Genomic DNA, 49,036 nt, shown 5'->3' with positions numbered 1-49,036 from the left:
TGTACTCACCCTCGCGGGCTTTCCTCCGGGCGCTTCCTTCGTTTCCGACTCTATCAGATCTTTCCGATCCGATTTCCTCGGTGCTTTCCGGTCCCTTTCGCTTTCGCTCTGGGCCCTTCCGGCGTTTCCGACTCTATCAGATCCTTTCGGTGTCTGATCCCCGGTCAGCGGGGTTTGTCTTTGCGGCTGTTGGGCCGTTCCGACGTCTCAAACTCTAGCGGATTTCCCCGGCGGCTCATAATCGAGTCTTTCGAAATGAATTTCGGCAAGCCGAAATTCGTCCCGGTGAGGAGAACTTGCGGAGTTGAGGTGCCGCACCTGCGGCGGGATGGTTGTCGAAGAACCGTTCCGGCTCCGTGACAACTCGGAGAACACTACGCATCCGGGTGGGGCGTGTCAAGGGCGCCTGGCCGGCCACGGCGCCGGCCCGAACCTCAGTCCAGGTCCTTCAGTCGGCCGCCCGCGTCGGGCTGCGTGAGCTCCACGCGCCGCAGCAGCCGGATCAGCATCTCGCCGAGCGCCCCGCGCTCCTCCGACGTCAGGTCCTGGAGGAGCTCTTCCTCGAAGTTCGTCGCCATGCGCATGGCCTCGAGCCACTTCTGGCGACCCTCGTCCGTCAGCTCGACGATCACGCGCACGCGGTTGTTCTCGTCGCGGTCGCGGGTGACCAGGCCCTCGCCCGCCATGCGGTCGATGCGGTGGGTCATGGCGGCCGGGGTGAGGCCGAGGCGCTTGGCGAGTTCGCCGGGGCCCAGGCGGTAGGGGGCGCCGGAGAGGACGAGGGTCTTGAGGACCTCCCACTCGGCGTTGCTGATGCCGAGGTCGGCGACCTGGCGACCGTACGCCACGTTCATCCGGCGGTTCAGCCGGCCCAGCGCGGAGACCACCTTCTCGACCTGGGGGTCGAGGTCGCGGAACTCGCGCTGGTAGGCGGCGATCTGCTCGTCGAGGCTCGGCTCCTGCGGGGCCTGGGCGCGGGACGGCTCGGGGGTGTCGGACATGCGGCCGAGTATCCCACGGGGTCGTTGGCGTTGAAGTCCTTCTATGTGTATCTTTAAGCATCGAACTTTAGGATTGAAGTCTTCAGGGTTCAGAGCTACAGCACTGAACCCGCGACCGAAGTGGGTGAGTGTGACCAAGGGGATGGGCGCCGCGATGCGCCGGATTCAGGCAGGCAGCGCGCTGAGCGCGTTCGGACTCGGCTTCACCGTGCCGTACCTCTATGTGTACGTCGCTCAGGTGCGCGATCTGGGTGCGAGCACAGCGGGTGTCGTCCTGGCTGTGTTCGCCATGGCAGCGCTGGTGGTCCTGCCGTTCAGCGGGCGGGCCATCGACCGGCGCGGGCCGGTGCCCGTGCTGCTCGTGGCCTCGCTGCTCGCCGCGGCCGGCGCGCTCGGGATGGGCCTCGCGTCCTCCGTGCCCGCGGCCGTCGGCGCGGCGGCGCTGCTCGGTGCCGGTACGGCGGTGATGCAGCCGGCGCTCGCCACGATGATCGTGTGGTGCTCGACGCAGGCCACCCGGACCCGTTCCTTCGCGATGCAGTTCTTCCTGCAGAACCTCGGTCTCGGCATCGGTGGTCTCATCGGCGGCCAGCTGGTCGACCCCAGCCGTCCGGACAGCTTCCTGCTGCTCTTCTCGATCGAGTCGGCGATGTTCCTGGTCCTTGCGGCCATCGTGCTGACCGTGAGGACGCCGGAGTCCCCGGCCCTCCAGGGTGCGCGGCCGGCCGGCGGCACGGGCGGCGGGGTGCGGGCGCTGCTCGGGCACAAGGCGATGGTGCAGCTGTGCGTGCTCGGCTTCGTGCTGTTCTTCGCCTGCTACGGGCAGTTCGAGTCGGGTCTCGCCGCGTACGGCACGGAGGCCGCCGGGATCGCCCCGTCGACGCTCGGTGTCGCCCTGGCCGCCAACACCGCGGTCATCGTGGTCGCCCAGTTCCTGGTTCTGAAGTTCGTCGAGCGCCGCAGGCGCACCCGGGTGATCGCGGCCGTCGGTCTGATCTGGACCGTGGCGTGGCTGTTCGCCGGGTACGCGGGTCTGGGGCACGGCAGCCAGGCGATGGCGACGGCGGCGTTCGTCTCCACGTACGCGCTGTTCGGGCTCGGCGAGGCGATGCTGTCGCCGACGGTCGCGCCGCTGGTGGCGGACCTGGCGCCGGAGTCGATGGTCGGCACGTACAACTCGGCCTTCGCCCTGGTGAAGCAGCTCGCGCTGGCCGTCGGCCCGGCGGTCGGCGGGCCCATGGGGGCGTCGCTGCACGGGCCGTACATCCTGACCTTCGTGCTGTTCTCGCTCGGGATCACCTTCCTGGCGGTCCGGCTGGGCAGGCAGCTCACGCCGGTGCAGGACCAGCCGTCGCTCGCCGTCAGGCCGTCGCGGGTGGTGGCCCAGCACCAGCCGGCCGCGAAGGAGACCGCGGCCGCCTGACCCGTACCACCTGACGCCGTACCGCCTGACGCACGCCTAGCGCGTGTCGGGCAGGGCGAACTCGCACCACACCGCTTTGCCGCCGCCCGGAGTGCGGCGGCTGCCCCAGGACGAGGCGATCGTCGCGATGATCGAGATACCGCGACCCGCCTCGTCCTCCGTTTCCGCCCTGCGGCGGCGCGGCAGATGGTCGTCGCCGTCCGTCACCTCGATGATCAGGCGGCGGTCGGTGCGCCGGAGCCGCAGCCGCATGGGCGGGGTGCCGTGCTGGAGGGAGTTCGCCACCAGCTCGCTGGTGGCGAGGACGCCGAGGTCGCGCAGCTCGACCGGGAAGCGCCAGCTGGCGAGGACGCCGGAGGCGAAGGCACGCGCGCGCGGGGCGGCCTCGACGCCGCCGATGAGCTCCAGGGCCGCGTTGTGGAAGAGCTCGGCGTCGGCGCCCTGGCGCGCCGGGTGCTGGAGGACGAGGACGGCGACGTCGTCGTCGTGCTCGGCGGTGACGCCGAGGGAGCGGAGCAGCCGGTCGCAGACGACCTGGGGGCTGCCGGTGGCGCCGGAGAGGGCGCGTTCCAGGGCGGAGACGCCTTCGTCGATGTCCTCGCGGCGGCGCTCGACCAGGCCGTCGGTGTAGAGGACGGCGGTGGAGCCGGGCGGCAGGGCGATCGAGCCCGAGGTGTGCAGCCAGCCGCCGGTGCCGAGCGGCGGGCCGGTGGGGTCCTCGGCGCGGCGGACGGTGCCGTCCTCGTCGCGGACGAGGATCGGGAGGTGGCCGGCGGAGGCGTAGACGAGCTTGCCCTCGTTGGGGTCGTGGACGGCGTAGACGCAGGTGGCGATCTGGCTGGCGTCGATCTCGGCGGCGAGGCCGTCGAGGAGCTGGAGCACCTCGTGCGGCGGCAGGTCGAGGCGGGCGTAGGCGCGGACGGCGGTGCGGAGCTGGCCCATGACGGCGGCGGCGCGGACGCCTCGGCCCATGACGTCGCCGATGACGAGGGCGGTGCGGCCGGCGCCGAGGGTGATGACGTCGTACCAGTCGCCGCCGACGGCGGCGTCGGTGCCGCCGGGCTGGTAGGTGGCGGCGACGCGGAGGTCGTCGGGCTGCTCCAGCTCCTGCGGGAGCAGGGAGCGCTGGAGGGTGACGGCGGCCTCGCGGTGCCGGCGCTCGCTGGCCCGGAGCCGTTCGGCGGCCTCGGCGTGGTCGGTGACGTCGGCGGCGTGCACGAGGACGCCGCCGTCGGCGAGGTGCGGGCTCTCCACGGGCAGGCAGGTGACGGTGAAGGAGCCGCCGTCCTGGGTGCGGCGGGACTTCACGGTGCGGGGCTTGCCGCTGCGCAGGACCTGGTCGAGGAGGGGCAGCAGGCCGAGCTCCTCGGCCTCGGGGCAGCTGTCGGCGACCCTGGTGCCGGCGGTGCGGGCGCCGAAGGCGGCGACGTACGCCTCGTTGACGTACGCGATGCGGTGCTCCCTGCCGTACACGAGCGCGACCAGGCCGGGGAGGCGGCCGACGATCTCCCGGACGGTGAAGTCCTCCAGGGCGGGTACGTCGGCGGCGACGTCGGCGACGTCCGGGTCTCCGGCGAGGTGCTCCGGCCGGGGCCCGTACTCACCGCGGGCCGCGGGCACGGAGCCTTCGGTTCCGCGGGACGCCGCGCGACGCTGCGTACCGGGGAGCCTGGCGCTCCAACGGGTGAAGTTCACGGATCTGTATGCCTCGTGGTGTCGTTGCCGTGCAGAGTCACTCTGTGCAGGTGTGAGCCCACCTATGGTCACACGTCCAGTGTGGACGAGTGCACTGACAGTGATGTCAGACGGAGGACTCGCCCTCCTGGGCGGGCTTGGCCGCGGGTGGGGGCGCGGCGGCCTGTTCGAATTCGGCGCGCGGGTGCTCCAGGGAGCCGAGGGAGACGATCTCACGCTTGAACAGCCCGGACAGGGTCCATTCGGCGAGTACGCGGGCCTTGCGGTTGAAGGTGGGGACCCGGCTGAGATGGTAGGCGCGGTGCATGAACCAGGCGGGGTAGCCCTTGAGTTTGCGCCCGTAGACGTGGGCGACGCCCTTGTGCAGGCCGAGGGAGGCGACGGAGCCGACGTAGGCGTGCCGGTATTCCTTGAGCGGCTGTCCGCGCAGGGCGGCGGCGACGTTCTCGGCGAGCACCTTGGTCTGGCGGACGGCGTGCTGGGCGTTGGGAGCGCACTCGGTGCCCGGCGTGTCGGCGGTGACGTCGGGGACGGCGGCGGCGTCTCCTGCGGCCCAGGCGTGTTCGACCCCGGCGACGGTGAGCTGCGCGGTGCAGCGGATGCGGCCCTGTTCGGTGCGGGGCAGGTCGGTGGCGGCGACGAGCGGCGCGGGCCTGACGCCCGCGGTCCACACGACGGTACGGGTGGGCAGGCGGGTGCCGTCGCTGAGGACGGCGACCCGGTTCTCGCAGGAGTCAAGGCGGGTGCCGAGGCGGACGTCGATGTTCCGGCCGCGCAGCTCTCGGATGGCGTAGCGGCCCATCTCCTCGCCGACCTCGGGCAGGATCCGTTCGGACGCCTCGACGAGGACCCAGCGCAGGTCCTCGGGCTTGATGTTGTGGTAGTAGCGGGAGGTGTAGCGGGCCATGTCCTCGAGTTCGGCGAGCGCCTCGACACCGGCGTAGCCGCCGCCGACGAAGACGAAGGTGAGGGCGGCGTCGCGGATGGCGGGGTCGCGGGTGGAGGACGCGATGTCCATCTGCTCGATGACGTGGTTGCGCAGGCCGATGGCCTCCTCGACGGTCTTGAAGCCGATGCCGTGGTCGGCGAGGCCGGGGACCGGGAGGGTGCGGGAGACCGAGCCGGGGGCGATGACCAGCTCGTCGTAGCGCATCTGCACGTTTCCGGCGCCCTCCTCCTCGGTGGCGAGGGTGGAGAGGGTCGCGGTGCGCTTGGCGTGGTCGACGGCGTGGACCTCGCCGATGACGATGCGGCAGCGGTCGAGGACCCGGCGGAGCGGGACGACGACGTGACGCGGGGAGATGGAGCCGGCCGCGGCCTCGGGCAGGAACGGCTGGTACGTCATGTACGGGTCGGGCGTGACCACCGTGATCTCGGCCGTGCGGTCGCGGAGCTCGGCCCTGAGCTGCCGCTGGAGGCGCAGCGCGGTGTACATCCCGACGTAGCCACCGCCGACAACGAGAATGCGCACAGGTTCGGTCACTGTCCCATGACGCAACGCCGTCCGGGGTTTGTCCACAGGCCCGGCAAATTGTGTGACCGGAGGGATACGGAGGCGGGGGGTGGCGAATCGACCGGGCGGACGGGAGAATGCGCAGGTCAGGGTGGTGGTGGCTCGTGTGACCTGGGTCCGGAATCGGGAGGGTTCCGGTCCTTGCTCCGATCGGGGGGCGCACCGTACGGAACTGCCCCTTCTGAATTGACCCCGACTCAACTATGTTCGTACTTCGTCGGGGTGTCGGATCGCCGCGCGCGGACCGCACGCGTGGCACGGTCGGACCCCCGTGTCAGGGCGGGGAGTCTCCGGGGGGAGACATCATGAGCGGGGGAACGCTTATGCAGATTCAGGATTCGTACGGGCAGGTCCGTCTGGCGCAGTCGGCGCCGAACGGCCGGTCCGCGCCGCTGCGCGTGGACGCGCAGCGCAATCTGGAGCACGTGCTGCGCGCCGCGCGCGAGGTGTTCGGCGAGCTCGGCTACGGGGCTCCGATGGAGGACGTGGCGCGCCGCGCCCGGGTGGGTGTCGGCACCGTGTACCGCCGTTTCCCCAGCAAGGACGTGCTGGTCCGGCGGATAGCCGAGGAGGAGACGGCGCGGCTCACGGAGCAGGCGCGCACGGCGCTCGGCCAGGAGGACGAGCCGTGGTCGGCGCTGTCCCGGTTCCTGCGCACCTCGGTCGCCTCGGGCGCCGGTCGGCTGCTGCCGCCGCAGGTGCTGCGGGTGGGCGTGGACGAGGTGCTGCTGCCGACCGGTGCGCCGGCCGGTCCGTCGGCCGAGGACGCGGCGCGGGTTCCGCAGCAGCGCGAGGCCGTGGGCGTCGCGGGCACCGTGGGTCTGGCTGCCGCGGCCGGCTTCGGTGAGAACGGCGACCAGCGGGTCGTCGCGCCGCGTGCGGTGCCGCTGGCCGAGCAGGACGACGCGGGGGCCGCGGAGCTCCTGGAGGTCGTGGGCCGGCTGGTGGACCGGGCGCGGGAGGCCGGTGAGCTGCGGACGGACGTGACGGTGTCCGACGTCCTGCTCGTGATAGCCACGGCCGCGCCGGCGCTGCCGGACGCCGCCCAGCAGGCGGCGGCTTCGGCCCGGCTGCTCGACATCCTGCTCGAGGGGCTGCGCTCGCGGTAGCGGACCCCGGGGGGAGCACGGTTCTCGACGGCCCGGCCGGGCCGTCGAGCATGGCACGAACGGATGAGCGGTTACGCCCTGACGCGGTAAGTCGCCCCGGAAGAGTGGTAAGTGGACGCGAGGCCTCGGCGTGCCCGCGCTCTGTGGCAGGCTTGGCCGTTGTTCGGGTCCGAGCGTGCTTACGGGGGCTTCCGCGATGAGCGGTGACAGTCGGGACGAGACGTCGGCCGCCGCCGGCACCACGGAGCCCGGCGGGCTGTCCGCCGGGCAGGTGCCGAGCCAGGGCGGACCGACGGGCACGTCCGGAACCGGGGCCGCCGGGGCTGGAGCCGGAGCCGCTGCGGCCGGGGCAGTCGAACCGAGCGTGCCGCAGCAGCGCGAGGGCGGCTCGTCGGCGCATCTCGACGGCGACGAGGCCGAGTCCGGTTCCGTACTGCCGCCGCCGCTCGATCTGCCGCCGTCCGACGCCGAACTCGTGCAGCGCATGCGGGAGGGCGACGACAGCTCCTACGAGGAGCTGTTCCGCCGGCACTCCGAGGCCGTACGCCGCTACGCCCGCTCCTGCTGCCGGGACGCCGACACCGCCGACGACCTGACGGCGGAGGTCTTCGCGAGCACCCTGCAGGCGGTACGGCGCGGGGCCGGTCCCGAACAGGCCGTGCGCGCCTACCTGCTGACCTCCGTCCGGCGCGTCGCCGCCACCTGGACCCGCACCCAGAAGCGCGAGCAGCTGGTCGAGGACTTCGCGGTGTTCGCCGAGGACGCCGCCCGGGCGTCCGAGGTCTCCGACGGAGACACTCTGGACCTGGGCGCCGACGTGCTCGCCATGCGCGACGCCGAACAGTCCCTCGCCATGCAGGCCTTCCGGTCGCTGCCGGAGCGCTGGCAGGCCGTCCTGTGGCACACCACGGTCGAGGAGGAGTCGCCGAGCGAGGTCGCCCCGCTGTTCGGCCTCACCGCCAACGCCACCGCCGTGCTCGCCAGCCGGGCCCGCGAGGGCCTCAAGCAGGCGTACCTCCAGGCCCATGTCAGTCAGTCGCTCACCTCGGGCGGCGACTGTGCCCGCTACGCCGACCGGCTCGGCGCGTTCGCGCGCGGCGGGCTGCGGATGCGGGCCGAACGAGGGCTGCGCAAGCACCTGGACGAGTGCGCCAAGTGCCGGCTCGCCGCCGGTGAGCTGGCGCATGTGAACGCCGGGATCCCTGCGCTGCTGCCGGTCGCCGTCATCGGCTGGTTCGCCGCCGGTTACTCGCTCAAGGCGGCCGGAGTCGTCGCGGGCGGGGTCGCCGGCGCGGGCGCGGCCGGCGCCGCCGCGGCGGCAAGTGGCACGGGTGCCACGACCGGCACCGCCGGGGCCTCGTCGGCCGCCGCGGCCGAGGGCCTGGGCATCCCGGCGAAGGCGGGCCTCGCCGCCGTCGCCGCGGTCGCCGCGACCGCCGGTCTGGTGTGGGCGCTGACCGGCTCCGACGCGGAACCGGTCGCCAAGCCCACGCCGTCGCCGACGGTCGTCGCGCCCGTACAGCCGCAGCCGCCCGCGCCGAAGCCGGCGCCCAAGCCCAGCGAGCCCGCGCCCCCGCCCGTCCAGGCCCCGCCGCCCGCGCCGCCGAAGCCGACTCCGACGCCGAGCGCGAAGCCCAGCCCCCGGCCGACACCGTCACCGACGCCCAAGCCCAAGCCCAAAGCGACGCCCCGGCCCACCCCGTCCAGGACCACGCCGAAGCCGGTGCCCGCACCGGCCTCGTACCAGCTCAGCGAGTTGCAGTACGGGATCGCCGGCGACGGCACCAAGCCGGAGGTCGACCTGGCGGGCAGCAGCTGGATGTGGCAGCGCTCCGGCCTGTCGATGAACGGCACCCGCTACGCGCACGGGGTGAGCGTGCACGCCCCGTCCTCGCTGCTCGTCGACCTCAACCGGCAGTGCAACAGCTACGACGCGCTCGTCGGCGTCGACGACATCACCGTCCCCCTGCCGGGGCCGGCCGGGGTGCGCTTCTCGGTGTACGCGGACGGGGAGCGGCTGTGGCGCTCGGCCGTGGTGCGGCCCGGTGACGCGCCGCTCCCGGTGCACGTCGGCCTCTCCGGCCGGCACACGCTGCGCCTCGTGGTCGAGCAGCACACGCCCTTCGGCCACGCGGTGCTCGCGGACTGGGCGAACTCCCGGATCAGCTGCTCGTGACGGACGCGGGCCGCCGCCTCATCCGTGGTCCCGTATGTGCTCCGGCGTGCCGTACGGCTCCGCGAGCGCCAGGAGCTCGTCGAGGGTGAGGTCGCGGCCTGCCGCCCGCGCCGCCTCGTAGGCAGCCGCGTCCAGACCGGCGCGGGCCAGGGCCGTGACGGTCCCGGTCTCACGGAGCTCCGGCTCGGCGCGGGGTATGCCGGCACGCCAGGTGTCGGCGGCGGCCAGGGCGCTGACGGCGAGGGCGAGTTCCCCGCCCAGGGCCAGCGCGAGGGCCAGCCCCTCGGCGAGGCCGACGTTGACGAACTCGGCGCACTCCCCGTCCCTGGCCGTACGAAGCGCCTCGACGGCCCGGCCGACGGCCGCCGCACCGGCACCCTCGTGGGCCTCGATCCGGGCGTTGAGGCCCTGCGCGGCGGCGACGAAGTGCGGCGGCGGAGTGCCGCCCTCCATCAGCGCGCCGCCCACCTCGGCATACCGGCGGGCGGTGGCCACGTCCCCGTCGTGCAGCGCGACCCAGGCCCGCAGGAAGTCGATGTACGTCTGCGCGTCGGCGACGTGGTGGCGCCGGCCCTCCGCTTCCGCCTCGTCCAGGCCCGCCTTGGCGTCCGCCGTGCGCCCGTCGCGCCAGTCGAGTTCGGCGAGCCGGGCGAGGAGGAACGGCGCCTCGGCGTGCGCGCCGACCTCGCGGGCGAGGCCGAGCGCCTCCACGTACGCCTCACGGGCCGCCTCGTGCCGGCCGCGCATGATGTTGGCCTCGCCCGCGGCGCTGGCGACCTGGGCGCGCATCCAGCGGTCGCCGACCCGGCGGGAGAGCACGCGCAGTTCGGCGAGGTCCGCGTCGACGTCCGGCATGCCACCCGGCCTGTCGACGGCCATGTGGGCGCGGAACATCAGCGTCACCCCGGTCTCCCAGTCGCCGCCGTGGCGGCGGCAGCCGGCGACGGCCTTGTCGAGCAGGGTGCGCATGTCGATGGGGTGCTTGTCGAAGACCGCGATGAACGGCCAGAGCAGGCCGGGGAAGCGGGCGGACTCGGGGCCGGGGGTGGTGGAGAACGCGGTCAGGACCCGGGCCCGGACGGCCGTGGCCTCGGGGTCGTCGCGGAAGGCCCGGCCGTTCTGGTTCTCCGCGGCGAGGAAGAAGTGGAGCATGCGCAGGTGCATGCGGGGCCAGAAGCGCGGATCGGCCGGGTCCTCGGGGTCCTCGCCGAGCGGCAGCACGCGCTCCACCCAGGACATGCCCTCGGGCCGGTAGTTGCGCAGCCACCAGAACCAGCCCATGGCGAAGACGAGCCGCAGGGCGACGGCCTCGTCCGGGTCGGTGAGCGTGCTGCGGTGCAGGGCGGCGCGGATGTTGTCGAGGTCGCGCTCGACGCGGGCGATCCAGGGGAGCTGGGCGCCGGAGCGCAGCAGCGGTTCGGCGCGCTCGGCGAGGGCGGTGAAGTACGCGGTGTGGGCGGCCTCGGCGGCGGCGCGCAGCTCCGGCGTCTCGGCGGCGCGCTCGACGGCGTACTCGTGGATGGTCTCCAGGAGGCGGTAGCGCATCTCGCCGTCGTCGGTGGGGGTGGCGACGACGAGGGACTTGTCGACGAGGGCGCCGAGGACGTCGGCGGTGCCGTACGGGGCCGGGCTGAGGGCCTCGGCGGCGGCGAGGTCCCAGCCGCCGGCGAAGACGGACGCCTGGCGCAGCAGGTCGCGCTCCTCCGCTTCGAGCAGCTCCCAGGACCAGTCGACGACCGCGCGGAGGGTCTGCTGGCGGGGCAGCACGGTGCGGGAGCCGGAGGTGAGGAGGAGGAAGCGGTCGTCGAGGCGGTCGGCTATCTGGCGCGGGGTGAGCAGCCGCAGCCGGGCGGCGGCGAGTTCGATGGCGAGCGGCAGGCCGTCGAGCCGGCGGCAGATCTCCTCGACGGCGCGCGTGTCCTCGTCGCCGGCCTCCGCGCGGAAGTCGGGGCGGACGGCGCGGGCGCGCTCGGTGAAGAGCCGGTGGGCGGGGGTCGGCGGCAGGGGCTCGACGGGGCGGACGGCTTCGCCGGGGACACCGAGGGGTTCCCGGCTCGTGGCGAGGATCCGCAGGCCGGGGCAGCGGGTGAGGAGGGTCTCGGCGAGCGCGGCGGCGGCCCCGATGACGTGCTCGCAGTTGTCGAGGACGAGGAGCAGCGGACGGCGGGCCAGGTGCTCGACGAGATGGGCGGTCGGGTCGTCCTGGAGGGGCACGCCGTCGCGGGTGATCAGGTTCGTCTCGCGCAGCCGCAGCGCGGAGAGCACCGCACCGGGCACGGCCTCGGGGTCGTCGAGCGGCGCGAGTTCGGCGATCCACGCAGCGGCGCCCACGGCCTGCCGGGCGGCCTCCTCGGCGAGCCGCGTCTTCCCCGACCCACCGGGCCCGGTGAGAGTGACGAGCCGTGACCGCTCCAGATCCGCACGAAGCGCGACGAGGTCGGGCTCCCGCCCGACGAAGGAGGTGAGCCGGGGCCGGATATTGCCGGGCTCGGGGGCGGGGGCGGGGGTAAGGGCAGGGTCGGCCGCGGCGGTCGGAGCGGACCAACCGGCCGGGGCGGCCGGGCCGGCCGGGCCGGGACGGGTGGCCGACGCGGAGGCACCCGCGAAGGCACCCCCGTCGGCTTGACCAGCCGTCCCAGACCAACCGGCCGGGCCGGAAGGGGCGGCCGGGGTGGGGGCGCCCTCGGGAGCAACCTCGGAGGCACTCAGGTCGGCTGGGCCCACCGTGCCAGACCAACCGGCCGGCCCGGCCGGGTCAGACCAACCGGCCGGGCCGGCCGACGTAGAGCCGGCCGCCGAGGCACCTCGGTCGGCATGGCCGGTTGTGCCAGACCAACCAGCGGGACCGGCAAGGCCGTGAGGGCCGGCCGGGCCGGAGGCCTCGACAGGCGCCCGCCGGTCAGCCCGGTCGTCGACGGGCCTCGTACGGTCGACAGGCGCGGCCGATCCGACGGAGTCGGCTGTGGCCGCCGAATCGGACCAACCCGCCGAACCAGCCGGGTGGCCGGCGACGGCAGGATCAGACCAGCCCGGCGAACCAGCCGGGTGGCCGGCGACGGCGGGATCGGACCGGCCTGCCGGGTCGGCCGGGGCCGGAGCGGTCGGCGTCGGCCGGCCGGCGGAGGCCGAACCGGCGGCGACCCCCTGGCCGAGTTCGGCAGCCGGGCCGGAGGCCACGACCGGCGTCGGCCAGCCGGCGGAAGCCGAACCGGCTGGGGCGGAAGCGGGGCCTACGGAAGCCGAACCGGCGGCGACACCTTGGCCGAGTTCCGCGGCCGGGCCGGAGGCCACGGTCGGCGTCGGCCAGCCAGTGGAGGCCGAACCGGCTGGGGTGGAAGCCGAACGCCCCGCGACTCCCCGGCCGGGCGCGGCGGCCGGGCCAGAGGCCGAGACCCGGCCAGAGGCCGCAGTCGGCGTCCGCCGGGCGGCGGGGGCTGGGGCGGGCGCCGCGCCCGGCCAGGGGGTCGCCCGGGGTGTCGGGCCGTGGCCTGCGAGGAGTTCGGCGTGCAGGGCGGCGAGTTCGGGGCCGGGGTCGGTGCCGAGTCCGTCGGCGAGGGTGCGGCGGGTTTGCTCGTACGCGGCCAGGGCGTCGGCCGGGCGGCCCTCGGCGCGCAGGGCGCGGATCAGCTGGGCGTGGAAGGTCTCGTCGTACGGATACGCGCCGGTGAGCTCGGTCAGCTCCGGCACGAGCCCGGCGGTGGCGCCGCGCCGCAGGTCCGCCTCGATGCGCTGGCGGAGCGCGGCGAGCCGCTGTGCCTCGGGGCGCACGCCCGCGTGCTCGGGCAGATCGGCGAGCGCGGGTCCCCGGAACAGCGCGAGGGCGGCGCGGAGGAGCTCGGCCGCGGTCTCCGGGTCGCCGGCGGCGAGCCGGGCGCCCGCGTCCCGTACCCGCGCCTCGAAAACGTACAGATCGATGTCCTCGGGCCCGGCCACCAGCCGGTACCCGCCCGGCACCGACGCCACCGCTTCCTTACCGAGCACCCGCCGCAGCCGCCCGACCAGCGCCTGCAGCGCCGCCTGCGCGTCCAGCGGCGGCTCGTCCCCGTACACGTCGTCGACCAGCTCCCCGACCGACACCGTCCGCCCGCCGCGCACCGCGAGCGCGGCGAGCAGCGCCCGCAGCCGGGCCCCGCCGACGGGCAGGGAGGCGCCGGTGGGGTCGAGGGCGTCGGTGGTGCCGAGGATGAGATAGCGCACCCGGTCATTGTCGCGGGCCGGGGTGGCCCGCGCCTCGGGGTTTCTGTCGGGGTTTCCCCGGAGAGGGGCGCGCGAGGGGCGCGAACGCGCTCGGAACCCCGAGGTGTCGCCCGCAAAGGGCGGGGGCGCGGGCAAGGGCGGGGGCAAGCGGGACGGCTGTCCCCAGCCTGTGGATGGACTCACGCCATGAGCGACCGCCCCGTCGGAATCAGCGGTCCCGGCACCGCCCGGTGCCGCGGGGCCGCCGTGCCCGTCCAGCAGGAGCCGCGGCGGGTGAGGAGGCGGCGGAGCCAGAGTTCGGTGGAGACGAGGTCGGCGAGGCCGTCGAGGGGGAGCGGGGCGCCGTCGGCGGCGGCGAGGAGGGCGTCGCGGACGACGCGGGCCTCGATGAGACCGGCGTCGGCGAGGAGGGGCGCGTCGAAGAGGGCCAGGAGGTGCGGGAGCGCGGCGCGCAGGCCGGCGCGGGTGGCGGCGGCCGGGACGGCGGGGTGGGGGGCGCCCCAGCCGGGCGGGAGGTCGTGGATGCCGGCGCCCGCGAGGACGGTGCGCAGGACGCCGGCGCGGGCGTCGGGCTGGACCCGCAGCGATTCGGGGAGGTCGCGGCAGGCCCGTACCACCTGGTTGTCGAGGAACGGGGCGTGCAGCCGCTGGCCGCGGATCTCGGCGGCCTGTTCCAGGACCCGGTGGTCGGCGGCGGCCCGCGCGAGGGCGGCACGCGCACGTGCGTCGCCCGGGCGCTGTACGGAGGCCGGCAGGGTCGCGGCCCGGTTCAGGCGAACCGATACTTCGGCGAGCGCCTCCCCCGTCAGCCAGCGCGCCGCGGGACCCGGCCGGGACCAGGCGAGCGCGGACAGCGAGGCCTCCAGGGGGCCGTGGGCCCCGGCGGGCGCGCGGTTGGCCTCCAGCACGCGCGTGGCGGCGGCCTCCAGGCCGGTGCGGTACGGCGTACGGGCCAGCCGCCGGGCCGCCCGGTACACCTGGAGGGGGACCAGAAGCGCCCCCGCCGACGGGCCGGTGGCCTTGGCGAGGGCGGTCACCGGCCGCACCAGGGAGCGGCGCCGGCGGTCCATCAGGAGGTCGGCGAGGCGCGCCGGATGGGCGTCGAGGACCTGGCGGGCGCCGAAGCCGGTGAAGTGGTCGGCGCTGCCGGCCGCGAGCCGCCGCCGGTGCCGTTCGGCCGACACCAGGGACGGGCCCGGCTCGTCCGTCAGCGGCCCGTCGAGGTCCGCGTAGGGCAGCGCCTCCTCGCCGGCCGCGACGACCACGTGGTGCAGCCGCGGGTTGGCGGCGATCTCGCGGGCGCGGACCAGTTCGTCCTGGCTCTCCGGGCTGCCGGGTCCGGCCAGGTCGTTGAAGGTGACGGCGAGCAGCCGCTCCCCCGCGCCCGTGCCGTGGCCGAGGACCGTGCCGGGCACGCCGGGCAGCCCGGCCGCGAGCAGGGCGAGGGTGCCGGAGGCGCTGCCGCCGGACAGGTCGGCGCCGATGCCGGGCGCGGGGGCGCCGCCGCGGGCCGCGCGCCGGTCGGCGGGCCCCATGCCGGGCACCGGGCCGGGGTCGGGCAGCGGCACCTCGGGGGCGTGCCGGGGCGCGGTGAGCCGGGCCCGTACGGCCTCGACGAGGGCGTCCTTCACGGCCTCCACCGCCTGCTTCGGGTCGGCCTCGGGCGCGGCGACGGCGAGCGAGGAGACCGTCTCGTAGCCGGTGATCTCGCGCGAGCCCTCGCGCAGGATCAGCGCGTGGCCGGGCGGCACCCGGCGCACGCCCTCGTAGGGGGTGGAGTCGCGCAGCGCCTCGGGGGTCTCGGGGCAGGCGAGCAGCGCGGCGAGGTGGCCGATGTCGAGCTGGGCCTCGGCGAGGTCGGCGAGCGGCAGCGCCGCCGTGGCATAGGCGGTGCCGCCGGCCCAGGGGGTGTGGAACACCGGGCGGGCGCCCGCGAGATCACCCGTGACGGTGATGCGGCGGCCGACCTTGACGACGGCGGTGTAGCTCCCCGACCACGCGGTCATATGCCGCAGTGCGCCCCCGCGCGCGGTCAGCAGGCCGCGCCGCAGCTCGTCGTCGCTCGCGGCGCAGCAGCCGAGCACGGCGAGCCGGGTGTGGGTGTCGACGTCGAGCAGCCGCACCTCGTCGGGGCGCCAGTCGCCGACCGCCCACAGCGGATCGGGGTCGCCCCACAGGAGTTGCGCGCCCACCGGGTGCACCGTGCGCCCCTCGGCGGGGTCGCCGACGGCGCCGGCCGAGCCCGGCATCGCCGTATAGGGGCTGCCGGCGTCCCTCGTATCCCTCGTATCCCTCATACCGAAGCGCGCGGCGACACTGCTCCAGCCCACCAGCCACCGCATCGCCGCCTCCACAAAGGTCGAGTGGAGGACATGCTGCCATGACAACGGCGCACGGGGGGTGTCACCGGGGGCATCGCGCCACACGCGAATGCGCCCCTGGCATGGGCCAGTTGGAGCCGGCCCCTACAGGGTCGCCTTTCGGCCATTCTCAACCCCGCGGCGGGGCAACGGGTTTGCCCGGAGCTCTCCGGCAGTCCGGGAGGCGGTCGCCTCCCGGAGCCGCCCGCCGCCCGCGGGGAATGGGGCGACGGTGTCCCCCAGCCCACCGGACCCGGACATCGGTCCTCGGCCAAGTGGGCCGACCCACGCAGCACTCATGGAAGCGCTCCCCCACCGCCCCGGCGAGAGCGCACGGGCGGGCGCACGGCCACACGGCCGGAGCACGACCGGCGGCGGCCCGCCGCCCACTCCTCCCATCCCACAACAATCTCGCCATACGGAACACCGCCCCTTAACGGTCGGGATCCGGCGAACTACGCTGTGCTTACGAATGCCGCACGCCTATGCCCGGCGTTGTGCCCGGCGTCGCGGCGGCCGTCCGGGTTCCGGGTGTCGTGTCGAGGGGTGGCGTCATGTCCAGGGAGCAACGCGGGCCGAACGAAAAGCTCGGCACGGTTCTCGCCCTCGCGGGAATCAGCAATGCCGGGCTCGCCCGGCGCGTCAACGACCTCGGCGCGCAGCGGGGACTGACGCTTCGTTACGACAAGACGTCGGTGGCCCGCTGGGTGTCCAAGGGCATGGTGCCGCAGGGCGCCGCCCCGCATCTGATAGCCGCCGCCATCGGCCAGAAGCTGGGCCGGCCCGTGCCGCTGCACGAGATCGGGCTCGCCGACGCCGACCCGGCGCCCGAGGTGGGGCTCGCCTTCCCGCGCGACGTCGGCGAGGCGGTCCGCTCGGCCACCGAGCTGTACCGGCTGGATCTCGCCGGTCGGCGGGGCGGCGGCGGCATCTGGCAGTCGCTCGCCGGCTCCTTCGCGGTCAGCGCCTACGCGACGCCGGCCTCGCGCTGGCTGATCACCCCGGCCGACCCGTCGGTGGAGCGGCTCGCCCCGGGCCCCGCGGCGCCGGGGACGGTGGGCACCGCAGCCGGGGAAATGGTCGAGCACGCGCGCGTGGGGCACAGCGACGTCGCCAAACTGCGCGAGGCCGCCGAGGACGCCCGCCGCTGGGACTCCAAGTACGGCGGCGGCGACTGGCGCTCCTCGATGGTTCCCGAGTGCTTACGGGTCGACGCCGCGCCGCTGCTGCTCGGCTCCTACTCGGACGAGGTCGGCCGCGCCCTGTTCGGCGCGACCGCCGAGCTGACCCGGCTGGCCGGCTGGATGGCCTTCGACACCGGCCAGCAGGAGGCCGCCCAGCGCTACTACATCCAGGCGCTGCGGCTCGCCCGCGCCGCCGCCGACGTACCGCTCGGCGGCTATGTCCTCGCCTCCATGTCGCTCCAGGCGACCTACCGGGGCTTCGCCGACGAGGGCGTCGACCTCGCCCAGGCCGCCCTGGAGCGCAACCGGGGCCTGGCCACCGCCCGCACCATGTCCTTCTTCCGGCTCGTCGAGGCCCGGGCGCACGCCAAGGCCGGCGACCAGGCGGCCGCCGCCGCCTCGCTCAAGGCCGCCGAGGGCTGGCTGGAGCGGTCCCGGGACGGCGACGCCGACCCGAGCTGGCTGGGCTTCTACTCGTACGACCGGTTCTGCGCCGACGCCGCCGAGTGCTACCGCGACCTGAAGCTGCCCCGGCAGGTGCGCCGCTTCACGGAGCAGGCGCTGTCCCGGCCCACCGAGGAGTACGTCCGCTCGCACGGGCTGCGGCTCGTGGTGTCGGCGGTCGCCGAGCTGGAGTCGGGCAACCTGGACGCGGCCTGCGCCGCCGGCACCCGTGCGGTCGAGGTGGCCGGGCGGATCTCCTCGGCCCGGACCACCGAGTACGTACGGGACCTGCTCCACCGGCTCGAACCGTACGGCGACGAGCCGCGCGTCATGGAGCTGCGGGAACGGGCCCGGCCGCTGCTCGTGGCCCCGGCATGACGGGGCCGGTGACCGTCCTGGCGCGCGCGATGACGGGGCGTGACGCGCGTCCCACTCGGTGAGCGGTTTAGCCCGGTTGTCAGTGGGCCAGTGCACTATCAGGGGTGGGAGGTGGCGCTGGTGTCCGTGTCGGACCGCTTTGACTGTGACGTGCTGGTGATCGGCGGCGGAATCGTCGGTCTGTCGACGGCGTACGCGATCACGCGTGCCGCGCCGGGCACCCGGGTCACGGTCCTGGAGAAGGAGCACGCCCCGGCGCGCCACCAGACCGGGCGGAACAGCGGCGTGATCCACAGCGGGATCTACTACAAGCCGGGCTCCCTGAAGGCCCGCTTCGCGGTCAAGGGCGCGGCCGAGATGGTCAAGTTCTGCGCGGAGTACGGCATCGCCCACGAGGTCACCGGCAAGCTGATCGTCGCGACCGACCGCGAGGAGCTGCCCCGGCTGCACGCCCTCGTGCAGCGCGGCAGGGAGAACGGGATCCCGGTGCGCGAGCTGGGCCCGGCGCAGATCAGCGAGTACGAGCCGCGGGTGCGCGGCGTGGCCGCGATCCACGTGGGCACGACCGGGATCGTCGACTACGGGCAGGTGGCGGCCAAGCTCGCCGAGGCCTCCGGGGCGACCATCCTGTACGGCTCGGCGGTCACCGCGATCGACCGGCGGCCCTGGGGCGTGGCGGTGCGCACGGGTGCCGGGCGCGTGGTGCGCGGGCGGGTCCTGGTGAACTGCGCGGGGCTGCACTGCGACCGGGTGGCCCGGCTCGCGGGCGACGACCCGGAGATGCGGATCGTCCCCTTCCGCGGGGAGTACTACGAGCTGGCCGACCCGTCCCTGGTCCGCGGCCTGGTCTATCCGGTGCCGGACCCGGCCTTCCCGTTCCTCGGCGTCCATCTCACCCGGGGCATCGACGGCGGCGTGCACGTCGGGCCGAATGCGGTCCCGGCGCTCGCCCGCGAGGGATACGGCTGGTCGGTCGTCCGCCCGCGCGACCTGGCGGGCACCCTCGCCTGGCCCGGCAGCTGGGCGATAGCGCGGCAGCACTGGCGGTACGGGGCGGGCGAGCTGCACCGCTCGCTGTCCAAGCGCGCCTTCACCGAGGCCGTGCGGCGGATGCTGCCGCTCGTCGAGGAGCGCGACCTGCGGCGGGCGAAGCCGGGCGTGCGGGCGCAGGCGGTGCTGAAGGACGGGACGCTCGTGGACGACTTCCTGATCCGCGAGGCCGAGCGGACGGTGCACGTCCTCAACGCGCCCTCGCCGGCGGCGACGGCCTCGCTGCCGATCGGACGCGAGGTGGCGAGCCGGGCACTGGCCCAGCTGTAGGCCGCCGCCGCGAGGTCGCGGGCCTGGGCTCTGGCCCAGCTCTGGGCCGCCGCCGCGAGGTGGCGAGCCTTGGCCCCTGACCCAGCCAGGGCGCCGCGCCGCCAGGTCGCGGGCCTGGGCCCTGGCCCAGCTCAAGGCCGGATCCGGCCGGCCCCGTCGATCTCGCCGGCCGCTCGGGCCCGACACGTTCGGCACGGCGCCCCGTAGAATCGGGGCATTGTGTCTGAGCAGCCTGAGAACACCCACACCATCTCCGTCGAGCAGCCCGTCGCGCGCCGGGGCAGCCGGATGTTCGCGCCGGGTGAGGGGCCCGCGCCCGATCCGGCGGGCTCGCACTTCGAGCGGCGGATCCGCAGCTTCCAGCCGCGCCGCAGCCGTGTCACGGCCGGGCAGGCCGAGGCCATGCTGAAGCGCTGGCCGGACTGGGGGCTCGACATCGACGGCTCGCGCAAGCTCGACCTGGACGAGATGTTCGGCGGGCTTCCGGTCGTCCTGGAGATCGGCTTCGGCATGGGTGAGGCCACCGCGCAGATGGCCGCCGCCGACCCCGGCACCGGCATCCTCGCCGTGGACGTGCACACCCCCGGCCAGGGCAATCTGCTCGGACTCGCCGACCGCGGCGGGCTCACCAACGTGCGGGTCGCCAACGGCGACGCGATCATCCTGCTGCGCGAGATGCTGCCGCTGGAGTCCCTCAACGGCTGCCGCGTCTACTTCCCGGACCCGTGGCCGAAGAAGCGCCACCACAAGCGCCGGCTGATCCAGCCCGACTTCCTCACCCTGCTCGCCCCCCGGCTGAAGAAGGGCGGGCTGCTGCACTGCGCCACGGACTGGGAGCCGTACGCGGAGCAGATGCTGGAGGTGCTCGGCGCGCACCCCGACTTCGCGAACACCCAGGCCGACGGCGGTTACGCGCCCCGGCCCGGCTTCCGGCCGCTGACCCGCTTCGAGGGGCAGGGCCTGGACAAGGGCCACGTCGTCCACGACCTGCTTTTCCACAGGGTCTGACGGGTCCGGGCGGGTTCCGAGCCCGGTCCGAGCCCGATCGGAGCCGGTCAGGTCCGGTTCAAGTCGGGTTTTCCACAGGCTTCGAGAACCCTCTCGCCCACTGTCGGTGGCGCTGGTTAGTGTCGTTCCGTGTCATCGAACCCGATCATCGGACCCGCCACCGGACCCGCCACCGCGGTCGCGCCGGCCCCCGCTCCCGTGCCCGCACTGGAGAGCGGTGAGCAGCCGGACTTCGCCGCCGTGCCGGAGCGCGCCAAGTGGCGCTACAAGCCGCGCAAGGCGTTCTGGCGCAGCCGGCTGGTCCGGGCCGTCGCGCTGATCACCGCGCTCGCGCTGTGCGCCCTGGTGATCCTCGCGCTGGTGCGGGAGGAGACCGGCACCACCGGCTTCCTCGTCGGCCTCGGCCTCGCCGTGCTGCCGGTGCCGCTGCTCATGTCCGCGTTCCGCTGGCTCGACCGGGTCGAGCCGGCGCCCTGGAAGAACCTGCTGTTCGCGCTCGCGTGGGGCGCGTTCGCCTCCACCCTGGTGGCGATCTTCGCCAACTCCTTCGCCGTGGAGTGGATCAGCAGCGCCACCGCCGACCCCGGCTCGGCCGACAAGCTCGGCGCGACCGCCGTCGCCCCCGTCGTGGAGGAGACCGCGAAGGGCGCCGCCGTGCTGCTGCTCTTCCTCTTCCGCCGCAGAGACTTCACGGGCCCGGTCGACGGCCTCGTCTACGCCGGGTTCACCGCCACCGGCTTCGCCTTCACCGAGAACATCCTCTATCTCGGCAACGCGTTCGGCGAGGACCAGGAGTTCGGTTCCGCCGGGGTCGGCTCGGTCACCATAGGCACGTTCTTCGTCCGGGTGATCATGTCCCCGTTCGCGCACCCGCTGTTCACCTCGCTCACCGGGCTCGGCCTCGGCTTCGCGGCCCTGGTACCGGCCACCGCCCGGGCCCGCCGCACCCGCCTGGTGCTGCTGCCGCTGGCCGGACTGCTCCTGGCCATGAGCATGCACGCGCTGTGGAACGGTTCGGCGAGCTTCCACCCGCTGGCGTTCGTGCTGGTCTACGGGATGTTCATGGTCCCGGTCTTCGCCCTGCTGACCTGGCTCGCGATATGGAGCCGGCAGAAGGAGCTGCGCACGATATCCGGCGAGCTGCCGGCCTATGCCTCGGCCGGCTGGCTCGCCCCCGACGAACCGCTCGCGCTCTCCTCCATGCGGGCCCGCTCGATGGCCCGCGGCTTCGCCACCCGCAGCCACGGCAAGCAGGCCGGGCAGGCCGTCGGCGAGTACGAGGCGTTCGCGACGACCCTGGCGTTCCTGCGGTACCGGGCCCGGCGCGGCCAGGCCGTGCCGGACTTCGCGGCCCGCGAGCAGGAGTTGCTGCACCACCTGTGGCAGCGCCGGGCGGTCGCCTCGCCCGCGCTCTCGTACGCGGCCCGGGCGACCGGCCGGGTGTGGGCGCCGCCGCAGTACCTGGACTACGGCGGCTACAACCCGTACCGGAGCTAGGGAGCCGACGCCTACAGCGCGGACGCCTCGGTGAGGGCGGCCAGCTCGGCGTCCGTCAGCTTCAGCTCGGTGGCGGCGATGAGCGCCGGGAGCTGCTCGACCGTGCGGGCCGAGGCGATCGGGGCGACGACGGTCGGCTGCGTGGCCAGCCAGGCGAGGGCGACCGAGGCGAGCTCGGCCTCGTGGGCCTCGGCGACGGCGTCGAGGGCGGCGAGCACCTTCCGGCCGCGCTCGGTGTCCAGGTGCTTGGCCGCGCCGGCGGCCCGGACGCTGGAGACCTCGACGCCGGGGCGGTACTTGCCGGTGAGGAAGCCGGCCGCGAGACCGAAGTACGGGACGGCCGCGAGCCCGGCCTGCTCGGCGGTCTCCAGGAGCGGGCCCTCGTAGGTCTCGCGGGAGACCAGGTTGTAGTGCGGCTGGAGGGCGACATAGCGGGCGAGGCCCTCGGCCTCGGCGAAGTCGAGGGAGGCGCGCAGCCGCTCCGGGGAGATGTTGGAGGCGGCGACGGCCCGCACCTTGCCGTCCTTCACCAGCTGGTCGAGGGCGGTGACGATCTCCTCGACCGGCACGGACTCGTCGTCGAAGTGCGTGTAGTAGAGGTCGATGTAGTCGGTGCCGAGGCGGCGCAGCGACTCCTCGGCGCCGGCCTTGATGGTGGGAGCGCTCAGGCCCTTGAAGCGGGAGTGGGCGCCGACCTTGGTGGCGACGAGGATGTCGGAGCGGTTGCCGCGGGAGGCGAGCCAGCGGCCGATGAGCGTCTCGGACTCGCCGCCCTCGTGGCCCGGGACCCACTCCGAGTAGACGTCGGCGGTGTCGACGAAGTTGCCGCCGGCGGCGGCGTAGGCGTCGAGGACGGCGAAGGACTGCGCCTCGTCGGCGCTCCAGCCGAAGACGTTGCCGCCGAGAGCGAGCGGGAAGACGTGCAGGTCGGAAGAGCCCAGCTGGCGAAGAGAGGTCATGAGGTGGTCAACCCCCTGCGCCGCCGGCCCTATTCCGGCCGGCCGGCCCTGAGCACGGCCGGCCCAGAGCGCGGCCGGTCCAGAGCGCGGCCGGTCCAGAGCGCGGCCGGTCCAGAGCGCGGCCGGTCCTGAACGCCGGCCGGCTCTCCGCACCATCCGGCCCTGAAGGACCGGCTCAGTAGTCGAGGCCCTTGGAGCGCAGCCAGGCGCCCGGGTCCATGCGGTCGCCGGAGGCGGTGTGGATCTCCAGGTGGAGGTGGGGGCCGGTGACGTTGCCGGTGGCGCCGACGCGGCCGATGGTGTCGGCGGTGGAGACGGACTGGCCGACGGCGACCGTCATGGAGGAGAGGTGGCAGTACCAGACCTCGGTGCCGTCCTCCAGCTCCAGGACGATCCGGTAGCCGTAGGAGCCGGACCAGCCGGCCGACTTCACGGTGCCGCTGTGGACGGCCTTGACCGGGGTGCCGGTGGGAGCCGCGAAGTCCAGGCCGGTGTGGTAGCCGGACGACCACATCGAGCCGGCCTCGCCGTAGGTGGAGGTGATCGTGTACGAGGAGGTCGGCAGGGAGTAGCCGGCGGCGAGCTTGGCCAGGCGCTCGGCCTCGGCCTTCGCCGCGGCCTCCTCCTCCGCCTTCTTCTTCGCCTCGGCGGCCGCCTTCTCCGCCGCGTCGGCCTTGGCCGAGGCCTCCGCGGCCGCCTTCTCGGCGGCTGCCTTCTCCGCCGTCGCCTTCTCGGCGGCGTCGGCGGCGGCCTGCTGCTGCTCGGCCTGCTGGAGGATGCGGGCGCGCAGGGCCTCACCGGCGTCGGCCGACGTCTGCGTCGTGGCGCCGGCGGTCTCGTCCTCGGCGGTGGTGTAGGTGAGGGCGGTGAGCGGCTGGGTGTTGCCGTTGCCGGCGGAGTCGTTGTGGTCGTCGTGGCCGATCAGCTGGCCGACGCCCGGGAGTTCGCTCGCGTCGGGCAGGTCGACGTCCGGCAGGTCCGGCAGGGCGATCGAGACCGGCGGCTTCTGCTGGGCGGTGGCCAGACCGCCGGCGCCGACGGCGGCGATGACGCCGACGCCGAGAACGGTGGAGGAGCGGGCGAAGTTGGAGCGCTGCTTGACCACGCGGTGGCGCCCGCCGGAACGGTTCTGGGCGCGCAGGGAGTCCTCGGTGGGGTTCCACTCCTCGGCCGCCCCGTCCGTGCCGCCCGCGCCGGGGGCGTCGTAGGAGGCGAAGGGGGTATGCGGAGCGGGGGTGTTGGAGGCCACGGAGGCGCTCTCCTTTCCTTCCTTCTCGCCTACCGGGTTAGCTGACGGGTTCGGAGCAGGAAGGTCTCCTACGGACGTGCCGCACGGGTGCGGCGGGGCCCGATTCACCCCAAGTGGTGGTTCCCCGGTTCCCTTGCGGGATTCGGCGCGTGCGCACGGTGCCGCCTCTTGCGACGGCTGGGACGACCGCGCTGCGTTATCGAACGTTAATAGACACGGGCACCCGATTCCAAGCTGTCCCTCTTGATCATTCACTGAATTGAGAGGGAATCGCCCGAGTTGAGCCCCCTTCAGAAGCGACCGGGATCACTACGCGAATCTGACGTTACGTCAATTGTTATCGGAGGGAGACCTGTCGACTACAGCCCGTCATGCGCCCTCCGCGCCCCCTGACGGCGGCCCGGGCGGCACGCCCGGCGGTACCACCCGAGAACCCACCCCAGGACCCACCCGAGGACCCGCCGGCGGCACCACCGGCATCGTCCGCCGCCGCTCCGGCTGCCCCACCGCCGGCCGGCTCACCGCGAGCAGCGCCATGTCGTCCGTCGAGCCCCCGCCCGTGTGCCGGCGCACGTCCGCCACCAGCGCGTCGAGCAGCTCCTCCGGCCCCGGGAAGATCCGCCCCGCGAGCCGCGCCCTCGGGTCGTAGAAGACCCCGGCCGGGTCCCGCGCCTCCGACAGGCCGTCCGTGTAGAACAGCAGCGTCGCGCCCGGCGGGAACGGCGACTCGTCGGCCCGGTCCGGCCACATCCCGAGGTCCCCCATCCCCAGCGGCAGCGCCGCCTCGCTCGGCAGCAGCGGCGTCACGCCCCCGTCCTCGTACAGCAGCAGCGGCTCGGGATGGCCGCGGTTCACCACCCGTACGAGCCGGTCCCCGCTCCGCGACGAACGCGGGATCTCGGCCAGGACCGCCGTCGTGAAGCCCTCGAAGGCGTCGAGGCCCTCCCGCCGCGTGCCCTCCCGGGCCAGCGCCCGTTCGAGCCGCGCCGCGACCCCCTCCAGGCTCGACTCCTGCTCGGCCGCCTCCCGGAAGGCACCGATGACGACCGCGACGGCCTCCACCGCGTCGAGTCCCTTGCCGCGCACGTCGCCGACCACGAGCCGTACCCCGTGCGGGGTGTCCTGCACCGCGAAGAGGTCGCCGCCGATGAACGCGTCCGCCCGCGCCGCCTCGTACCGGGCCGCGATCCGCAGCCCGCCGATCCGCTCGGCGGGCGCCGGGAGCACCGCCTTCTGCGCGGTCTCCGCGATCTCCCGCGCCGAGGCGAGCCGTTCGCCGCTGCGCCGCACCACCCGGTTGATCAGCAGGCCGAGCGCCGCGACCGTCACGACGGTCAGCGTCTCCGTGAGCGAGGGGATCGAGTCGGCGGTCCGGTTGTAGAAGTGCAGGCCGATGCTCGCGAGCACGGCGGCGATGCCGGTGAGCAGCGTCGTCAGGGTCGAGAAGAAGGGCGCGGCGATCAGCGGCGCCGCCGAGAACAGCGGCACCGCCGTGTAGGTGGGCGGGGTCGCCAGGTCGTAGAGCACCCCGCCCACGATCAGCAGCGGCGGCAGCGCCCGGAGGAACCGCCGGGCGCCCCGGTACGCGTCGGGGTCGCCCCTGGGGGCCTCCCCCCGCCCGCGCCGCACCGCCGCTCGCGCCACCCTGTGCTCCCTGGTCCCGGTCCCGGGCGGCGGACGGTACCGCGCCCTCCCCAGGGTGCGGTCAGTCCGCGCGGCTCGGCGACTCCTCCTCGGCCGGTTGGCTTACGGCGAGCCGCCCGCTCCGCGCGAGCGCCGCCATGGCCGCCGCGCAGCCGAGCCCGACCGCGCACAGCACCAGCCAGGGCGCCGCCGACCAGCCGGTCACGTCGAGCAGGGCACCCGTGCCCAGGTTCCCGAGCGTGATGCCGACCCCGCACACGGTGTTGTAGAGCCCGTAGTGGGTGGCCACCCAGCGCCCCCGGGACAGGGCGACGACCGTGTCCATCTCGTACGGGTAGAGCACCGCGTTCGCCACCGCCAGGACCGCCGCGCACAGCAGCAGCGCCGGCACCGGGCGCCCGAGCGCCGCCGGCACCAGGAACGCCGCTCCCATCAGCGCAAGACCGAGCACCAGGCACCGCTCGCGCGAGAGCCGCGCCTTGCACCAGGCGGTGATCCGCAGCTGCCCGGCCAGCGCGACCAGCGCCGACACCACGAACAGGGCCGTGGTCGCCGCCGTGCCGTCCGCCGCGAGCGGCAGCGCCAGATAGACCTGGAACGACAGCACGTACGAGCCGGTCATGGCCAGCGAGAACAGCCAGAAGGTGCGGTTCCCGAGCACCGACCGGAACTGCCCCCGCGCCCCTCCCCCGTCCACGGCCCCCGCGACCCCCGCAGCCTCGGCCGCCGCAGCCGCCCCATCCCCCTTGCGCCGTACGGGCAGATGCCGCAGCTGTACGAGGGTGAGGCCGGCGAACAGCACCGCCGCCACCACGCACGTCAGCCGGAACGACACCCCGGTCAGCGCCACCCCGACGAGCGGCCCGAGCAGGATGCCCGCCTGGTAGTACGCGTTGAACAGCGCGAACGCCTGCACGCGCCGCTCCTCGCCCGCCTCCGCCGCCAGATACGCCCGCACGGCCGGGTTGAACAGCGCGCCCGCCAGGCCCGTCGCGAGCGAGGCGGCGATCAGCCACGCCAGCGACTGCGCGAACGCGAGCGCCCCGAAGCCGACCGTCCGCAGCGCGCACCCGGCGACGATCAGCGGCTTGAAGCCGAGCCGGTCGGCGAGCGCGCCGCCGACCAGGAACATGCCCTGCTGCGACAGGTTCCGCGCGCCGAGCACGAGCCCGACCGCCCAGGCCGCCATGCCGAGGCCGTCGGCCAGATGGGCCGCCAGATACGGCATCAGCATGTAGAAGCCGAGGTTGATGGTGAGCTGGTTGAGGAAGAGCAGCCGCACGGCCGGGTCGAAGCTGCGGCTCTGCCTCCAGATCCCGGCCCGGCGCCCCAGGGTGGTCGTGCTCAACGGACCGGCTCCTCGCGCGTCAGCACCCGGCGGGTCCAGCCGGTGACCGGCTCGCCCTCCGCGTACGCCTCCGGCTCCTCCCGTACGGGACCGTCGAGCAGCCCGTGCGCCGCGCAGTACTCGTCGTTGAAGACGGTGTCGAAGTAGCGCTGCGGCCCGTCGGGGAAGACGGCCGCGATCCGGGTGCCGCGCGGCCGGGTCCGGGCCAGCCAGCCCGCGACCAGCGCGACCGCGCCCACGCTCCAGCCGCCGGTCGCGAACTGCCGGGCGGCGAGCCGGCGCGCGGCCCGTACCGCGTCCGCCGGCGCCACCCAGTGGACCTCGTCGAAGGCGGCGTGGTCGACGTTGGCCGGGTGGATGGAGGAGCCGAGGCCGCGCATCAGGCGCGGGCCTGCCGGGAGGCCGAAGACGGTGGAGTCGACCGAGTCGACGCCGACGAGTTCGAGCGCGGGGCTGCTGGTGGCGCGCAGCGCGCGGGAGACGCCGGCCGAGTGGCCGCCGGTGCCGACCGCGCAGACCAGCACGTCGATCCGGTCCAGCTGCTCGGACAGCTCGGCGGCGAGCCCGCCGTACGCCTGCTGGTTGTCGGGGTTCCCGTACTGGTTCGGCCACCACGCCCCGGGGAGGGCGAGCAGCAGCTCGGCGACCCGGTCCATCCGGGCCTGCTGCCAGCCGCCGGTCGGCGACGGCTCGGGCACGACGTGGACCCGGGCGCCGTGCGCGACGAGCATCCGCTCGACGATCGGCTCCAGACCGGGGTCGGTGACGACGTGCACCGGGTGCCCGTGCAGGATCCCGGCGAGCGCCAGGCCCAGACCCAGGGTGCCGGAGGTGGACTCGACGATCGGGGCGCCCGGCCGCAGCTCACCGCGGCGGCGGGCCTGCTCGACCATGTAGAGCGCGGCGCGGTCCTTGATGCCGCCGAAGTTGAAGCCTTCGAGCTTGGCCCAGTAGCCGTCGTCCATCCACAGCACGGGGGTGTTGCCGACGGTCTGCTCGGCGACGGAGAGGAGGTTGGCGGGGTGTGTCATGAGGGTTCGCGTCCCTTGGAGTGATTGCGCCCGCGTGCGCGGCGTGCGAGACGTGCGCGGTGTGCGCGGTGTGCGGGCATACGGAAGGAGCCGGGGTCGTGTGCGTGTACGCGGCGGCGTACGGGACCCGGCTCAGTTCCGGTTCACTCCGAGGGCGACGAGCAGACTGCCCGGCTCCGGGCCGGGCCCCGCCCTGCTGCGGACGCAGCGCGCGTGCGGGTGCTCGGGGAAGACCTCGTCGTGCGGGACGAGGACGGCGCCGCCGGCGGCGGGCGCGGAGAACTGCGTCCCCGTGGCCTGCGCGGGCAGATGCGCGTCGAACGACCAGCCCTCGCCGGACCGCTCGCAGCCGTGCGCCGGAAGCGGCGCGGTGAGGCTGGTGCCGGTGGTTCCGGTGGCAAGGGGCAGGGCGTGGCCGTGGGCGCCGTGGCAGACCCCGGCGATGAGCGCGACGAGCGCGAACAGGAGCAGGACGGCGGGCGCCCGCCGTCCTGCCCTGCGCAATCGGGTCACGCTGTGGTCACTCATGGTGCGCGTGAGGTTACGGGGCGCGAGGGGGCCGCGCAAAAGGACAGGCGCGGTTTTGGCCACCGTTTATCTGATCCCGGATCCGGGATCTCGGATCCGGGATTTCGGATCCGGGATTTCGGATCCGGGATTTCGGATCCGGGCCCTTGGATCCCGGCTCTCGGATCCAGGCCCTTGGACCCCGGATCCTGGATCCAAGCCCTCGGACACCGGATCCTGGATCCAAGCCCTCGGATCCCGGCCCTCGGACCCCGGATCCAGGATCCCGCCCCCTACAGGTTCCGCTCCGCGAACACGGCCATCGCGTCGCGTACGAGCACCGCCGTGCCCTCCCCGTGCTTGTCGTAGTTCTTCGTGAAGCGCGGGTCGTCCACGTACATCCGGCCGAGCCCGATCACGTACTCCTTCGTCGGCGCGGGCCCGGTCGGCGCCGCCGACAGCCAGTCGTACTGCCGCCGCGCGATCGCCTGCACCTCGTCGCTGTCGGGCGCGAGGCCCTGCAGGGCCGCGGCGCCGAAGTCGCGGGCGATGCCGGCCTGCTCGTCCTGGAACGCCTTCTTCTCCGCCTCGCTGAGCGAGCGCCACCAGCGGTCGCCCTTCTGGTACGCCTCGCGGCCCCAGCGCTCGGTGACCTCGGCCTCGTACCGCGTGTGGTCGAAGCCGTCGAACATCTCCTCCGCCATCAGTTCCTCTCCCGTCTCGGTCTTGTGGAGAGTGGTGCGCACGGCCTCGATCTGCCGCCCGATGCGCTCGCGCTCCTGTTCCAGGAGGGCCAGATGCGTGCGCAGGGCGGCCGAGGTGTCCCGCTGGCCTTCGAGGACCTCGGCGATGGCGGGCAGGGAGAGCCCGAGCTCGCGCAGCAGCAGGATCCGCTGCAGCCGGACGAGCGCCGCCTGGTCGTAGTACCGGTAACCGTTCGCGCCGATCCGGCTCGGCTCCAGCAGCCCGAACTCGCCGTAGTGGCGAAGGGTGCGGCTGGTGGTGCCGGCCTTTCTGGCGATCTCCTGGATCGACCACTCCATGACGGGAACGCTAGATCTTGACGTTACGTAAAGGTCAAGCGAGACGCGGCAAGGGCACAAGGCGCGGAAATACGACAAAGGCCCGGATCCTCATCGGATCCGGGCCTTCGTGCTACTGAGTAGCGGGGACAGGATTTGAACCTGCGACCTCTGGGTTATGAGCCCAGCGAGCTACCGAGCTGCTCCACCCCGCGTCGGTGAACACCACCTTACGGCATGGATGCCCATGCTCGGAAATCCATTTCCGTGCGAGACCCGTCCGGGATCCGTCCGGGCCGGCTCAGCAGCCGCAGTCGTCCGCGTCGACCGGGGCCGTCAGCGGGTCGGCGGCCTTCTGCGCGGGCCCCTCCCAGGTCTCGTACGCGAAGCCCTCGCGCACCCAGTACTCGAAGCCGCCCAGCATCTCCTTGACCTGGAAGCCCAGCTCGGCGAGGGCGAGCGCGGCGCGCGTGCCGCCGTTGCAGCCGGGACCCCAGCAGTACGTGACGACCGGGACGTTCTTGTCGAGGAGCTGCTCGGCCTGCTCGGGGATGAGCGCGGTCGGCAGGTGGACGGCACCGGGGACGTGGCCCTGGTCCCAGGAGGCGGTGCTGCGGGAGTCGAGCACGACGAAGCCGGGGTCGACTCCGCCGTCGGCGGCGGACGCGAGCGCGGAGGCGACGTCGGAGACGTCGGCGTGGAAGGCGAGGCTGGCCGAGAAGTAGGCGGCAGCGGCGGCCGGGGAGGCCGGCGGAGTGCGGAGAACGGCGTTGACCTGGTTCGTTGTCGTCGTCATGGTGATCAATCTAGGGATGATGATCACCACGCTGAAGGGGTGATCCACGGCGGTCGGGGGGTTCTGCCGGGGATTCCCGGGCGTCTCTCGGCGATCGCCGCGAATCTCACGCACCGGAACGCGTCACATTCCCCGGCCGCCGTCCGTCATGTCGGTGCGACCGGACGCGAAGGGGAAGAAGTACCGATGGAACCGATGGACAGCGACGTACTCGCCGAACGCTTCGAGGCCGACCGCGGGCATCTGCGGGCCGTGGCCTACCGGATGCTCGGCTCGCTGAGCGAGGCGGAGGACGCCGTCCAGGAGGCGTGGCTCAAGCTGAGCCGCTCCGACGTCAGCGACGTGCGGAACCTGAGCGGCTGGCTGACCACGGTCGTCGGCCGGGTCTGCCTGGACCTGCTGCGGTCCCGCGCCGCGCGCCGCGAGGACCCGCTCGACACGTACGTCCCCGACCCGGTCGTACGGGAGGAGGGCGCCGCCGATCCCGAGCGCGAGGCGCTGCTCGCGGACGAGGTCGGGCTCGCGCTGCTCGTCGTCCTGGAGACGCTGGCGCCGGCGGAGCGGCTGGCGTTCGTGCTGCACGACATGTTCGCGGTCTCCTTCGACGAGATCGCGGACATCGTGGACCGGACCCCGGCCGCCACCCGCCAGCTCGCCAGCCGGGCCCGGCGCCGGGTCCAGGGCGCCGGGCCGGCCCCGGAGCCGGACCCGGCGCGCCAACGGGAGGTCGTCGACGCGTTCCTGGCGGCGTCCCAGGGCGGCGACTTCGCGGGGCTGCTCGCGGTCCTCGACCCGGACGTGCTGCTGCGCGTGGACGGCGGCGTACTCACGGCGGCCGCGTCGAAGCTGGTGCGGGGTGCCGAGACGGTCGCGGCGCAGGCGCTCACCTTCGCGAAGTTCCGCCACGACGGGCGGCGGGTCAGGGTCAACGGCTCGGCGGGTGTGCTGTCGCTCGTGAACGGCGCGCCGCTGGGCCTCATGGTGTTCACGGTCGTCGAGGGCCGGATCACCGAGATCAACATCGTGGCGGACGGGGAGCGGCTGGCGGCGCTCGGCGTCCACTGAGTGCGTGCGGGCCGGCGCCGCGCCTCACCGGCCGAAGGGATCGCCTCACCGCACGACGGGCCGCCTCACCACCCTAAGAGGTCGCCTCACCACCCAAGGGGCCGCCTCACCACCCTAAGAGGTCGCCTCACCACCCAAGGGGCCGCCTCACCGCCCGAAGGGGTTGTGCCCGACGTCGGCCGGCACCCGCTCGCGGACCGGCGTGCTGCCCAGGCCCGGCACCCGCATGCCGGGGATCGGCCGGGTCTCGGCACGGTGCAGCAGCACCACGCCGTCCCGGTGCCACACCTCCACGTACCCGTGGTCGAGGAGCATCCGGACCCGCGCCTGCTGCTCCTCCACCGAGTGGAAGGGGAAGGTCCGGCCGTGCACGCCGAGCAGCACCCAGTCCGCGCCTCGCGGGGTCCCGTCGGCGAGGACGACGGAGGTACGGCGGGTCAGCCGCGGGGCCACGGCGTTGTCGGCCTCCACGGTGGCGCCGTCCGGGATGAGTTCGGCGGCGTGAGCGAGGGCGCGCTTGTCGGGGCGGGGCTGCCAGGAGCCGGGATTGACGAGCAGCCCGAGGCCGAGGGAGAAGGCGGCGCCGGTGCTGAGCGCGAGCGCGGCGATGCCCAGCCGCTTCCGGTACGGCCTGCGGAGGCGGGCGAGGGTCTCCAGGGCGGCCGTGAGCAGGATCGGCCACAGGAAGGCGTCGTAGTGGTTGACGACCGTCCAGTGGTTGCCGTTGTCGGAGAGCAGCCGTTCGGCGAGCAGCGGGAGCGCGAGGAGCGTGGTCGCCGAGCCGAGCGGCAGGAACGCGAGGGTGCCGAGCACCCACAGCGGCAGGACGAGTTTGACCGGCGGCGTGACGGCGACCCACGGCACCACCCACGGCTCGGTGAGCACCCGGGCCAGGGCCGCGCCGCCGTCGACACCGATCCGCCCGTAACTCCAGTAGTAGCCGGGCGGGCTGCCCATCGCGGGCAGGAACCAGCCGACCACGACCGCGACGACCAGCGGCCCGCCGAGGAGCAGCCCGAGCCCCGCGACCCGCCCGGCCCGCCGGTCCCGCGCCGAGGGCTCGCGGCGGGCGCGGACGAGGAGCAGCAGCCCGAACGCCCCGGCCACCAGCCCCATGTCCTCCTTCACCAGGCACAGCAGGGCCGCCCACAGCGCCGCCGTGCCGTAGCGGCGGGCCATGCCGCGCTCCAGCATCAGGAGCGTGAGCGGGACGGCGAAGGCGACCTCGTGGAAGCCGGTGTACGCGGAGTCGAGCAGCGGCCAGCCGATCGCGTACCCGAGCCCGGCGACGTCGGCCACGACCGCGCGGTCGGGGAAGCAGTGACGGGCGATCCGGCGCATCACGGGCACGCCGGCGGCGAACAGCGCGGCCTGCGCGAGGATCAGCGTGCGCGGGTCGTCCCACAGCCAGTAGAGGGGCGCGAGCAGCGCCAGGAGTGGCGTGAAGTGGTCGCCCAGGAGCGTGAAATCCGGGGGGAATTCATGGTGGACGCTCTTTATCGCCGACCTCGGCGGCGCGAACTGCGCGTACGCCCGCACCGCCTGGTCGAAAATCCCCAGATCGAATCCGGTCACCCGCAGCGCCGCCCATGACTGCAGCCCGAGCCCACAGCACACCACGAAGCACAGCACCGCCGACGCGACACCCCGCCCCCGTGCGACGCCCGCCCACCCGCTTCTCCGCCGCTGCCGCGGAACGACGACGACCTGATCCTGCACGGCCCGGGCTCGCGTCGTCATGCCCAGGACGCTATGCGCCCCGACCCTCCACCTGCCACCCGCTCCACGAAAAACGCCCCGTCCGGTCGAAACCGGACGGGGCGCTTCCTGGTAGGCCGTGTGGGACTCGAACCCACAACCAATGGATTAAAAGTCCACTGCTCTGCCAATTGAGCTAACGGCCCGTGGACAAGCACACCCGAGCAGCATAGCCCGAGACCTCCCCGGAACCGATCGGGTATTGGCCGTGCCACCCCGGTCGTGCGGTGATTCCGTACGTGTACGGCATGCGACAGGGCCCCTGCCTGCACTGTCGTGCGGGCAGGGGCCCTGTTGACGAGTTACCGGCCTATGGCCTCACGGCGCGTCAGCCGTTGCGCTTCCAGCGCGGCTTGTCGTCGCGGCGGAAGCCGCCGCGGTCGTCGCGACGGTGGTCGTCGCGGTTGAACGACGGGCGGTCGTTGTCGCGGCGGAAGCCCGGGCGGTCGTCGCGGCGGTCCCGGTTGAACGGGCGGTCGTCGCGGCGGTCGCGGTTGAACGGGCGGTCGCTGCCGCGGTGACCGGCGTGGCCGCCGCCGTGGCCGCCGGCCGGGCGGTCGTCACGGCGGAAGCCACCGCGGTCGTTGTCACGGTCGCGGTTGAACGACGGACGGTCGTTGTCACGACGGTCGTCACGGCGGAAGCCGCCACGGTCGTTGTCACGGTCGCGGTTGAACGACGGACGGTCGTTGTCACGACGGTCGCGGTTGAACGACGGACGGTCGTTGTCACGACGGAAGCCCCCGCGGTCGTTGTCACGGTCGCGGTTGAACGACGGGCGGTCGTTGTCACGGCGGAAGCCACCGCGGTCGCCGTCACGACGGTCGTCGCGACGGAAGCCGCCACGGTCGTTGTCACGGTCGCGGTTGAACGACGGGCGGTCGTTGTCGCGACGGAAGCCACCGCGGTCGCCGTCCCGGCGGTCGTCGCGACGGAAGCCGCCACGGTCGTTGTCACGGCGGAAGCCACCACGGTCGCCACCACGGTCGCCGTCGCGGTCGTCACGGCGCTCGTCGCGCTCGCGGCGCTGCTCGCGGCGCTCGGCGTCGCGGCGGGCCTGGGCCTCGGCGGCGGCAGCGGCGGCGGCCAGCTCGGCCTCGGCGGCCTGGGCGGCCTCCGCGACGGCGGCGTCCGGGTCCTCGCCGCGCTCGCGGGCGGCGCGGGCGACGAGGCGGTCGGCCTCCTCGCGGAGCTCGACGGCGCGGCGCTGCAGGCGCTCCAGCTGGCGGGTGAGGTCGGCGACCTCGCGCTCGGCCTGCTTGGCGGAGTTGGTCGCGGAGTCGGCCTGGACCTCGGTCAGCGAACGGGCGCCGGTGATCTCGGCGACCTCCGGGTCGAAGGCGCCGGCACCGCCGACGATGTGGCGCGAGGCGTCGACGCCCGCGTCCTCCATCAGGCGGAAGATCTGGCGGCGCTGGTGCGGCAGGGCCAGGGAGACCACGACACCGGAGCGGCCGGCGCGGGCGGTACGGCCCGAGCGGTGCAGGTAGTCCTTGTGGTCGCCGGCCGGGTCCACGTTCAGGACCAGGTCGATGCCGTCGACGTGGATGCCTCGGGCGGCGACGTCGGTCGCGACGAGCGCGTTGACGTAGCCGTCCTTGAAGTCGGCCAGGGTGCGCGTACGGGCGCCCTGGGTCATGCCGCCGTGCAGCGCGTCGGCCTTCACGCCGGACTCGCGCAGCTGCTCGGCGATGCGGTCGGCGCCCAGCTGGGTGCGGACGAAGATGATCGTGCGGCCCTTGCGCGCGGCGATGGCGGCGGTGACCGGCGCCTTGTCCTTCGGCTTCACGACCAGGACGTGGTGGGTCATCGTCGTGACGGCGCCGGCGGACGGGTCGACCTCGTGGGTGACCGGGTCGACCAGGTAGCGCTTCACGAGGGTGTCGATCTCGTTCTCCAGCGTGGCGGAGAAGAGAAGGCGCTGGCCGCCGGTGGGGACCTGGTCGAGCAGCTCGGTGACCTCGGGCAGGAAGCCCAGGTCGGCCATCTGGTCGGCCTCGTCGAGGACGGCGACCTGGACCTGCTCCAGGGAGCAGGCGCCGCGGTTGATGATGTCGCGCAGTCGGCCCGGGGTGGCGACGAGGATGTCGACGCCGCGCTCCAGGGCGTAGATCTGGTTGCCCATGGACGTACCGCCGCAGACGACCTTCATCTTGAGGCCGAGCACGTCGCCGTACGGCTGGAGGGCGTCCGCGACCTGCATCGCGAGCTCACGGGTCGGGGTGAGGATGACTCCGCGGGGCTTCTTCTTCTCGGTGCGGCCGTCCGCCAGGGTGGCGAGCAGCGGCAGGCCGAAGGAGAGGGTCTTGCCGGAGCCGGTACGGCCGCGGCCGAGGATGTCCTTGCCGGCCAGGGCGTCCGGGATGGTCGCCGCCTGGATCGGGAAGGGGGTGGTCACACCGTTCTGGGCGAGCTTGCGCACGATGCCCTCGGGGAGGCCCAGGTCGCCGAAGGTGATCGACGGGGTCTCGTCCTCGGCGTCGAGCTCGTCCTCGGCGTCGGCGTCGAGCTCGGCCTCGATCTCGACGGTCTCGACGGCGTCGAGAGCCTCGATGGCGTCGGCGGCCACTACGGCCTCGGCCGTCTCGACGACCGCGTCGATCGCGTCGTTCTCGGGCAGGACGGTGTTATCAGAACTGAAAATGGACATGCGAAATGCGAAACCTTCCGGAGTCTCGGCACGCGCCCGTCAACTCCGTGTTTCGCACAAGACCGCCTCTATGCGGTCAGCCACGGCAAGGGAGAGTACGCGCCAGTCGCGGCGCTCTTCGGTCGTGGCGCCGGGCAAATGGGATCAAACGATCTACCACCATACGCACTCTCCCCCACCCAAGGCAAACCGAGCGGCGAGAGCTGCGTCACATCGGCCCGGCCTGCGGCGAGGCCTCCGGCTCCCGCGCCCCTCCCGGACCGTCCGCCGCCCGCATGGCACCCATGTGGGTGTCGGCGCCCGGCGTCGTCGTCGGCGTCTCGGTCACCGTCGGGTCGGGCGTCGGATCCTGGGTCGGCGACGGCGAGTCCTGGGTCGGCGACGGCTCCGGGTCCACCGGCGGCGGCGTGGTCTGTCCGCCCGGCGCCCCGCCGGTGCCGCCCGCGGCGCCGCCGGGATCGGCCGACGGCTGCGGCTTCGGCGCCCCGCCGGGACCGACCGGGCCGCCGCTGCCGTCCGGCTTGGCCGAGGCGGACGGCGACCCGCTCGGTACGGGCTTGTCCTTGCCCTCGCCGTCCGGGCCCGGCCCGCTCCGCCCCGTACGGTCGAAGCCGCCACCGCCGTGGGCCCCGGCGTAGCCGCCGTCCGCCCCCGAACCGGCCGCCGCCTCGCCCCGCTTCCCCGCGGAGGTGCTGGGCGCCGGCTTCGCGCCGTTCTCGCCGACACTCATACAGCCGCTCAGGCCCGCGCAGGCGGCGACCGCCAACGCGGTGGCGGCCCATCTCACAGGGGTGGGCAAATGGCGCACGGAGGGCACCTCCAGGACACTCGGGGCGTTTCAGGCAGGGAAGGAATGCGTTGCCCTGCCCAACTCCCTTGGTGCACCGGGGGACACGCCCCGGCCCGGCTCAGCCGCGACCGTGACCGGTGGCCGGCACCCACGACCGTGCCCCGTAACCGTCATCCGTAGCCGAGTGCGTGCAGCCGCGCGTCGTCGATGCCGAAGTGGTGGGCGATCTCGTGCACGACGGTGATCTCGGTCTCCGCGACCACGTCCTCGCGCGACTCGCACATCCGCAGCGTCGGCCCCCGGTAGATCGTGATCCGGTCCGGCAGCACCCCGGCGTACCACTCGCCGCGGTCGGTCAGCGGCGTCCCCTCGTAGAGCCCGAGCAGTTCCGGGTCGCCGGTCTCGGGCGCCGGCTCGTCCTCGACGAACACGGCGACGTTGTCCATCAGCCGCGTCAGCTCCGGCGGGATGCGGTCCAGGGCTTCGGCGACGAGCTCCTCGAACTCCTCGCGCGTCATCTCCAGCACGGGCCCATTCTCCCTCCCGGCCCCCTCCGGGCCCCTCCCGTTCACCCCTCCCCGGAAACCGTTTTGGCGATACCGCCCCGCATCCCATATGCTTCTCACGTCCCCGACGCGCTGAGAAGCGCCCAGGTGGGGCCGTTAGCCCTCATCGTCTAGTGGCCCAGGACGCCGCCCTTTCAAGGCGGTAGCACGGGTTCGAATCCCGTTGGGGGCACGCACAACCCTGTGCGAGACTGGTTCTCGCACAACAGATGGTCCTGTGGAGCAGTTGGTTAGCTCGCCACCCTGTCAAGGTGGAGGTCGCGGGTTCAAGTCCCGTCAGGATCGCTGAGGCCGGTAACGGTCTCGTGGCTGGGTAGCTCAGTTGGTACGAGCGATCGCCTGAAAAGCGATAGGTCGCCGGTTCGACCCCGGCCCCAGCCACCATCAGAAGGCCCCGTTCGAAAGAACGGGGCCTTCGTCGTTCCTCACCTTCTCCCTAAGCCTCTTCCTGACCTTCTTCCTAAGCCTCTTCCTGACCTGCTTCCTGCTCTTCCTCCTGCCGGCTGCCGCGCCGGCCGCGCCACGCCAGCCCGGCCGCCACCACCGCGACGACGGCGCCGAGCAGCGCCCAGTCCGGGACGGCGCGGCCGAGGGCGCCGACGCGCTCCTCCACGGCGAAGGAGTCGTCGACGGAGAGCAGGCCGGGCAGGGCCGTCGTGCCGTCGAAGACGAGGAAGAGCGTGCCGAGGGCGATGAAGAAGAGGCCCGAGAGCAGCGAGGTGGAGTGGACCTCGACGGACCGCCCGGCCGCGCGGCCGATACGGAACGGGCGGCCGCGCAGCCAGCGGCGCCGCCCCAGGTCGTAGCGCTCCCAGAGCAGCGCGAGCAGGAACAGCGGGACGGCCATGCCGAGCGCGTACACGGCGAGGAGCAGGCCGCCGTAGACCGGGCTGCCGCTGAGGGCGGCGACCGTCAGGACGCTGCCCAGGATGGGGCCGGCGCAGAAGCCGGCGAGGCCGTAGACGAGACCGAGGGCGTAGACGGAGAACGCGGTCGTCGGGCGGATCCGGCCGCTCGCCTCGGCGATCCGGCGGGACGCGAAGCCGAGGCCGAGGATCTGCAGCACCCCGAGGGCCACGATCAGCCAGCCGCCGGCCGTCACCAGGAGGTCCCGGTGCCCGTAGAAGAGCCGGCCGGCGAAGGAACCGGCGGCACCGAGCGGCACGAGGGTGGTGGCGAGGCCCCCGTAGAAGATCCCGGTGCGGGCGACCAGCTTGGCGCGGGTGTCGATCGAGTAGGCGAAGAAAGCCGGGAGCAGCAGGGCGCTGCACGGGCTGAGGAGGGCGAGCAGTCCGCCCAGGAAGGCGGCGAAGTAGCCGATGCCGGAGGTCATCGGCCGGCCCCCGGCTGCTCGCCCTCCCGAGTCGTCCCCGCCGTCCCCGCCGTCCCCGCCGTCCCCGCCGTCCCCACTGTCCCCGCTGTCTTCGCGTCCTTCGCGGCCTTCGCCGTCTTCGCGGCCGCCTCGATGGCCGCCGTGAACGTCTCCGTCGGCTGGGCGCCCGCGATCGGGCGCCCGTTGACGAGGAAGGACGGGGTCGAGGTGGCGCCGAGCGAGTAGCCCTGCTCCTGGTCCTTGCTCACCGCCTCCCGGGCCGCCGCGCTGTCCGCGTCCTTCGCGAAGGCAGCCAGGTCGGTGACGCCGGCCTGCTTCGCCAGCGCGGTCAGCCGCTCCTTGCCGAAGCCCTTCTCCTTGGAGCCGTGGGCGTAGGCCGCCTTGTGGAACTCCCAGAACCTGCCCTGCCGCCCGGCCGCCCAGGACGCCCGGGCGGCGGCCTCCGACTCCTCGCCGAAGATCGGGAAGTTCCGCCACTCGATGCGCAGGACGCCGGTGTCCACGTACTTCCGCACCAGCTCGGGCTCGGTGTCACGGGCGAACTTGCCGCAGTAGCCGCACTTGAAGTCGGCGTACTCGATCAGGACGACGGGCGCGTCGGCGCGGCCGAGGGCGAGCTTGTCGTCGGGGTCCCGGCGGGCGTACGCCTCCAGCTCGGGGTAGACGCCGGCGGACGGGTCGGCGGAGACCTCGGCGACGGCGCCCGGGCCGGAGGGCGCGGACGGCGAGGACGGGGAGGTGGCGGCGTACGAGGCGAGGCCGAGCAGCGTGGCGGCCAGCACGACACCGCTGATGATCACGACGGGCTTGGACTTGGGCATGGCGAAGCGCTCCTGAAACGGGAGGAATGGGACGGACGGCGTGCAGGCGCGCCCGTCTAGACCCGCAGGATCGACAGCTCCACCGGTGACGGCGCCACGAGCTCCGGCGGCGCCCGCCCCGCCCGTGCGTCCACCGCGTCCTGGTCCGCGCCCCAGCCCCCGCACGGCGTCCGCTCCGCCGCGAGTACGGGCAGCAGTTCGCCGAAGCCGTGCGCGCGCGGCGGTACGGCGGGGGCCCGGGCCCCCTCGTCGCCGTGGCTCTGGCCGCAGCCGGGACCGGGACCGGCCGGCCCGACGGAGGCCGTCGTCGCCTGCTGTACGGGCTGGGCCGCCGCGGCCGCCCCGCACACCGCAAGCCCCAGCACCAGCCCCGCCAGCGCGGCGAACGCCGCCAGCGCGCGCAGGACCGGAGTGCGGGACATGGGGAAACCTTTCGGGAGGGCGTGCCCGAAATATTACGCAGCGGTGCCGGGCCGACCCCGGAACCGCTCGTAAATCGGTTCGCCGCTTCTCGGCCGCAGGTGCGATCCTGGATCCCGTATGTCTACTTCCTTCGCCGCCCTCCAGTCCGTCCTGGCCGAGGTCTCGCTGCGGGACTCCCACCGGCTCGGCCGCCGTCTCGAAGGCGCCCGCCGCATCCGCAAGCCCGAGGCCCGCGCGGCCGTACTGGACGAGATCGCCGCCGAGGCCGGCAAGGCCAAGGAGCGTGTCGAGGCCCGCGCGGCCCTCGTGCCGCCCGTCACGTACCCCGAGCAGCTGCCCGTCTCCCAGAAGAAGGACGAGATCGCCGAGGCGATACGCGACCACCAGGTCGTGATCGTCGCCGGTGAGACGGGTTCCGGCAAGACGACGCAGATCCCGAAGATCTGTCTGGAGCTGGGCCGGGGCGTCCGGGGCATGATCGGGCACACCCAGCCCCGCCGGATCGCCGCCCGCACGGTCGCCGAGCGCGTGGCGGAGGAGCTGAGGACCCCGCTGGGCGAGGCGGTCGGCTGGAAGGTCCGGTTCACCGACCAGGTGAACCAGGACGCGACCTTCGTCAAGCTGATGACCGACGGCATCCTGCTCGCCGAGATCCAGACGGACCGCGAGCTGCGCGCGTACGACACGATCATCATCGACGAGGCCCACGAGCGGTCCCTCAACATCGACTTCCTGCTCGGCTATCTGGCCCAGCTGCTGCCGAAGCGCCCCGACCTCAAGGTCGTCATCACCTCGGCGACCATCGACCCGGAGCGCTTCTCGCGCCACTTCGGCGACGCGCCGATCGTCGAGGTGAGCGGACGCACCTACCCCGTGGAGGTCCGCTACCGGCCGCTCCTGGAGGAGGACGGCGACGAGGCCGACCGCGACCAGATCACCGCGATCTGCGACGCCGTCGACGAGCTGCAGAAGGAGGGCCCGGGCGACATCCTGGTCTTCCTCTCCGGCGAGCGCGAGATCCGCGACACGGCGGACGCCCTCATCAAGAAGAAGCTCTTCAACACGGAGATCCTGCCGCTGTACGCACGGCTGTCGCACGCCGAGCAGCACCGGGTCTTCCAGGCGCACTCCGGCCGCCGGATCGTCCTGGCCACGAACGTCGCCGAGACCTCCCTCACGGTCCCCGGCATCAAGTACGTGATCGACCCGGGCACCGCCCGCATCTCGCGCTACTCGCACCGCACCAAGGTGCAGCGGCTGCCGATCGAGCCCATCAGCCAGGCCAGCGCCAACCAGCGCAAGGGCCGCTGCGGCCGTACGTCGGACGGCATCTGCATCCGGCTCTACTCCGAGGACGACTTCCTCACCCGGCCCGAGTTCACGGACGCGGAGATCCTCCGTACGAACCTGGCCTCCGTCATCCTCCAGATGACCGCGGCCGGCCTCGGCGACATCGAGAAGTTCCCGTTCATCGACCCGCCGGACCACCGCAACATCCGGGACGGCGTCCAGCTGCTCCAGGAGCTGCACGCGCTCGACCCGGCGCAGAAGGACCCGCGCAAGCGGCTCACGGAGACCGGCCGGAAGCTGTCGCAGCTGCCGGTCGACCCGCGGCTGGCCCGGATGGTCCTGGAGGCCGACAAGAACGGCTGTGTCCGCGAGGTCATGGTGATCGCGGCGGCGCTGTCGATCCAGGACCCGCGCGAGCGGCCGGCCGACAAGCAGGCGCAGGCCGACCAGCAGCACGCCCGCTTCAAGGACGAGACGAGCGACTTCCTCGCCTACCTCAACCTCTGGCGGTACGTCCGCGAGCAGCAGAAGGAGCGGGGCTCCAGCTCCTTCCGCCGGATGTGCAAGCAGGAGTACCTGAACTTCCTGCGCATCCGCGAGTGGCAGGACATCTACTCGCAGCTGCGCACGGTCGCCAAGCAGATGGGCATCCACCTCAACGAGGAGGACGCCCCCGAGCAGTCCGTCCACGTGTCGCTGCTGGCCGGCCTGCTCAGCCACATCGGCCTGAAGGACGTCAAGGACGGCGCGAAGAACGAGTACCTGGGCGCGCGCAGCGCCAAGTTCGCGGTCTTCCCGGGCTCTGCGCTCTTCAAGAAGCCCCCGCGCATGCTGATGTCCGCCGAGCTGGTGGAGACCTCGCGCCTGTGGGCGCGGGTGAACGCCCGGATCGAGCCCGAGTGGGTCGAGCCGCTGGCCGAGCACCTGGTGAAGCGGACGTACAGCGAGCCGCACTGGGAGAAGGACCTGGCGGCGGTCATGGCGTACGAGAAGGTGACGCTGTACGGCGTGCCGATCGTCGCCGACCGCAAGGTGAACTACGGCCGGATCGACCCCGAGGTCTCCCGCGACCTGTTCATCCGCAACGCGCTCGTCGAGGGCGACTGGCGCACCCACCACAAGTTCTTCGCCGACAACCGCAAGCTGCTCACCGAGGTCGAGGAGCTGGAGCACCGGGCCCGGCGCCGGGACATCCTGGTCGACGACGAGACGCTCTTCGACTTCTACGACAAGCGGGTGCCCGAACACGTCGTGTCCGGCGCCCACTTCGACTCGTGGTGGAAGCACAAGCGGCGCGAGGAGCCGGAGTTCCTCGACTTCGAGCGCGAGATGCTCATCAACGAGAAGGCGGGGGCGGTCACCAAGGCCGACTACCCGGACTCGTGGCGGCAGGGCGCGCTGAAGTTCCGCGTGACGTACCAGTTCGAGCCGGGCGCGGACGCGGACGGCGTGACCGTCCACATCCCGCTGCAGGTGCTCAACCAGGTCACGGACGAGGGCTTCGAGTGGCAGATCCCGGGTCTGCGCGAGGAGGTGGTGACGGAGCTGATCCGGTCGCTGCCGAAGCCGATCCGCCGCAACTACGTGCCGGCGCCGAACTTCGCCGCCCGCTTCCTGGACGCGGTCGTGCAGTCGGCCTCCGGCCGCGATCAGACCCAGCAGGAGCCGCTGACGACCGCGCTCGCGCGCGAGCTGCAGCGGATGGTCGGCGTGCCGGTCACGGCGGACGACTTCGACTGGGCGAAGGTCCCCGAGCACCTGAAGATCACCTTCCGGATCGTCGACGAACGGCGCCGCAAGCTGGCCGAGGACAAGGACCTGGAGGCGCTGAAGCTCCGCCTGCGCCCCAAGGCCCGCCAGGCGCTCTCCCAGGCCGCCAAGGCGGCCACGGCGGGGCCTGACGGCTCCGGTCCGTCCCTGGAGCGCACGGGGCTCAAGGACTGGACGATCGGCACCCTCACCAAGGTCTTCGAGACCCGGCGGGCCGGCCAGCCGGTCAAGGCCTACCCGGCGCTCGTGGACGAGGGCGACAGCGTGGCCGTGCGCCTCTTCGACACCGAGGAGGAGCAGGCGCTCGCGATGTGGCGGGGCACCCGGAAGCTGATCATGCTGAACATCCCGGTGAACCCGGCGAAGTTCGCCTCCGACAAGCTCACCAACCAGCAGAAGCTGGCCCTGTCCGCGAACCCGCACGGCTCGATCCAGGCGCTCTTCGACGACTGCGCCACCGCCGCCGCCGACCGGCTGATCGCGGACCACGGCGGGCCGGCCTGGGACGAGGAGTCCTTCCGGAAGCTGTACGACAAGGTCCGCGCCGACCTCGTCGAGCTGACCATCCGCACGGTGAGCCAGGTGCAGCAGGTCCTCGCGGCCTGGCAGGCCTGCGAGCGGCGCCTGAAGGCCACGAACAGCCCCGCGCTGCTCCGCAACCTCCAGGACGTGCGCGAGCAGCTCTCCTGGCTGATGCCGGCCGGCTTCGTGACCCGTACGGGCCTGAAGCGGCTGCCGGACCTCATGCGCTACCTGGTGGCGGTGGACCGGCGGCTGCAGCAGATGCCGACGGGCGCGCAGCGGGACACCACCCGGATGGAGAAGGTCCACGAGATGCTGGACGAGTACGCCTGGCTGCTCGAACAGCTCCCCAAGGGCCGGCCGGTGCCGACGAGCGTCACGGACATCCGCTGGATGATCGAGGAGCTGCGGGTGAGCTACTTCGCGCACGCCCTCGGGACGGCCCACCCGGTGTCGGACAAGCGGATCGTGAAGGCGATCGACGCGGCGGTTCCGTAGGGCCGGCGGAGGGCGTCCGCCCGCCGGTTCGACCGCACCCCCTGACCTGCTGTACTCTTTTCTTCGCAGCCACCACTGAGTGGACGCGATGGTCCTGTGGAGCAGTTGGTTAGCTCGCCACCCTGTCAAGGTGGAGGTCGCGGGTTCAAGTCCCGTCAGGATCGCAAGTGAAGAAGGCCCGCACCGTTTGGTGCGGGCCTTCTTGCGTGCCGCCTTGCCTTCTCGCGCCGCAGGGACCAAGGTCCCACCCACGGGTGACCAACGGCGCGTTCCGCGTCCCCACGGGGAGTGGAAGGCTGTTGCAGGGCAAGACTTTGACGATGTGACGGGAGTCACTGAATCCGTTTCAGGAAGTGCCGGACTTACACCCTCCCTACATCGCCCCAATTTAATATGTGCAATTGCACGGGTTCTACGCGCGCACAAAAAGATCGCGCTGGACCCGGCGGAGTCCAGCGCGATCGATGACATGGGGCCTGTTGGGGCAGGTACCTGTCGGCAGAGCTATGGGGTGGGCTGCCGGGTTGGGGGACCCGGAATGTGCCCGGTGCTGCGGGGTGTTACGGGGTGTGGCGTGTGTCGCAAGCGCCTCAGGCTTCGCTGCGCTGCTGCGGAATGCCCGCCAGCAGAGCGCGAACCTCGGCCTCGCGGTACCGGCGGTGCCCACCCAGCGTGCGGATGGACGTGAGCTTGCCGGCCTTGGCCCAGCGAGTCACCGTCTTCGGGTCCACGCGGAACATCGTGGCAACCTCGGCAGGGGTCAGCAGCGGCTCGGCATCAGGGGTGCGAGCGGTCATGAGCGGCCTCCTCGGGAGAACCGAACCTTCTCGGTTCTTTCCTCTAAATTCTGCACCTTGACCCGCCATGCCCGAAATGGCAGAAGCGGGTCGAGTCGGTTATAGGACGAACGGCTTGTCCTCGGCACTACAACTACACCATCCGTCCAGCCGCGTCGGCCAAACCGATGGAATTGCCCTCGCAGGTGTTCATCAGCGGCGGAAGTCGACTGACCATGCCATAACGGACAGTCACGCCACTGTGACGATCAGTCACAGTGGCGATCAGGAGTCCACAGACCCCCCATAGAGTGCAATGTCGAGCAATCCGCCCTTACTTGGGCGGAAGGAACCCTCCCCGGACTCCTTGTCCTATTTTGACACGAGGGTGGGTGATGGGCGCAAGGGTGCGTTAAGTGCGATCCATCACGCTTGAGTCAAAGGCCCGGATCGGGACCTACGTCCTGCCCCGTGCGCCCCAACGTCCCCAGAAGAGCACACCAAAGGCCCGAACAGGTGTCCAGCGATGAAGATCATTTACATCAGGTGGAGATGTCCTGCCGATGGTCAGTTGGCGAACTGGAGGTTGCGGACCGCCCGCCAGCGGGCGGCGAAACGCCCATAAGCCTCGCTCGCCCGCTCGCCGTCCCCCGCCCGCAGCGCCTCGATCCCCTCCGCCACGTCCGCCGCCGACCGGTCGCCCGCCAGCGCCTCCGCGTCCAGCGCGTGCACCAGGCCGCCGTAGTCCAGCTCCACGAGCGCCCGCGGATGGAACTCCTCCAGCCAGCGCCCCACCTCGACCAGACCCTCCGTCATCGGACCCTCGTCGATCGCCTCCCGCAGCGCCTTCAGCGCCCGCGCGAGCCGCCGCCGCGCCTGCACCATCGGCGTCCGGTAACGCAGTACGGGCTCCCCGCCCGAAGCCGGCTCCTCCGGCGCGCGCTTCCCCGGCGCGCGTTCCCCCGGCACGTACTCCCGCTCCTCGTCCGAGAACAGCACGAACCAGCGCAGCGGCACCCGCCACACCGCGCTCCGGATCCACGGCCGCGCGTCCGGGTTCCGGGCCAGCCAGCGCTCGTGGTCCGCCGCCAGCTGCTCCCGTACGACCGGTGGCAGCATCGCGTCCAGGACCTGCGCCGGCAGCGTCCCGCCCGTCAGCTCCCCGAGCGCCAGCCAGCCGCGCAGCCGGGTCCGCCACGGACAGACCAGGACCGTCCCGTCCACCGTCGCCACGAACGCGTCCCCGCTCTCGTGCACCGGCACCGGGACCGGCGGCACCGGGACCAAGTCGGCGAGCGAGCGCCGCAGTTCGTCCTGGACGCCCGGGATGTCCGTACGCCGGGCATAGCGGGCCCAGTGACCCCGCTCCGGCTCGGGAAAGGCGGCCAGGGGCTCGTACACCCTCAGGTACGAGGCATAGGGCACGAGCACCGACGAGGGGACCGACATGTCGCAAATCCTTCCACGCGGGTACTCCTGGAGAGGGTGATCCTCGGCACTGCGTCCCTGCTACGGCCAGGTAGGACTTACCCTCGTCCCGACCTGGTCCCACCCCCACCCGCAGGGGGGACCTTCCGCCGCTTGTATTTGGGAGTCACCACCGTGACCGATGTGACCGGCGTTCCTGACGTACTGCACACCCTCTTCCACTCGGAACAGGGTGGCCACGAGCAAGTCGTGCTGTGCCAGGACCGCGCCACCGGCCTCAAGGCCGTCATCGCCCTCCACAACACCGCCCTGGGCCCGGCCCTCGGCGGCACCCGCTTCTACCCGTACGCCACCGAGGCCGAGGCGATCGCCGACGCGCTCAACCTCTCCCGCGGCATGTCGTACAAGAACGCCATGGCCGGGCTCGACCACGGCGGCGGCAAGGCCGTGATCATCGGCGACCCGGAGCAGATCAAGACCGAGGAGCTCCTCCTCGCCTACGGCCGCTTCGTGGCCTCGCTCGCCGGCCGCTACGTCACGGCCTGCGACGTCGGCACCTACGTCGCCGACATGGACGTGATCCACCGGGTCAACCAGTGGACCACCGGCCGCTCCCCCGAGAACGGCGGCGCCGGCGACTCCTCCGTGCTCACCGCCTTCGGCGTCTTCCAGGGCATGCGCGCCTCCGCGCAGACCGTGTGGGGCGACCCGACGCTGCGCGGCCGCAAGGTCGGCGTCGCGGGCGTCGGCAAGGTCGGCCACTACCTGGTCGAGCACCTGATCTCCGACGGGGCCGAGGTCGTCATCACCGACGTCCGTGAGGAGTCGGTGCGCCGGATCACCGAGAAGTTCCCGCAGGTCACCGTCGTCGCCGACACCGAGGCGCTGATCCGCGTCGAGGGCCTGGACGTCTACGCCCCCTGCGCGCTCGGCGGCGCCCTGAACGAGGAGACGGTGCCGTTCCTCACCGCCCGCATCGTCTGCGGCGCGGCCAACAACCAGCTCGCCCACCCGGGTATCGAGAAGGACCTCGTGGAGCGCGGCATCCTCTACGCCCCCGACTACGTCGTGAACGCGGGTGGCGTGATCCAGGTGGCCGACGAGCTCCACGGCTTCGACTTCGACCGCTGCAAGGCCAAGGCCACGAAGATCTTCGACACCACCCTCGAAATCTTCGCACGTGCGAAGTCCGACGGCATCCCGCCGGCCGCGGCGGCCGACCGGATCGCCGAGCAGCGCATGGCCGAGGCGCGCCGGGCCTGAGCTTGACAGTCCGGCCCGCTGATCGATCAGGCTTTGCGGAGGATTCGCGAGACTTCGCTCACGCCGATCGGCGGGTCGGACCTCAAGAAGAGGTTAAAATCGCGATTGACCAGCAAGGAAGGGACGCCTCAGCGGTTCTGTACCGGGGAATGTGATGCGCGCGGCGTACCGTAGGCCCGCGGAAACAGGTACCGTTGAAACCCTACGGACCGGTCTCTCTGTCGAGAGCCCGTTCCGAAACATGAACGCGTGTCAAGACTCTGGGGCCGACGAGCCCCGTCACCGAGGGGGTCGAGCCATGGGGCGCGGCCGGGCAAAGGCCAAGCAGACCAAGGTCGCCCGCCAGCTGAAGTACAGCAGCGGCGGGACTGACCTGTCGCGTCTGGCCAGCGAGCTGGGCGCATCGACTTCGAGCCAGCCGCCGAATGGCGAGCCGTTCGAGGACGACGACGAGGAAGACGACCCGTACGCTCAGTACGCGGATCTCTACAACACGGATGACGAGGACGAGGACGACGAGTCCGGTCCGGCGTCCACTCAGCGTCGCGCTTGACCTTCTGTACACCGAAACCCGGTCCGGGCACCCGGACCGGGTTTCTGCGCTGTCCGCTGCCCGGCGCATGGCCCCCGCGCATGTCCCGGGCTCAGGACACGACCGCACAGGCAACGACTGAGGGGCACCCCGGCGGGGTGCCCCTCAGTCGTACGTCCTGCTACTTCGCGTAGTCGCCGACCAGCTCCGCGCCGGTCGTCTTCTCGCCGCGCTCGGTGATCTCACCGGCGACCCAGGCGTCGACACCGCGGTCGGCCAGGGTCGTCAGGGCCGCGTCCACCGACTCGGCGGGGACCACGGCCATCATGCCGACGCCCATGTTCAGGGTCTTCTCCAGCTCCAGGCGCTCGACCTGACCCGCCTTGCCCACCAGGTCGAAGACGGCGCCCGGGGTCCACGTGCCGCGGTCCACGACGGCGTGCAGGCCGTCCGGGATCACCCGGGCCAGGTTGGCGGCCAGGCCGCCACCGGTGATGTGGCTGAAGGCGTGCACCTCGGTGGTCCGGGTGAGCGCCAGGCAGTCGAGCGAGTAGATCCTGGTGGGCTCCAGGAGCTCCTCGCCGAGGGTCCGGCCGAACTCCTCGACCTGCTGGTCGAGGCTCATGCCGGCGCGGTCGAAGACCACGTGGCGGACGAGCGAGTACCCGTTGGAGTGAAGACCGGAGGACGCCATGGCGATGACGGCGTCACCCGTACGGATGCGATCCGAGCCGAGCAGCCGGTCGTACTCCACGACGCCCGTGCCCGCGCCGGCGACGTCGAAGTCGTCCGGGCCGAGCAGGCCCGGGTGCTCCGCGGTCTCGCCGCCGACCAGGGCGCAGCCGGCCAGGACACAGCCCTCGGCGATGCCCTTGACGATGGCGGCGACCCGCTCGGGGTGGACCTTGCCGACGCAGATGTAGTCGGTCATGAAGAGCGGCTCGGCGCCGCAGACGACGATGTCGTCCATGACCATGGCGACCAGGTCGCGGCCGATCGTGTCGTACACGCCCAGCTGGCGGGCGATGTCGACCTTCGTGCCGACGCCGTCGGTGGCCGAGGCGAGCAGCGGACGCTCGTAGCGCTTGAGGGCGGAGGCGTCGAAGTAGCCGGCGAAGCCGCCGAGGCCGCCGAGGACCTCGGGGCGCTGGGTCTTCTTCACCCACTCCTTCATGAGCTCGACGGCGCGGTCGCCCGCTTCGATGTCGACGCCCGCGGAGGCGTAGCTGGCACCGGTGGTCTGAGACATGGCTTCAGAGCTTTCGTGTCGTCGTGCTGCTCGTACCGCCCGCCCGCCACGGGCGTGGCGGCGGGCGGCGGGGTTCTTACGGGCGGCGCAGGGCGTCGGCCGCGGCGGTGGCGGCGGGGCCCGCCGCCAGCTCGGTCTCCAGGAGCTGCTTGCCGAGCAGCTCGGGGTCCGGAAGCTCCATCGGGTACTCGCCGTCGAAGCAGGCGCGGCACAGGTTGGGCTTCTGGATGGTGGTCGCCTCGATCATCCCGTCGAGCGAGATGTACGAGAGCGAGTCCGCGCCGAGCGACTTGCCGATCTCCTCGACCGACATGCCGTTGGCGATCAGCTCCGCGCGGGTGGCGAAGTCGATGCCGAAGAAGCAGGGCCACTTCACCGGCGGCGAGGAGATCCGGATGTGGACCTCGGCGGCGCCGGCCTCGCGGAGCATCCGGACCAGCG

General features: G+C 73.0%; 35 protein-coding genes, 6 tRNA genes and 1 riboswitch (1 of these 42 only partly in view). Of the genes, 15 read left to right on the top strand and 26 right to left on the bottom strand.

Annotated features, from left to right (window positions below):
- Window positions 1–434 precede the first annotated feature (434 nt).
- Window positions 435–1,001, bottom strand: coding sequence for a MarR family winged helix-turn-helix transcriptional regulator (locus tag ACIRSU_RS22540; RefSeq protein ID WP_403794849.1), 567 nt, complete (start codon window positions 999–1,001; stop codon window positions 435–437).
- A gap of 142 nt (window positions 1,002–1,143) precedes the next feature.
- Between ACIRSU_RS22540 and ACIRSU_RS22535 the strand changes: the two genes are divergently transcribed.
- Entirely contained in the window at window positions 1,144–2,424 is a 1,281-nt protein-coding gene (locus tag ACIRSU_RS22535; protein WP_403794975.1) for an MFS transporter, read from the top strand.
- A gap of 36 nt (window positions 2,425–2,460) precedes the next feature.
- Here ACIRSU_RS22535 and ACIRSU_RS22530 read toward each other — a convergent pair whose 3' ends face one another.
- Window positions 2,461–4,119: a SpoIIE family protein phosphatase gene (locus ACIRSU_RS22530; RefSeq protein ID WP_403794848.1), complete on the bottom strand. Its 1,659-nt coding sequence runs from the start codon at window positions 4,117–4,119 to the stop codon at window positions 2,461–2,463.
- Between the two features lie 106 nt (window positions 4,120–4,225).
- On the bottom strand, window positions 4,226–5,602 hold the full coding sequence (locus tag ACIRSU_RS22525) for an NAD(P)/FAD-dependent oxidoreductase (RefSeq protein WP_403794845.1): 1,377 nt from the start codon (window positions 5,600–5,602) through the stop codon (window positions 4,226–4,228).
- A 353-nt stretch (window positions 5,603–5,955) separates the two neighbouring features.
- Between ACIRSU_RS22525 and ACIRSU_RS22520 the strand changes: the two genes are divergently transcribed.
- Together ACIRSU_RS22520 and ACIRSU_RS22515 are read left to right on the top strand one after the other, a co-directional pair.
- A complete protein-coding gene (locus ACIRSU_RS22520) occupies window positions 5,956–6,741 on the top strand; it encodes a TetR/AcrR family transcriptional regulator (RefSeq protein ID WP_403794843.1) in 786 nt (261 codons plus the stop codon).
- Between the two features lie 196 nt (window positions 6,742–6,937).
- Window positions 6,938–8,917, top strand: a complete 1,980-nt coding sequence (locus ACIRSU_RS22515; RefSeq protein ID WP_403794840.1) for a sigma-70 family RNA polymerase sigma factor — start codon at window positions 6,938–6,940, stop codon at window positions 8,915–8,917.
- 18 nt (window positions 8,918–8,935) lie between these two features.
- Here ACIRSU_RS22515 and ACIRSU_RS22510 read toward each other — a convergent pair whose 3' ends face one another.
- Complete coding sequence (locus ACIRSU_RS22510) at window positions 8,936–13,114, bottom strand: BTAD domain-containing putative transcriptional regulator (RefSeq protein ID WP_403794837.1); 4,179 nt, start codon at window positions 13,112–13,114, stop codon at window positions 8,936–8,938.
- Window positions 13,115–13,293: 179 nt separating this feature from the next.
- Window positions 13,294–15,456: an asparagine synthase-related protein gene (locus ACIRSU_RS22505; RefSeq protein WP_403794834.1), complete on the bottom strand. Its 2,163-nt coding sequence runs from the start codon at window positions 15,454–15,456 to the stop codon at window positions 13,294–13,296.
- Window positions 15,457–16,028: 572 nt separating this feature from the next.
- Here ACIRSU_RS22505 and ACIRSU_RS22500 point away from each other — a divergent pair.
- The 4 genes from ACIRSU_RS22500 (at window position 16,029) to ACIRSU_RS22485 (ending at window position 21,305) form a co-directional block, all read left to right on the top strand.
- The gene (locus ACIRSU_RS22500; protein ID WP_403794831.1) at window positions 16,029–17,480 is read left to right on the top strand and encodes an MFS transporter; all 1,452 of its coding nucleotides are present in this window, start codon (window positions 16,029–16,031) and stop codon (window positions 17,478–17,480) included.
- 126 nt (window positions 17,481–17,606) lie between these two features.
- Window positions 17,607–18,800 (top strand): L-2-hydroxyglutarate oxidase, encoded by a 1,194-nt coding sequence (gene lhgO / locus ACIRSU_RS22495; RefSeq protein ID WP_403794829.1) that lies wholly within the window; start codon window positions 17,607–17,609, stop codon window positions 18,798–18,800.
- A 288-nt stretch (window positions 18,801–19,088) separates the two neighbouring features.
- Window positions 19,089–19,808: a tRNA (guanosine(46)-N7)-methyltransferase TrmB gene (gene trmB / locus ACIRSU_RS22490; RefSeq protein WP_403794973.1), complete on the top strand. Its 720-nt coding sequence runs from the start codon at window positions 19,089–19,091 to the stop codon at window positions 19,806–19,808.
- Between the two features lie 198 nt (window positions 19,809–20,006).
- Window positions 20,007–21,305, top strand: coding sequence for a PrsW family intramembrane metalloprotease (locus tag ACIRSU_RS22485; RefSeq protein WP_403794971.1), 1,299 nt, complete (start codon window positions 20,007–20,009; stop codon window positions 21,303–21,305).
- An 11-nt stretch (window positions 21,306–21,316) separates the two neighbouring features.
- On the opposite strand, the gene ACIRSU_RS22480 is transcribed toward ACIRSU_RS22485, so the two are convergent.
- The 9 genes from ACIRSU_RS22480 to ACIRSU_RS22440 all read right to left on the bottom strand — a co-directional run bounded on the left by ACIRSU_RS22480 (window position 21,317) and on the right by ACIRSU_RS22440 (window position 29,861).
- Window positions 21,317–22,264, bottom strand: a complete 948-nt coding sequence (locus tag ACIRSU_RS22480) for an aldo/keto reductase (protein ID WP_403794827.1) — start codon at window positions 22,262–22,264, stop codon at window positions 21,317–21,319.
- Between the two features lie 175 nt (window positions 22,265–22,439).
- A complete protein-coding gene (locus tag ACIRSU_RS22475) occupies window positions 22,440–23,513 on the bottom strand; it encodes a M23 family metallopeptidase (protein ID WP_403794823.1) in 1,074 nt (357 codons plus the stop codon).
- A gap of 11 nt (window positions 23,514–23,524) precedes the next feature.
- Window positions 23,525–23,671, bottom strand: a riboswitch (cyclic di-AMP (ydaO/yuaA leader).
- Window positions 23,672–23,882: 211 nt separating this feature from the next.
- On the bottom strand, window positions 23,883–25,142 hold the full coding sequence (locus tag ACIRSU_RS22470) for a PP2C family protein-serine/threonine phosphatase (protein ID WP_403794968.1): 1,260 nt from the start codon (window positions 25,140–25,142) through the stop codon (window positions 23,883–23,885).
- 76 nt (window positions 25,143–25,218) lie between these two features.
- Window positions 25,219–26,505, bottom strand: coding sequence for an MFS transporter (locus ACIRSU_RS22465; RefSeq protein ID WP_403794821.1), 1,287 nt, complete (start codon window positions 26,503–26,505; stop codon window positions 25,219–25,221).
- Window positions 26,502–27,536 carry a PLP-dependent cysteine synthase family protein gene (locus ACIRSU_RS22460; RefSeq protein ID WP_403794818.1) on the bottom strand — a complete coding sequence of 345 codons (1,035 nt, stop codon included), beginning with the start codon at window positions 27,534–27,536 and terminating at the stop codon, window positions 26,502–26,504. The genes ACIRSU_RS22465 and ACIRSU_RS22460 overlap by 4 nt, the downstream gene beginning before the upstream one ends.
- A 132-nt stretch (window positions 27,537–27,668) precedes the next feature.
- Window positions 27,669–28,064, bottom strand: coding sequence for a hypothetical protein (locus tag ACIRSU_RS22455; protein ID WP_403794815.1), 396 nt, complete (start codon window positions 28,062–28,064; stop codon window positions 27,669–27,671).
- A 272-nt stretch (window positions 28,065–28,336) separates the two neighbouring features.
- On the bottom strand, window positions 28,337–29,086 hold the full coding sequence (locus ACIRSU_RS22450) for a MerR family transcriptional regulator (RefSeq protein WP_403794812.1): 750 nt from the start codon (window positions 29,084–29,086) through the stop codon (window positions 28,337–28,339).
- Between the two features lie 120 nt (window positions 29,087–29,206).
- Window positions 29,207–29,280, bottom strand: a tRNA-Met gene (locus ACIRSU_RS22445).
- Window positions 29,281–29,366: 86 nt separating this feature from the next.
- On the bottom strand, window positions 29,367–29,861 hold the full coding sequence (locus ACIRSU_RS22440; RefSeq protein ID WP_403794809.1) for a rhodanese-like domain-containing protein: 495 nt from the start codon (window positions 29,859–29,861) through the stop codon (window positions 29,367–29,369).
- Between the two features lie 186 nt (window positions 29,862–30,047).
- On the opposite strand from ACIRSU_RS22440, the gene sigJ reads away from it, so the two are divergent.
- Window positions 30,048–30,926: an RNA polymerase sigma factor SigJ gene (gene sigJ / locus ACIRSU_RS22435; RefSeq protein ID WP_403794806.1), complete on the top strand. Its 879-nt coding sequence runs from the start codon at window positions 30,048–30,050 to the stop codon at window positions 30,924–30,926.
- Between the two features lie 147 nt (window positions 30,927–31,073).
- Here the strand turns inward: sigJ and ACIRSU_RS22430 are convergent, their stop codons facing one another.
- The 5 genes from ACIRSU_RS22430 to ACIRSU_RS22410 form a co-directional block, all read right to left on the bottom strand.
- The gene (locus ACIRSU_RS22430; protein ID WP_403794803.1) at window positions 31,074–32,666 is read right to left on the bottom strand and encodes a DUF2079 domain-containing protein; all 1,593 of its coding nucleotides are present in this window, start codon (window positions 32,664–32,666) and stop codon (window positions 31,074–31,076) included.
- 88 nt (window positions 32,667–32,754) lie between these two features.
- Window positions 32,755–32,830, bottom strand: a tRNA-Lys gene (locus ACIRSU_RS22425).
- Between the two features lie 182 nt (window positions 32,831–33,012).
- Entirely contained in the window at window positions 33,013–35,334 is a 2,322-nt protein-coding gene (locus ACIRSU_RS22420; RefSeq protein WP_403794800.1) for a DEAD/DEAH box helicase, read from the bottom strand.
- A 208-nt stretch (window positions 35,335–35,542) separates the two neighbouring features.
- Window positions 35,543–36,064 carry a hypothetical protein gene (locus tag ACIRSU_RS22415; protein WP_403794798.1) on the bottom strand — a complete coding sequence of 174 codons (522 nt, stop codon included), beginning with the start codon at window positions 36,062–36,064 and terminating at the stop codon, window positions 35,543–35,545.
- A gap of 230 nt (window positions 36,065–36,294) precedes the next feature.
- On the bottom strand, window positions 36,295–36,651 hold the full coding sequence (locus ACIRSU_RS22410; RefSeq protein ID WP_403794795.1) for a metallopeptidase family protein: 357 nt from the start codon (window positions 36,649–36,651) through the stop codon (window positions 36,295–36,297).
- Between the two features lie 138 nt (window positions 36,652–36,789).
- Here ACIRSU_RS22410 and ACIRSU_RS22405 point away from each other — a divergent pair.
- From ACIRSU_RS22405 to ACIRSU_RS22395, 3 genes are all read left to right on the top strand, one after another.
- Window positions 36,790–36,862, top strand: a tRNA-Glu gene (locus tag ACIRSU_RS22405).
- A gap of 39 nt (window positions 36,863–36,901) precedes the next feature.
- Window positions 36,902–36,975: transfer RNA gene (locus ACIRSU_RS22400), tRNA-Asp, on the top strand.
- 22 nt (window positions 36,976–36,997) lie between these two features.
- Window positions 36,998–37,074, top strand: a tRNA-Phe gene (locus tag ACIRSU_RS22395).
- A 76-nt stretch (window positions 37,075–37,150) separates the two neighbouring features.
- Here the strand turns inward: ACIRSU_RS22395 and ACIRSU_RS22390 are convergent.
- From ACIRSU_RS22390 to ACIRSU_RS22380, 3 genes are read right to left on the bottom strand one after another with little or no spacing between them, the layout of a single operon-like run.
- Window positions 37,151–38,023: a cytochrome c biogenesis CcdA family protein gene (locus ACIRSU_RS22390; RefSeq protein ID WP_403794792.1), complete on the bottom strand. Its 873-nt coding sequence runs from the start codon at window positions 38,021–38,023 to the stop codon at window positions 37,151–37,153.
- Window positions 38,020–38,844, bottom strand: a complete 825-nt coding sequence (locus tag ACIRSU_RS22385) for a DsbA family protein (RefSeq protein WP_403794789.1) — start codon at window positions 38,842–38,844, stop codon at window positions 38,020–38,022. Before ACIRSU_RS22385 ends, ACIRSU_RS22390 begins: the two co-directional genes overlap by 4 nt.
- Before the next feature lie 56 nt (window positions 38,845–38,900).
- Window positions 38,901–39,266, bottom strand: a complete 366-nt coding sequence (locus ACIRSU_RS22380) for a hypothetical protein (protein WP_403794787.1) — start codon at window positions 39,264–39,266, stop codon at window positions 38,901–38,903.
- 118 nt (window positions 39,267–39,384) lie between these two features.
- Here ACIRSU_RS22380 and hrpA point away from each other — a divergent pair, with 118 nt between their 5' ends.
- Window positions 39,385–43,347, top strand: a complete 3,963-nt coding sequence (gene hrpA / locus ACIRSU_RS22375) for an ATP-dependent RNA helicase HrpA (protein WP_403794785.1) — start codon at window positions 39,385–39,387, stop codon at window positions 43,345–43,347.
- A 90-nt stretch (window positions 43,348–43,437) separates the two neighbouring features.
- Window positions 43,438–43,511 (top strand) — tRNA-Asp (locus ACIRSU_RS22370).
- Between the two features lie 426 nt (window positions 43,512–43,937).
- Here the strand turns inward: ACIRSU_RS22370 and bldC are convergent.
- Window positions 43,938–44,144, bottom strand: coding sequence for a developmental transcriptional regulator BldC (gene bldC, locus ACIRSU_RS22365; protein ID WP_003949541.1), 207 nt, complete (start codon window positions 44,142–44,144; stop codon window positions 43,938–43,940).
- A 546-nt stretch (window positions 44,145–44,690) separates the two neighbouring features.
- Entirely contained in the window at window positions 44,691–45,572 is an 882-nt protein-coding gene (locus ACIRSU_RS22360) for a hypothetical protein (RefSeq protein ID WP_403794782.1), read from the bottom strand.
- Window positions 45,573–45,725: 153 nt separating this feature from the next.
- On the opposite strand from ACIRSU_RS22360, the gene ACIRSU_RS22355 reads away from it, so the two are divergent.
- Both ACIRSU_RS22355 and ACIRSU_RS22350 read left to right on the top strand, forming a co-directional pair.
- Window positions 45,726–46,814 (top strand): Leu/Phe/Val dehydrogenase, encoded by a 1,089-nt coding sequence (locus ACIRSU_RS22355; protein WP_403794779.1) that lies wholly within the window; start codon window positions 45,726–45,728, stop codon window positions 46,812–46,814.
- Window positions 46,815–47,112: 298 nt separating this feature from the next.
- The gene (locus ACIRSU_RS22350) at window positions 47,113–47,367 is read left to right on the top strand and encodes a DUF3073 domain-containing protein (protein WP_356068407.1); all 255 of its coding nucleotides are present in this window, start codon (window positions 47,113–47,115) and stop codon (window positions 47,365–47,367) included.
- Between the two features lie 160 nt (window positions 47,368–47,527).
- Here ACIRSU_RS22350 and purM read toward each other — a convergent pair whose 3' ends face one another.
- Window positions 47,528–48,595, bottom strand: coding sequence for a phosphoribosylformylglycinamidine cyclo-ligase (gene purM, locus ACIRSU_RS22345; protein WP_403794776.1), 1,068 nt, complete (start codon window positions 48,593–48,595; stop codon window positions 47,528–47,530).
- A 76-nt stretch (window positions 48,596–48,671) separates the two neighbouring features.
- Window positions 48,672–49,036, bottom strand: the end of a protein-coding gene (gene purF / locus ACIRSU_RS22340; protein WP_403794774.1) for an amidophosphoribosyltransferase. The gene runs 1,162 nt beyond the window's last position; only the last 365 of its 1,527 coding nucleotides appear in the window; its start codon lies off the right edge, out of view; it ends in the stop codon at window positions 48,672–48,674.

It is taken from the genome of Streptomyces sp. NPDC101160 (assembly GCF_044768205.1).
In the GTDB taxonomy this organism is placed as follows: Bacteria; Actinomycetota; Actinomycetes; order Streptomycetales; family Streptomycetaceae; genus Streptomyces.
The sequence above is the reverse complement of the archived record's forward strand: the minus strand, read 5'-3'. Positions and strand labels throughout refer to the sequence as shown.

Excerpts from the sequence above, each read along its gene's own strand:
- ACIRSU_RS22350 (WP_356068407.1), top strand. The coding sequence starts at position 47,113 with ATGGGGCGCGGCCGGGCAAAGGCCAAGCAGACCAAGGTCGCCCGCCAG.
- ACIRSU_RS22380 (WP_403794787.1), bottom strand. The coding sequence starts at position 39,266 with ATGTCCCGCACTCCGGTCCTGCGCGCGCTGGCGGCGTTCGCCGCGCTG.
- ACIRSU_RS22515 (WP_403794840.1), top strand. The coding sequence starts at position 6,938 with ATGAGCGGTGACAGTCGGGACGAGACGTCGGCCGCCGCCGGCACCACG.
- bldC (WP_003949541.1), bottom strand. The coding sequence starts at position 44,144 with ATGACCGCTCGCACCCCTGATGCCGAGCCGCTGCTGACCCCTGCCGAG.
- ACIRSU_RS22455 (WP_403794815.1), bottom strand. The coding sequence starts at position 28,064 with ATGAGTGACCACAGCGTGACCCGATTGCGCAGGGCAGGACGGCGGGCG.
- ACIRSU_RS22430 (WP_403794803.1), bottom strand. The coding sequence starts at position 32,666 with ATGACGACGCGAGCCCGGGCCGTGCAGGATCAGGTCGTCGTCGTTCCG.
- hrpA (WP_403794785.1), top strand. The coding sequence starts at position 39,385 with ATGTCTACTTCCTTCGCCGCCCTCCAGTCCGTCCTGGCCGAGGTCTCG.
- ACIRSU_RS22415 (WP_403794798.1), bottom strand. The coding sequence starts at position 36,064 with ATGAGTGTCGGCGAGAACGGCGCGAAGCCGGCGCCCAGCACCTCCGCG.
- ACIRSU_RS22360 (WP_403794782.1), bottom strand. The coding sequence starts at position 45,572 with ATGTCGGTCCCCTCGTCGGTGCTCGTGCCCTATGCCTCGTACCTGAGG.
- ACIRSU_RS22500 (WP_403794831.1), top strand. The coding sequence starts at position 16,029 with ATGTCCAGGGAGCAACGCGGGCCGAACGAAAAGCTCGGCACGGTTCTC.
- ACIRSU_RS22440 (WP_403794809.1), bottom strand. The coding sequence starts at position 29,861 with ATGACGACGACAACGAACCAGGTCAACGCCGTTCTCCGCACTCCGCCG.
- ACIRSU_RS22520 (WP_403794843.1), top strand. The coding sequence starts at position 5,956 with ATGCAGATTCAGGATTCGTACGGGCAGGTCCGTCTGGCGCAGTCGGCG.
- ACIRSU_RS22480 (WP_403794827.1), bottom strand. The coding sequence starts at position 22,264 with ATGACCTCTCTTCGCCAGCTGGGCTCTTCCGACCTGCACGTCTTCCCG.
- ACIRSU_RS22540 (WP_403794849.1), bottom strand. The coding sequence starts at position 1,001 with ATGTCCGACACCCCCGAGCCGTCCCGCGCCCAGGCCCCGCAGGAGCCG.
- purM (WP_403794776.1), bottom strand. The coding sequence starts at position 48,595 with ATGTCTCAGACCACCGGTGCCAGCTACGCCTCCGCGGGCGTCGACATC.
- ACIRSU_RS22460 (WP_403794818.1), bottom strand. The coding sequence starts at position 27,536 with ATGACACACCCCGCCAACCTCCTCTCCGTCGCCGAGCAGACCGTCGGC.
- ACIRSU_RS22420 (WP_403794800.1), bottom strand. The coding sequence starts at position 35,334 with ATGTCCATTTTCAGTTCTGATAACACCGTCCTGCCCGAGAACGACGCG.
- sigJ (WP_403794806.1), top strand. The coding sequence starts at position 30,048 with ATGGAACCGATGGACAGCGACGTACTCGCCGAACGCTTCGAGGCCGAC.
- ACIRSU_RS22450 (WP_403794812.1), bottom strand. The coding sequence starts at position 29,086 with ATGGAGTGGTCGATCCAGGAGATCGCCAGAAAGGCCGGCACCACCAGC.
- ACIRSU_RS22385 (WP_403794789.1), bottom strand. The coding sequence starts at position 38,844 with ATGCCCAAGTCCAAGCCCGTCGTGATCATCAGCGGTGTCGTGCTGGCC.
- trmB (WP_403794973.1), top strand. The coding sequence starts at position 19,089 with ATGTTCGCGCCGGGTGAGGGGCCCGCGCCCGATCCGGCGGGCTCGCAC.
- ACIRSU_RS22535 (WP_403794975.1), top strand. The coding sequence starts at position 1,144 with ATGGGCGCCGCGATGCGCCGGATTCAGGCAGGCAGCGCGCTGAGCGCG.
- ACIRSU_RS22390 (WP_403794792.1), bottom strand. The coding sequence starts at position 38,023 with ATGACCTCCGGCATCGGCTACTTCGCCGCCTTCCTGGGCGGACTGCTC.
- ACIRSU_RS22505 (WP_403794834.1), bottom strand. The coding sequence starts at position 15,456 with ATGCGGTGGCTGGTGGGCTGGAGCAGTGTCGCCGCGCGCTTCGGTATG.